Genomic DNA, 55,783 nt, shown 5'->3' on the forward strand with positions numbered 1-55,783 from the left:
GTAGCCGGTCAGCGCAGCCAGCATCTGGCCGGTCTGGTTGTTGTCGCTGTCGATGGCCTGCTTGCCGAGGATGACCAGCTGCGGCTGCTCTTTGTCGACCAGGGCTTTCAGCGACTTGGCGATAGCCAGGGAGCTCAGTTCTTCGTTGGTTTCAACGAGGATGGCGCGATCAGCACCCAGAGCCAGCGCGGTACGCAGTTGCTCCTGGGCGGCAGTCGGGCCGACGGAGACCGCAACGATCTCGGTGACGACGCCTTTCTCTTTCAGGCGCACGGCCTCTTCCACGGCGATTTCGCAGAAGGGGTTCATGGACATTTTGACGTTGGCGAGATCGACGCCGGAGTTGTCCGCCTTGACGCGGACCTTGACGTTATAGTCAACCACTCGTTTGACAGCTACAAGAACCTTCATGGATTCCTCGTTTTTCTCCGGTGAATAGGAATGTCGCCAGACAGGCCTGGCCGGTAGTGCACGCCATCTGCGACTACATCCAGCGCAACGCGACCGCAAAACCGCAGGTATCTTGACCGCATCGACCGGGCGGGTCAATACACGAAAATACCCCTTCATAAGCCGCGGACCCCGATTCTATCAGGGTTACGGGCGATTCAAACAAACGTTTGTATTGTGTTGGATAAAGGGTTTAGATATAGCAACAGGTCTAGCTATAATGCGCCCCGCTCTTACTGGGTGGGGGCACGCCCATCCCAATACCTACAAAATGCCCAGAGCCTTGATTCAGGAGAGATCGATAGTGGAACGCGAATTTATGGAATTCGACGTCGTCATCGTCGGCGCCGGCCCTGCCGGTCTGTCCGCCGCATGCCGACTGAAACAGAAGGCCGCCGACGCCGGTCAGGAAATCAGCGTCTGTGTGGTCGAGAAGGGTTCCGAAGTGGGCGCCCACATCCTCTCGGGCGCCGTGTTCGAGCCCCGCGCGCTGAACGAGCTGTTCCCCAACTGGAAGGAACTCGAAGCGCCGCTCAACACCCCCGTCAAGCGCGACGACATCTATGTGCTCAAGAGCCCGGAAGCGGCAGCCAAGGTGCCGAACTTCTTCGTGCCCAAGACCATGCACAACGAAGGCAACTACATCATCTCCCTGGGCAACCTGTGCCGCTGGCTGGCCCAGCAGGCCGAAGGCCTGGGCGTCGAGATCTACCCGGGCTTCGCCGCCCAGGAAGCGCTGATCGACGAGAATGGCGTGGTACGCGGCATTGTCACCGGTGACCTGGGCGTCGACCGCGAAGGCAATCCGAAAGAGGGTTACTACACCCCGGGCATGGAACTGCGCGCCAAGTACACCCTGTTCGCCGAAGGCTGCCGTGGCCACATCGGTAAACAACTGATCAAGAAGTACAAACTCGACAGCGAAGCCGACGCCCAGCACTACGGCATCGGCATCAAGGAAATCTGGGACATCGATCCGTCCAAGCACGAGCAAGGCCTGGTGGTGCACACCGCCGGCTGGCCGCTGAACGATGACAACCCGGGCGGTTCCTTCCTCTATCACCTGGAGAACAACCAGGTCGTAGTGGGCCTGATCATCGACCTGTCCTACACCAACCCGCACCTGTCGCCGTTCGACGAATTCCAGCGCTACAAGCACCACCCGGTGATCAAGCAGTACCTGGAAGGCGGCAAGCGCGTGGCCTACGGCGCTCGCGCCATCTGCAAGGGCGGCCTGAACTCGCTGCCGAAGATGGTCTTCGCTGGCGGAGCACTGATTGGCTGCGACCTGGGCACCCTGAACTTCGCCAAGATCAAGGGCAGCCACACCGCCATGAAGTCCGGCATGCTGGCCGCCGACTCGGTTGCCGAAGCACTGTTCGCTGGCCGTGAAGGCGGTGACGAACTGACCGGTTATGTCGAGGCATTCAAGTCCAGCTGGTTGTACGACGAACTGTTCAGCAGCCGTAACTTCGGCCCGGCCATGCACAAGTTCGGCGCCATCGGTGGCGGTGCGTTCAACTTCATCGACCAGAACATCTTCGGCGGCAAGCTTCCGTTCACCCTGCACGATACGACTCCGGACTACGCGACCCTGAAGAAGGCCAGCGAAGCGCCGAAGATCGACTATCCGAAGCCGGACGGCAAAATCAGCTTCGACAAGCTCTCCTCGGTGTTCCTGTCCAACACCAACCACGAGGAAGACCAGCCGATCCACCTGAAGCTGACCGACCCGAACACCCCGATCGCGAAGAACCTGCCGCTCTACGACGAGCCTGCGCAGCGTTACTGCCCGGCCGGCGTGTACGAAGTGGTGAGCAACGACGACGGCAGCAAGCGCTTCCAGATCAACGCGCAGAACTGCGTGCACTGCAAGACCTGCGACATCAAGGACCCTGCCCAGAACATCACCTGGGTTGCCCCCGAGGGCACCGGCGGTCCGAACTACCCCAACATGTAATCCGTTGGCGGTAACGAAAAAGGCTCCCTCGGGAGCCTTTTTTGCAGGTTCGAAAAAGTTGTAGCGAGGCCGGAGTCGAACTACCGGCCACATCAAGACCAGCAGGTCACGGCTGCGGAGCGATGGGAAAGAACTCCCCCGAACTCCAGACACCCAGCCAGTCAACGCCGTCGATCTCGCGGGGAACCGCCAGTTCCACCAGTTGGTAGAACACATTGCGGTGGATCAGCGCTTCCAGGTTCACCCGCACCAGCACGTAGGGCGACGGCTCCTGGGTCTGCGGGTCCAGGTCGACGCGGATCGGATGTGCGGCGTCGGCCACCACCTCGTCCTCGACGTTGGTGGTGAAGCGCAGCACCTGCTGCTCGCCCTCCCCCTCGACCGTCAGGGTGACAGCGACGAATGGCGCGTCATCGACGGTGATTCCGCACTTCTCCACGGGAGTGACCAGGAAATAGTCGTCGCCATCGCGGCGGATGATGGTGGAGAACAGTCGCACCATCGGCTTGCGGCCAATCGGCGTGCCCAGGTAATACCAGGTGCCGTCGCGGGCGATGCGCATGTCGATATCGCCACAGCAATCAGGGTTCCACAGATGCACCGGCGGCAGCCCCTTGTCCTTGCTGGCGGGAATCTGCGCCAGCAGATTGCCGGCCCGGTCCGATTGAGTCTGTGGATCAGTCATTGGTACTCCTCTCGCGTCTTCACCCCCAGCAGGCTGCGGGCATAGTCTTCCAGTGGCCGCCCGATCAGATCCTCGGGGCTGGCGTCATAGAATGTCAGAAAACCGCCGCGACTGCGGATGGTCGCACTGTCCACCAGATAGCGGTTGTCGGTTTCGATCAGCATCACCTGGATCACGCTGCGGTCACGGCCCACGGCGTTATCGGTGTCTTCGTACTGCTCGTAAGTGCCGACATTGTCCTCCCCACGGGCAAAGCGCGTATACAGCAGATAATTGGCGCCCGCTGCGCGCGCTTCCTGCATCGCACCTTCCAGGCCCAGCGGACTCTTGGCTCGGCGCACCAGCGGGAAGTACTGGACGAAGCCTTTGAATGCCTCCTCCGCCACCACGTTGGGCCGCGCGTAAGGATGGCCTGGCGGGACGAATGGGCCCTGGGCGATATAGATGAAAGAGTCCTGCTGCAGGCGCCAGTTGGTCGTCCGGCGGGTCTGGCTGTGATCGAGGAAGCCCGCGTCGCGCAGGTAATAATCGGTGCCGTCGGCCAGGTCGTTAGGGCTCATGCAGCCGCCGAGGGCAGCGAAGGCAAGGATCAGTATCAGTTGGCGCATGCAATGTCTCCGGAGCCGGCGACGAAAAACCGGCATTCGGACAGGCAATGCAGCTTCCGCGCCATCACAGGCCGCGCTGCCATTCCTGGCGCAGATGCGCACGCTGAGGTTGCTCGATGGCCTGGCGCACCTGGGCGAGCAATTTTGCCTTGTCCGCCCCCAGTGTGCCCTTGAGCACCAGGTAATTGGATGCATGATCGCTGCGGAACACCGTGTCGCGCAGTTCCAGCGCATTCAGCAGGCGCTCGACCTCGACGAACAGCTCGGCCTGGGACAGCGGCTGGAAGTCCGGGAATCCAGCGCGATAGCGCTCCTCGCCGGTGGGGAAACTCACCACCAGGGTGGAGAGGAACTCCGGCTGCGCTTCGTTCATCAGGCGTGCCGAATTATCGGCATGCTGGGCGCTCAGCGTGCTGCCGCCCAGACCGTTGAGAATCATCACCGAGCGCGTGATCCCCGCCTCGCCCAACTTCTGCAGGGCATCCAGCGTGGAGGCATAGGTCTCGCCCTTGTTCACCCGCGCCAGCACGTCGTCATCGCCGGACTCGGCGCCCACATACGCCATGCGCAGGCCGGCATCGGCCAGCTCCTTCAGTTCGTCGACGGACTTCTTGCGCAGGTTGCGCGGCAGGCAGTAGCTGGAAACGCGGCTCACCTCGGGCATGTGCTCACGGATCGCGCGCAGGATATTGAGCAGGCGCCGCGTCGGCAGCACCAGCGCATCGCCGTCGGCAAGGAACACCCGCTGGACGATCAGGCGCTCGCCACAACGACGAATTTCTTCCAGCACTTCGGCCTCATCACGGGCACGGAATTTCTTCTGCGGCTGGGTGTACATCTCGCAGAAGCCGCACTGGTTCCACGAACAACCGTTGGTGACCGGAAGAATGAGCGAGTTCGCCTCGCTCGGCGGCCGGAACACCGGCTCGATATAGGAAATGGGGAATTCGTTGGGCATGGGCTAATCAGGTCTGGGGGCGGTCTCAGCCGCCGATGATCTTCATGATGGTGACGCCGCCGGAGAAGGCGACTTCCTGCTTGTCGCCCAGGGCTTGCACCAGCAGCCGTTGCAGGGCTGGCAGCGCCTGGTGACGTGGCTTGTCCAACAGATCGCCGACGTAATGGCGATTGCTCGACGACAGGCAGCCGTGCAGCCAGCCGGTGGAGGACAGGCGCAGGCGCGAACAGGTCCGGCAGAACGGTACGCTCTCGTTGGCAATCACGCCGAAGAAGCCCTGGCCCGGCACTTCATAGCGAATGGCCGTGGCATCCACCGGCGCGTTGGCCTGGACATAGGAGTGGTGTGAACCGATCAGCTCCAGCAGCTCCTGCAGGCTGACGAACTGCTGGTGGAAGCCGTTCGGATCGTGAGCCAGGTGGCCCATGCGCATCAGTTCGATGAAGCGCAGTTCAAAGCCATGCTCCAGGCAGTAGTCCAGCAGCGGAACCACCTGGTCGAGGTTCTGGCCGCGCAGGGGCACCATGTTCAGCTTGATCTTCAGGCCCGCCGCACGAGCCTCGTCAAGCCCCTTGAGCACAGTCGCCAGATCGCCGCCACGGGCGATACGGCGGAAAGCGTCGGCATCCAGGGTATCGAGGGAAACGTTGAGGCGGCGGATGCCGCAGTCCAGCAGCAACGGCAGCTTTTTCGAGAGCAGCTGGCCGTTGGTGGTGATGGCAATGTCCTGCAGGCCGAGGCGGCTGACGCCGTGCAGGAAGGCATCCAGCTTTGGACTGACCAGCGGCTCACCACCGGTGACCCGCAGCCGCTCGATACCAGCGGCCTCGATCAGGTAGGCGACGCCGCGCACCAGCGAATCGGCGGAGAGTTCGTCCTGCGCGGCGACCAGACGCTTGCCGTCCGGCACGCAGTAGGTGCAGGCATAGTTGCAGGCGGCGGTCAGGCTGACGCGGAGATTGCGAAAGCGCCTGCCCTGGCGGTCGACGATCATGCTCGGCTCCGGTGGAGATCACTCACACAAGTATATCCCCACCGGTGCCACTAGCCCTGTCGCAACCGCGACGATGGGCAACGCGAATGACGACTCAGGCGGCTGGCGTATCGCCGTCGCGCTTGCGCTTGTTGCCCATGCGCACACCGATGTCCATGAGGAACTGGAAGAAACCCTCCTGGTCCTCCAGCACGTCGCGCCAGAACGGCGAGTGGTACAGCGCCACGGCGCCATGCACCAGCGCCCAGGCCGCGCAGTAGTGGAAATAGGCCGGCACGTCTTCCAGCTTGCCCGCCGCGATGCGTTCCTTGATCAGCTGGCTCAGGCGCTCGAAGTTGGATTCGCGGATCTTGTGCAACTCCTCGACCATCTCCGGAACCTGGCTGGTCTTCACCACCTTCTCTTCCAGGCGGTCGAACAGGCGGTAGCGCTGCGGGTCGCGCATGCGGAACTCGAAGTAGGCGCGCGACAGGCGCTCCTTGTCGCGGGCGACATCTTCGGAGTGGAACAGGTCGGCCAGATCGCGCTCATAGTCCAGCATCAGGCGCAGGTAGATCTCCGCCTTGGACTTGAAGTGCTTGTAGATGGTGCCTTTGCCGATACCCACGGCATCGGCGATCATTTCGACCGTGACACTGTCTTCGCCCTGTTCGAGGAACAGCTTGAGGGCGGTGTCGAGGATTTCCTGTTCGCGACGACGGAATTCGCGAACCTTGCGCGGCTCTTTCTGCATAAAAAGACTGTTCGGTCAAAAATAGTCAAAATTCGAAGCCGCGTATTATGCCTATTCAGCGCCAAATTGCACGGATCATCCGACATGATTAGCTTTTCTTCAGAATTCCCGCACCAGCCCGGCCTGCGCTACCTGAACCACGCGGCCGTGGCTCCATGGCCCAAGCGCGCCGCAGACGCGGTCGCAGCGTTTGCCCAGGAGAACATCCTGCAGGGCGCCCGCGACTACCCGCAGTGGTTGACCATCGAGAAACGCCTGCGCGAGTGTCTGATGCGCCTGGTCAATGCCCAGACCACCGGCGATATCGCCCTGGTGAAGAACACTTCCGAGGCGCTGTCCTTTGTCGCCTTCGGCCTGGACTGGCGCGCGGGCGATCAGGTCGTGATCAGCGACCAGGAATTCCCCTCCAACCGCATCGTCTGGGAAGCCCTGAAACCGCGTGGCGTGGAAGTCATCCAGGTAAGCCTGAACGGCGATGACCCGGAAGGCGACCTGCTGGCCGCCTGCACCCCGCGCACGCGCCTGCTATCGATCAGCGCCGTGCAGTACGCCAGCGGCCTGCGCATGGACCTGGAGCGCCTCGGCGCCGGCTGCCGCCAGCGTGGCGTGCTGTATTGCATCGATGCCATCCAGCAACTGGGCGCCCTGCCCTTCGATGTGCAGGCCTATGACTGCGCCTTCGCCATGGCCGACGGCCACAAGTGGATGCTCGGCCCGGAAGGCCTGGGCGTGTTCTATTGCCGTGCCGCCGAGCGCGAGCAACTGGCGCTGCAGGAATACGGCTGGCACATGCTGGAAAACGCCGGCAACTACGACCTCGCCGACTGGCAGCCGGCCCGCAGCGCCCGGCGCTTCGAGTGCGGCAGCCCGAACATGCTCGGCGCCGTGGCGCTGGAGGCGAGCCTGAGTCTGCTCGAAGAAGTCGGCATGGCAACGGTAGGCGAACTGGTGCAGACACGCGTACAGCAACTGCATGACGGCCTTGGCCGCATCGGCGCAGCCTCACTGCATAGCCCGCAGGACCCGGCCCGCCGCGCGGGCATCCTGACCTTCAGCCTCGCCGGCTGGGACAACACCCGCCTGCTGGAACGCCTGCGCGCCGAACAGGTGGTGTGCATCCAGCGTGGCGCCGGCATCCGCTTCTCGCCGCACTTCTACACCAGCGAGGCGGTGATCGAGGAAACCCTGGAACTGATCGGGGCTCTGGCGGGGAAATAACGCAGGCACGACCGAGAAAGCTGCTCAGCCCGGTGTGATGTATTCCAAATCCGTTTAAAAAACACCGGGGGTCCTGTGGCAAGCGCGGCATCTTGACCAATACTTGAAGATACCGGTGCGCGGCATCTCCCCCCAAGTGCCCCGCCGGTGAAGGTACCGAGGATCGCGTACCTTATTGTTACACTCCTAATGGTCTTGACCCGGATTCATCCCCCAGAACCCGGGTTTTTTTTGCGCGTAATAAAAGTATCAGCGCCGACGCAATCAGCTCGCCAGTGGGAACAACCGGCGGAAGTTGGCGGTGGTCTGCTCGGCCAGGGTCTCGAAACTCACCCCGCGCAGCACAGCCAGGTACTCGGCGACCTCGCGCACATACTCGGGCAGATTCGGCTTGCCACGATGGGGCACGGGCGCGAGATAGGGCGAATCGGTCTCCACCAGCAAGCGATCCACTGGCACCTGGCGCGCCACTTCGCGCAGTTGCTCGGCATTGCGGAACGTGACAATGCCCGACAGAGAAATGTAGAAGCCGATATCCAGCGCCGCCTTGGCCATCTCCCAGTCTTCGGTGAAGCAGTGCAGCACACCAGCCTGTGGCAGCGCCGCCTCACGTAGCAGAGCCAGGGTATCCGCGCGGGCTTCACGGGTATGCACGATGACCGGCTTGCCGGTGACCTTGGCAGCCTCCAGATGCAGGCGGAAGGCTTCCTGCTGCAACTCGGCGGCCTCGGGCTCGTAGTGATAGTCCAGGCCAGTCTCACCGATGGCCACCACACGCGGGTGGTTCAGTTCGCCCAGCAACCAGTCCAACGCCGGCGCGGCACCAGGCTCCAGGTCCAGCGGGTGAACGCCCACCGAGCAATGCACGTCGCCATAGCGGTCCGCCAGGTCCTTCACCGCCTTGGCATTGTCCGCGCTCACGCCGATGCACAGGAACTGGCTGACGCCACGCGCACGGGCGGCATCCAGCGCGGCATCCAGCGAACCGCCGTGGACGGCAAGATCGAGGCGATCGAGGTGGCAGTGGGAATCGACCAACATGAAAACGTTCTCCGGAAAATGACGAAGCGCCCCTGAGGGCGCTTCGTGTTTGCAGCCTGTATAGCCTGCCATTCTCGCATGGCACGAGCTACAGGGTATGGGCTACATGGTATGCGTCGGGCGGTCCGACTTCAGCGCGCCGGCAAGGTAGGTCTCGATCTTGTTGCGCGCAGTGTTGTCGCCATCGTTGAACTGCACGCCGATACCGGCCGCGCGGTTGCCCTGAGCACCTTTCGGGGTGATCCAGACCACCTTGCCGGCGACCGGGATCTTTTCCGGCTCGTCCATCAGGTTGAGCAGCATGAAGACCTCATCGCCCAGCTTGTAGGTCTTGTTGGTCGGAATGAACAGCCCACCGTTGCGGATGAACGGCATGTAGGCGGCATACAGCACGGATTTGTCCTTGATGGTCAGGGACAGGATTCCGTTACGCGGACCCAGATTTGGTGGCAAGCTCATTCAGCTGTCCTGGCAGATTTTTCCGATGGCCGGATTCTAGCCCGGCCCGGGGAGACTTGCCCACTGTACGAGCAAGGCTTCGAGAAGCAAGGCACGGTTGAGGTTGGCTTTATTGAGGACTTTCTGCCGTTGCAACAGCAACCAGTCCTGCATCGCCAGCACCTTGGGCTGTGTCGACTTCTCGGCGAGATACTGCACGACCTTGCGCATGTCGGCGAGGCCCAGTCCCTCTTCATCGCGGGCCAACTGGTAGCGCAGGATCAGCAGCGCCCAGTCGCAGAACCAGTCGAACAGTAAAGGCAAAGGTACAGCATTCCAGCTTTCGGCCAGCTGACCTGGGGCAACCTGCTGCTTGAGCAGCTTCTTCACGCCCTCCACCACCTGCGCACGCTGCTCGCGCACGCCCTGGCCCTGCAGGCGCAACGCGGTCAGCGGTGAGCCGCCGGACAGCACCAGCAACTCGTCCAACGCCTCCACCGACTCGTCCGGCAGGGAGCGCGCCAGCCAGGCACGGGCCTGCTCGGCGTTAGGCTGCGGGCAGGCCTGCTGCACGCAACGACTCTTGATGGTCGGCAGCAGCCGGCTGGGCTGGTGACTGATCAGCAGCAGCACGGTATCGCCGGAAGGCTCTTCCAGGCTCTTCAGCAGTGCGTTGGCGGCATTGAGGTTCATTGCCTCAGCCGGTTCCAGCAGCAGCACCTTACGCCCGCCCAATTGCGCGGTCTGCACCACGAAGCCCACCAGTTCACGGACCTGATCGACACGGATCGGTTTCTCCGGCTCTTCTGGTTCCAGCAGGAAATAGTCCGGGTGCGTGCCGGCGGCAAGCAGTTGGCAGGCCTTGCACTGACCACACGCCTTGCCGCCCTCGGGGCGCTGGCAGAGCAGCAGGTGCACCAGGTTCTCTGCCAGGGCGCGCTTGCCGATACCGGCCGGGCCGTGCAGCAGATAGGCATGAGCATGCTGCGAGCGGCTGCTGAGCTGCTGCCAGAGGCCCTGCTGCCAGGGGTAGATGTCAGCCATTGAGGCGCTCCAGCAAGGCCGGCAGAAGCTTGTCCAGGTCGCGCTGCACCTCGGCCAGCGACTGCGCGGCATCGAGGATGTGATAGCGCGCCGGCTCGGCGCGGGCGCGATCCAGGTAAGTATTGCGGACGGCCTCGAAGAAGCTGCGCCCTTCCTGTTCGAAACGATCCAGGCGACCACGAGCAGCCGCGCGGGAGAGGCCGATTTCCACCGGAAGGTCGAAGACCAGGGTCAAGTCCGGACGCAGGCCGCCCTGGACGAAGCTTTCCAGCTGGGCGATGCGCTCCACCGGCAGGCCGCGGCCGCCGCCCTGGTAGGCGTAGGTGGCGTCAGTGAAGCGATCGCAGAGTACGACGGCGCCGCGCTCCAGGGCCGGCCGGATCACCTGGGCGATGTGCTGGGCGCGAGCCGCGAAAACCAGCAGCAACTCGGTATCCACCGCCATCTTTTCATCGCTCGGATCCAGCAGCAGTTCACGGATGCGCTCCGCCAGCGGGGTGCCGCCGGGCTCACGGGTCAGCTGGACCTCGATGCCGCGCTCGCGCAAGCGCTCCGCCAGGTACTCGCGGTTGGTGCTCTTGCCCGCGCCTTCGGGGCCTTCCAGGGTGATGAACAGGCCGGTCACTCGGCACTCTCCTTGTCTTGCGGCGCCGCCGGTGCATCGGCGGCGGGGGCATCTGGCGCGGGCATCGGCGCCGGTAGCGGAATGGGCGCCGGGCTGGAACGGTAGTCGGCGCGGCGCTTGATCTGGAATTCCTGGACGGCCTTGTTGTGGTCGTCCAGGTTGTCGGAGAAGGTATGGCTGCCGTCGCCGCGGGCCACGAAATACAAGCTCTGCCCAGCGACCGGGTTGAGCGCAGCGTGGATTGCCTCGCGGCCGGGCAGCGCGATGGGCGTCGGCGGCAGGCCGGCAACCACGTAGGTGTTGTAGGGCGTCGGTGTACGCAGGTCGGCCCGGGTAATCTTGCCCGAGTAGCGCTCACCCATGCCGTAGATGACGGTCGGGTCCGTCTGCAGCAGCATGTTCTTCTGCAGGCGACGGACGAAAACGCCGGCGATCTGGCCGCGCTCCTGGGGCACGCCGGTTTCCTTCTCCACCAGCGACGCCATGATCAGCGCCTGGTAGGAATCCTTGTAGGGCAGGTCCTGCGCGCGCTTGTCCCACTCCTCGGCGAGGATGCTGTCCATGCGCTGGTAGGCGTGCTTGAGGATGTCGACATCCTTGGTGCCACGAACGAAGCGGTAGGTGTCGGGGAAGAAGCGTCCTTCCGGGAAGACGCCAGGCTTGCCCAGCTTCGCCATGACGTCAGCATCGCTGAGGCCGTTCAGGGTCTGGTCCAGCTTGGGCTGGCGGGCGAGCAGTTCGCGTACCTGGTGGAAGTTCCAGCCTTCCACCAACGTCAGGCCGTACTGCACCACGTCGCCTTCGCGCCACAGATCGAGCAGCTGGGCAGCGGTCATGCCGGGCGTCAGGCGATATTCACCACTGTGCAACGCCTCCCCGGACAGGTTGAAGCGCCAGTACAGGCGCAGCCAGAACCCACCATGCAGGACATCCTCGTCCTCCAGTCGGGTCAACAGGCGGCCAGGGGTGGCGCCACTCGGAGCGTCGAGCAGACGCTCTTCGGTGAGCTGGAGCGGTTGCTGCAGCGCACGGTGCTGCTCCCAGGCCGCCAGGCCCAGCACGAGCCCGACCAGCAGCAGGCCGCCTTCCAGCAGCACCAGCAATTTGCGCATCACGTATCAGAAATCCAGAAGTTCGCGGAGTTGGCCCTGCAGTTTACGGGTCAGCAGCCCGACCGGCCAAGCGAACTCGGCCACGCCACGCACCGGCCAGATACCGTAGAGACTGTTGCAGAGAAAGACCTCATCGGCCCGCGCCAGTTCGCTGTGCTCGATATCGCGAATGATGACCGGCACACCCAGGTCGCGGGCGCGCTCGATGATCTCGGCGCGCATGACGCCGGCAACACCGCAGCGGCTAAGGTCGGCGGTAATCAGCGCACCCTGCTTCACCAGGAACAGGTTGCTGAACACGCCTTCGACGATGCGCCCGGAAACATCGCGCATCAAACCTTCTGCGAAGGCCGGATCGCTCCACTCGCCACGAGCCAGGACCTGCTCCAGGCGATTGAGGTGTTTGAGACCGGCGAGCAGCGGTTGCTCGGCCAGGCGTGTGATGCAAGGGAAGAGTGTGACGCCCTCCTCGCTGTTCTTCGTCGGGTAGGCCGGTGCAGGCGAGGCCAGCAACAGGCGGCGCACCTGTGCATCAGCCGGCGGCGCATAACCGCGCGCTCCTTCGCCACGGGTCAGCATCAGCTTGACGACACCATCGCCGAGCAGGACGGAGAAGCGCAGGAGTTCATCTTCGACGAGATCAAGGGAGACCGGCAGGGAAAGGCGGCGAACGCCCTCCTCCAGCCTCGCCCGATGGCGTGCCAGCAGACGCGGACGGCCCGCGGACACGCGGATGGTCTCGAACAGCCCGTCGCCGTAGGCCAGCCCGCGATCACGCGCGGACAGGACTTCGGCGTTGTGGCCGTCGATCCAGCTCAGCATCAGCCATGGAACCGGCGGAACACCAGGGAGCCGTTGGTGCCACCGAAACCGAAGGAGTTGGACAGGGCAACGTCGATCGGACGCTCCTTGGCCTGATGCGCGACCAGGTCGAGGTCGCAGCCTTCGCTGGGGTTGTCCAGGTTGATGGTCGGCGGCGCGACCTGATCACGCAGGGCGAGTACGCAGAAGATCGCCTCGACTGCACCGGCAGCGCCCAGCAGGTGGCCAGTCATGGACTTGGTGGAGCTCATCGACAGCTTGTAGGCATGCTCGCCGAAGATCGATTTCACCGCGGAAATCTCCGCGATATCGCCGGCCGGCGTCGAAGTACCGTGGGCGTTGATGTAGTCGACCTGCTCGGGATTCAGCCCCGCGTCACGCAGCGCGGCCTTCATGCAGCGCGCGGCACCGGCGCCATCTTCCGGCGGAGCGGTCATGTGGAAGGCGTCGCCACTCATGCCGAAGCCGACGACTTCAGCATAGATACGCGCCCCACGGGCCTTGGCGTGCTCCAGCTCCTCAAGCACCAGCGCACCAGCGCCGTCGGAGAGCACGAAGCCGTCGCGATCCTGGTCCCACGGACGGCTCGCCTTGGTCGGCTCGTCGTTGCGGGTGGACAGCGCGCGCGCAGCGCCAAAGCCACCCAGGCCAAGGCCACAGGCTGCCATTTCGGAGCCGCCGGCCACCATCACGTCAGCGTCGCCGTAGGCAATGTTGCGTGCGGCCATGCCGATATTGTGGGTGCCGGTGGTGCAGGCGGTGGTGATGGCGTAATTGGGGCCCTGCAGACCGAGGTTGATCGACAGGAATCCGGAGACCATGTTGATGACCGAGCCGGGCACGAAGAACGGCGAAATGCGCCGCGGGCCCTGCTCGAACAGCGAACGACAGGTGTTTTCGATGTTGGTCAGACCGCCGATGCCCGAACCGATGGCAACGCCGATGCGCTCCCGGTTGGCGTCGGTGACTTCCAGACCAGAGTCGCGCACCGCCTGGTAGCTGGCAGCCAGGCCGTACTGGATGAACAGGTCGAGTTTGCGAGCTTCCTTGGCGGACATGTATTGCTCGACGTCGAACCCTTTCACCGAGCCGCCGAAACGGGTGGCAAAGGCGGACAGATCCATGTGTTCGATCGGGGCGATACCGCTGCGCCCGGCGAGAATGCCTTCCCAACTGCTCGGCACATCCACACCCAGGGGCGACAACATACCCATGCCAGTGATGACTACGCGTCTACGCGACACTGTGACTTCCTCTCATGTGTTTCACGGCAATAACGCCGGCTGATGCCGGCGTTAAAGAAAAGCCGCACGCCTTTGCAGGCCGTGCGGCTTCTTTCGTCGGGGAACCGACGACTACGTCTTATGCCTGGTGGGCAACGATGTAGTCGATGGCTTCCTGAACGGTGGTGATCTTTTCGGCTTGCTCGTCGGGGATTTCGGTCTCGAATTCCTCTTCCAGAGCCATCACCAGCTCAACGGTGTCAAGGGAGTCGGCGCCCAGGTCTTCAACGAAGGAAGCGCTGTTGGTGACTTCTTCTTCCTTAACGCCGAGTTGCTCAGCAACGATCTTCTTGACGCGTTCTTCGATGGTGCTCATACCTTGTTTTCACTCCTATGGACAATCCGTACAGCTGGGCTGCGGGTAAGTGTATAGAAAGGGTTTTCTGCATTTCAAGCTGAACGCTGACGCCCCCTTCCCGGCAATCCAGATGCTCTGTCTATTCCAGCGTAAAAACGCCTGGAGATTTTTAGACAGCGCATATGACATCGCCAGTAAGGAACTCGTCACATCAGCTCATGTACATTCCGCCATTCACCGGTACCGTGGCACCCGTTACATAAGCTGCGCCCTCGGAAGCGAGGAATGCTACCACTTTGGCGATCTCTTCGGCTTGTCCCAGTCGACCCAGCGGAATCTGCCCGAGCAGCGCTTCACGCTGGGCTTCGGGCAGTTCGCGAGTCATGTCGGTGTCGATGAAGCCCGGAGCAACCGCGTTGACAGTGATAGCACGGGAACCGACTTCGCGCGCCAGGGCGCGGGTGAAGCCTTCCAGGCCAGCCTTGGCCGCCGCGTAGTTGGTCTGCCCGGCATTGCCCATGGCACCGACAACGGAGCCGATATTGATAATGCGACCCCAGCGTGCCTTGGTCATGCCGCGCAGCACAGCTTTCGACAGACGGTAGAGGCTGTTGAGGTTGGTGTTGACCACATCAAACCATTCATCGTCTTTCATGCGCATCAGCAGGTTATCGCGGGTGATGCCTGCGTTATTGACGACGATAGCCGGTGCGCCGGACTCTTTCTGGATGGCTTCGACAACGGCCGTCACAGACTCATCGTTGGACACGTCCAGAACCATTCCCGAACCCTGGATACCGTTATCCTTGAGGTATTCGGAAATCTTCTGAGCGCCGGATTCGCTGGTGGCGGTGCCGATCACGGTGGCCCCCATGCGCCCCAGCTCCAGTGCGATGGCCTGGCCAATACCACGGCTCGCGCCGGTAACCAGAGCAACCTTACCTTGCAGACTCATGCCTTATCTCCTGTTCAAGCCAGAGCCGCGCGAGCCGCACCGAAGGCGTCCGCGGAATCCAGGTTGTGGGTGGTCACGCCCTTGGCGCAACGCTTGTTCAAACCAGCCAGCACCTTGCCCGGACCGCATTCGACCAGGTCAGTGACGCCTTTCTCGGCCAGCAACTGCACGGTCTCGACCCAGCGGACCGGGCTATACAACTGCGCCAACAGGTCGCGCTTGAGGGCAACCAGATCGGCCGGAACCTGGGCGCTGACGTTCTGCACCAGAGCGATCTGCGGCATCTGCCACTGCACCGCTTCCACAGCTTCAGCGAAACGCTCAGCGGCCGGACGCATCAGTTCGCAGTGCGACGGCACGCTGACCGGCAGAGCCACGGCACGCTTAGCGCCACGGGCCTTGCAACCTTCGATGGCGCGCTCTACGGCCTTCGCCGCACCCGCAATTACCACCTGGCCGGGGGCGTTGAAGTTCACGGCGCTGACCACTTCGCCCTGAGCGGCTTCGGCGCAGGCGGCGAGCACGTCGGCGTCTTCCAGACCGAGAATGGCAGCCATGCCACCGGTACCGGCCGGCACAGCTTCCTGCATCAGTTGGCCACGGCGCTCGACCAGCTTCACTGCATCGGCGAAAGCCAGGCTGCCAGCGGCGACCAGTGCGGAGTACTCACCCAGGCTGTGGCCGGCGACATAAGCCGGTTGCACACCACCTTCGGGCTGCCACAGGCGCCACAGGGCGATGGAGGCAGTGAGGATGGCGGGCTGGGTTTTGTCGGTCTGATTCAGGCGCTCTTCCGGACCTTCCTGTACCAGGGCCCAGAGGTCATAACCCAGGGCGGCGGAAGCTTCGGCGAAGGTATCGCGCACGATGGCATGTTGAGCACCCAGCTCGGCGAGCATGCCGAGCGACTGCGAACCTTGGCCGGGGAATACGAAGGCGAGGGATGCGGACATTGCAACAGGTCCCTTTTGTCTGTGTCGTCAAATGGATAACGCCGGCGAGAGCCTGGCGCATTGAACTGACAGTTGGATGACGGTCTGACGACTGCGGTCACACATTAGAGCAGATGTTCCAGACGGCCATGCAGCCGCTGGGGCAGATTCTCGCGAACTTCCAGCAGCGCGCGACGCAAGGCGCTCTGGATGCCCTCCTCTTTCGCACTGCCGTGGCTCTTCACCACGATGCCCTGCAAACCGAGGAAACTCGCGCCATTGTGCTGCGACGGCGTGAGTTCGCCGCGCAGGCGACGCAGGAAAGGCATAGCCATCAGCCCGACCGCCTTGGCCGGCAGGCTGGAATTGAACAGCTCCTCCAGACGCGCCGCCACCATGGCCGCGAGACCTTCGCTGGACTTGAGCAGGATGTTGCCGACGAAACCGTCGCAGACCACCACATCGGCCAGCCCCCGATACAGGCCGTCGCCCTCGATGTAGCCGATATAGTTCACGCCGCGCGCCTGCTGCAGGAGGCTGGCCGCGAGCTTCACCTGCTGGTTGCCCTTGATGTCTTCGGTACCGACATTGAGCAGCGCGACCCTGGGATTACTCTTGCCCAACGCTTCCGCCGCCACGGCGCCCATGACGGCGAACTGGTAGAGGTGCTCGGCACTGCAGTCGACATTGGCACCCAGATCCAGCAGATGGCAGTGACCATTCTGCGTCGGCACGGCAGTGACCATGGCCGGTCGATCGATGCCAGGCAGCGTCTTGAGCAGATAGCGGGACAGCGCCATCAGCGCACCGGTATTACCGGCACTGACGCAGGCATGGGCCTTGCCGTCTCGAACCAGCTCAAGGGCAACACGCATCGAGGAGTCGGGCTTGCCACGCAACGCCTGGGACGGACGCTCGTCCATCGTGACGATTTCGCTGGCGTGATGAACATGAAGACGCTGACGCTCGGCCGGAGAAAGGCTGCGCAGGTGTTCTTCTATCAGAGGAGCCTGGCCGACGAGGACCAGCTGGAGGGAGGCATATTCGGCCAGAAAGGAAATACAGGCCGGAACAATGCAGTGGGGACCGTAGTCCCCACCCATTGCATCAATCGCGATGATTGGTGCGGACAAAGATTACTCGTCAGAGCCTTTGTCTACGACCTTGCGGCCGCGATAGAAACCGTCCGGGGAGACGTGGTGGCGCAGGTGAACTTCACCAGTGCTCTTTTCCACGGACAGAGCGTTCGCGTCCAGGGCATCGTGCGAACGACGCATGTCACGAGCGGAACGGGATTTTTTGTTCTGCTGAACAGCCATGATTGATTAACTCCTAAACGTTTGGGTCACGCTTCAACTGCGCCAGTACGCTGAACGGATTGGGCCGCTCTTCGACGTTCTCGCTCGGTTCGGGCGCTGTAGCGTATCCCACCGGCTGCTGGCAATCCTCAGGATCATGGACCGGCACGATGGGCAAGGCGAGCAGCAACTCGTCCTCAGCCAGCGAGGTCAGGTCGATGGGGTCATCCCCCACCTCCAGCGCATCGTAGCCACTGGGCAGATCATCGATCGACTTGCCTTCCGGGATGATGACGTAATCGTACTCACCACCCACATGGAATTTGGCCGGCTCGAGACAGCGCTGGCATACCATGCTCACCTCGCCATTGAGCTCGACGTGCATGACCGCCAGCTTCTGCTGATCACGGAAGAAGGAAAACTTCGCGTGAACATCGCCATCACTGCTGGTCAGTTGCTCGCTGAGACGTGCCATCTTGGCGATCGGCAACACACCCTCGAGGGTGGCGGCGCGCTCTACCAATTTGCGCGGATCAACGTGAGGTGGTATCGGTCCATTCAACATAAGCGCGCCATTATAGGGATGCACCCGAAGCTGTCAAAGGAAATTAGCCATAAACCGCTGTATGGACAGCCCTTTTCGCTAGAATCGCCGTGACGCGCCAAAGGAATTCTCCATGCTACCTCTGATCCTTGCTTCCAGCTCGCCCTACCGCCGTGAATTATTGCAACGCCTACGCCTGCCGTTCGAATGCGCCAGCCCCGACATCGACGAAACCCCGCTGCCCGACGAGAGCGCCGAAGAGCTGGTGCGCCGACTGGCGGAAAGCAAAGCTCGCGCCCTGACCCAGCGCTACCCCGCCCATTTGATCATCGGTTCGGACCAGGCCGCGGTGAATGGAGGTCGGATTCTCGGCAAACCGCACAATCTCGAGCGCGCGACCGAACAACTGAAGAGTGCCAGCGGCAAGAGCATCAGCTTCCTCACCGGGCTCTGCCTGCTGAACAGCCAGAGCGGCGAAGCCCAAGTGGATTGCGTGCCGTTTACCGTGCACTTCCGCGATCTCGACGAAGCACGCATTCGCCGCTACCTGGAGACCGAACAACCCTTCGACTGCGCCGGCAGCTTCAAGGCCGAGGGCCTGGGCGTCAGCCTCTTCCGCTCCACCGAGGGCGAAGACGCCACCAGCCTGGTCGGCCTACCGCTGATCCGCCTGGTGGACATGCTGCTCGCCGAGCAGGTGCCAGTGCCCTGAAATTAAAGCCTGAAACAGAAAGCCGCCCCGCAACGCCGGAAACGCAAAGGCCCGGCGATCGCCGGGCCTTTCCTTATATAAGGAAGGACTTCAGCGCAGAGCCGGCCCCTGAAAACCCATCCACAACGCCAAACGCTCGGCGACACTCGCACCCAGCTTTTTGGTGAAGCGGTCGAAGGCAGTTTCCTGCACGGTGTAGTCCACCACTTCCTTCTCCTTGATGATCTCGCGCGCCACATAACTGGTGCTGCCCAGGCCATCAATCAAACCCAACTGCAACGCCTGCTCGCCGGACCAGATCAAGCCAGAGAACAGCTCCGGATGATCCTTGTCCTTCAGGCGGTCGCCACGGCCTTTTTTCACCACATCGATGAACTGCTTGTGCGTGGTATCCAGCACCTGCTGCCAGAAGGCGGTTTCATCCGCTTTCGGCGGCTGGAACGGATCAAGGAAGGCCTTGTGCTCGCCCGAGGTATAGATGCGGCGATCCACACCCAGCTTTTCCATGGTGCCGACGAAGCCGAACGTCGCTGCCGTCACACCGATGGAACCCACCAGACTGGCCTTGTCCGCGTAAATCTCGTCGGCAGCGCTGGCGATGTAATAGGCGCCGGAAGCCCCCAGATCACTGATGACCGCGTAGACCTTGATATCCGGGTGCTCACCTCGCAGACGCTTGATCTCATCGTAGACATAGCCGGATTGCACCGGACTGCCGCCCGGACTATTGATGCGCAGGACGATACCCTTGGTGCCAGCATCCTCGAACGCCGAACGTAGCGCACCAACGATGTTGTCAGCGCTGGCCGGCTCATTGTCGGCAATCATGCCTTTCACTTCGATCAGCGCCGTGTGACTGGCGCTGCGCGACGCAGACTTGGACAGGCCACTGAACGGACTGAACAACGCCAGCGCACCGAACAGATACACGAAAGTCAGCAACTTGAAGAAAATACCCCAGCGACGCGACCGACGCTGCTCCTGGACACCCGCCAGAACGGCCTTCTCCAGCAACTTCCAGCTCTTGTCGTCACCTGCCGTGGTTTGCGCAGCCTTGCTATCGTCCGCCTTCCATTCATCCGACATCAGTTGCCTACCTCGAGCACTGGTTTGACCGAACGCCCGGCAAGCCAGGCGCGCAATTCATTGAAATGATTCACTTCCAGCGCCGGAGCATACTCCCGAAGGATCTCCAGCGACTGAGCACCATAGCCCACTGCCACCGAATCCATGCCAGCGCGGCGCGCCATTTCCAGATCGAATGGCGAATCACCCACCATCAGCGCATCGCGAGCATCGACCCGGCAATGCTCGAGAATCTCGTGCAGCATGCGCGGATCCGGCTTGCTCGCCGACTCGTCGGCGGCGCGGGTGATATCGAAGAAATCGGTCCAGCCCTGCCCCGCCAGCACGCGATCCAGCCCGCGGCGATTCTTGCCGGTGGCGACCGCCAACTGATAGCCCGCACCACGAAACTCCGCCATCGCCTCGGCAACACCCGGGAACAAAGGCGAAGGCTGCACTTCCAGGCTCAGGTAGTGACTGCCGTAGTCAAGACGAAAGCGTTCCAGCGGCTCGCCCTCTTCCACTTCCGGATACAGCGTCTGAATGGCTTCCGGCAGGCCCAGCCCAATGATGCCCTTGATGGCCGCTTCGCTGCGCTCAGGAAGGCCGGAGCCGACTGCCGCGACCCGCATCGCCTCGACGATACGACCGATGGAATCCACCAACGTGCCATCCCAGTCGAAGATCAGCAGGGAATACTCACGCATCCAGGCGCTCCACCGTGCGCTGCCAGACCTCGTCCACCGGCGCCTCCAGTTCCAGCACCGAGCCATCCGGCATCGGTACGCGCAGGAACGCGGAATGCAGGAACAGGCGCTTGCCACCCAACTCGCGGATCTCGCGGGAGAAATCTTCGTCGCCGTATTTGGGATCGCCCGCAATGGAATGACCGGCGTGCTTGGCATGAACACGGATCTGATGGGTACGACCGGTGATCGGGCGCGCCTCCACCAGGGTGGCGAAATCACCAAAGCGGCGCAGCACCTTGAACTCGGTCAGCGCCTCCTTGCCTTCGGGATTCACTTCCACCACGCGCTCGCCGGAACGCAGGTTGTTCTTCAGCAATGGCACGGCAATCTGCCTCTTCGCCGCCGGCCAGTTACCGCGCACCAGAGCGTGGTAACGCTTGTCGACGATGCGCTCGCCGCGCAGAGCGTCGTGCAGATGGCGCAGCATGCTGCGCTTCTTGGCGATCATCAGCAGGCCGGAGGTATCGCGATCCAGGCGGTGGACCAACTCCAGGTCCTTGCACTCCGGGCGCAGCTGACGGAAGGCCTCGATGACCCCGTAGTTCAGGCCGCTGCCGCCGTGCACGGCGATGCCGGTGGGCTTGTTCACCACGATCAGCGCCTTGTCTTCGAAGACAATGGCTGCCTCCAGGCGCTCCAGCAGGCCCTGGGCCAGCGGCACCGGCTCGTCGCGCTCAGCCAGGCGCAGAGGCGGAACGCGTATCACGTCGCCAGCCTGCAGCTTGTACTCAGGCTTGATGCGTCCCTTGTTGACCCGCACCTCACCCTTGCGAAGGATGCGGTAGATCAGGGTCTTGGGTACGCCCTTGAGCTGGGTGCGAAGGAAGTTGTCGATTCGTTGGCCGGCATACTCCGGCGCGACTTCAAGCAGCTGAACGCCGGAAGTCGGAGGGGCGGGATTCGTCATCCGGATATAATAACAATTTTTCATTCAATTGAAGCACTTAATCATTGCTGCTATATTCGGGAGGCCGCCAAAAGTGGCCAGGCCTGCGGATGATCGCGTAATCGCCATCCCCAACCGCCTGCAAACACATTAAAAGGACACCAGGCAGTCCCCTGAAGCGTTGCAACGGCTCGAGCGATTCTCCCGCCGACAGCGCCTCGAAACCCAGGCCTTGAGACATGACCACGGCCACCAAGGTAGCCGTGATAAAAGCCAACCCCGCTCCCGGATTCAGCGAGTGGCACCCGGCTCTTAAGGAAATGTGCAGGGCGGAGATGCACAACTGTCGGATTGCGTTGCGTTCATGCCTTGAACGCATGCCTTGAACGTAGACGCACTTATCGTCCGCATCTGACAGCTAATTCCTCCTCCTGATGAGTGCTTGTTCTTACTCGACAAGCAGGAAACGTAGTCGCGGCACAGCAGATTTCTCCTGCTGCCGCTGGACACGGGAATGGTCCGCCATTCCTGAGTACGTGCCTTAGCACCGACCGTGAGAGTCGTGTGTGCCGATCGCCGTTTCCGGTGGCCCCGGAAACCATTGGTACTACATGAAAAGAATGCTGATCAACGCGACTCAACCCGAAGAGTTGCGTGTAGCGCTGGTAGACGGCCAACGCCTGTTCGACCTGGACATCGAGTCCGGCGCGCGCGAACAGAAGAAGGCCAACATCTACAAAGGCCGCATCACCCGCATCGAGCCGAGCCTCGAAGCCGCTTTCGTCGACTTCGGCGCCGAACGCCACGGCTTCCTCCCCCTCAAAGAAATCTCCCGCGAATACTTCAAGAAGAATCCTGAAGGCCGCATCAACATCAAGGACGTCCTGAGCGAAGGCCAGGAAGTCATCGTCCAGGTCGAGAAAGAAGAACGTGGCAACAAGGGCGCCGCCCTGACCACCTTCATCAGCCTCGCCGGCCGTTACCTGGTGCTCATGCCCAACAACCCGCGCGCCGGTGGCATCTCCCGCCGCATCGAGGGTGAAGAGCGCAACGAACTGCGTGAAGCCCTGAACGGCCTGACCGTTCCCGGCGACATGGGCCTGATCGTCCGCACCGCGGGCCTGGGCCGCAGCTCCGAAGAGCTGCAATGGGACCTGGACTACCTGCTGCAACTGTGGGGCGCCATCAAGGAAGCCTCCGGCGAGCGCAGCGGTCCGTTCCTGATCTACCAGGAAAGCAACGTCATCATCCGCGCCATCCGCGACTACCTGCGCCAGGACATCGGCGAAGTGCTGATCGACAGCCTCGACGCCCAGGAAGAAGCCCTTAACTTCATCCAGCAGGTCATGCCGCAGTACGCGAGCAAGGTGAAGCTGTACCAGGACAGCGTTCCGCTGTTCAACCGCTTCCAGATCGAGAGCCAGATCGAAACCGCCTTCCAGCGCGAAGTGAAGCTGCCGTCGGGCGGCTCCATCGTCATCGATCCGACCGAAGCCCTGGTGTCCATCGACATCAACTCGGCGCGCGCCACCAAAGGCGGCGACATCGAGGAAACCGCCCTGCAGACCAACCTGGAAGCGGCCGAGGAAATCGCCCGCCAGCTGCGTCTGCGTGACATCGGCGGCCTGATCGTCATCGACTTCATCGACATGACTCCGGCGAAGAACCAGCGCGCCGTGGAAGAACGCGTCCGCGAAGCGCTGGAAGCTGACCGCGCCCGCGTCCAGGTTGGCCGCATTTCGCGCTTCGGCCTGCTGGAAATGTCCCGTCAGCGCCTGCGTCCGTCCCTGGGCGAGACCAGCGGCATCGTCTGCCCGCGCTGCAACGGCCAAGGCATCATCCGCGACGTCGAATCCCTCTCGCTGGCCATCCTGCGCCTGATCGAGGAAGAAGCCCTGAAGGACCGCACCGCCGAGGTTCGTGCGCGCGTGCCGTTCCAGGTCGCTGCCTTCCTGCTTAACGAGAAGCGCAACGCCATTACCAAGATCGAGCTGCGCACCCGCGCGCGCATCTTCATCCTGCCGGACGACCACCTGGAAACTCCGCACTTCGAAGTGCAGCGCCTGCGTGACGACAACCCCGAGCTGCTTGCCGGCCACGCCAGCTATGAGATGGCCCCGGAAGAGCACGAGGAAATCCAGCCGGTCAGCGCCACCCGCACCCTGGTTCGCCAGGAAGCCGCGGTGAAGACCGTTTCCCCGCAGACTCCCGCCCCACAGCAGACCGCCGCTGAAGCTCCAGTCGTCGAAGCCACCAAACCCATGCCCGAGCCGAGCCTGTTCCAGGGCCTGGTGAAGTCGCTGGTAGGCCTGTTCGCCGGCAGCAAGCCCGAGCAGGCTCCAGCTGCCGCCGCTACCAAACCGGCTACCGAGCGCAGCGAAAGCCAGGGCGAGCGTCGCAATGGCCGCCAGCAGAATCGTCGCCGTGATGGTCGCGACGGTGGCCGCCGTGATGACGAGCGTAAAGAGCGCGGTCGTCGCGACGAACGCGGCGAGCGAGCCGAACGTCCGGCTCGCGAAGAGCGTCAGCCGCGTGAAGAACGCGCCGAGCGTCAGCCTCGCGAGGAGCGCCAACCGCGTGAAGAGCGTGCCGAGCGCCAACCGCGCGAGGAACGCCAGCCGCGTGAAGAGCGCGCCGATCGTCAACCGCGTGAAGAGCGCCAGCCGCGTGAAGAACGCGCCGAACGCCAACCGCGCGAGGAGCGTCAGCCCCGCGAAGAGCGTGGTGAGCGCACCGAGCGTCAACCGCGTGAAGAACGCCAGCCGCGCGAAGAGCGTCAACCCCGCGGTGAGCGTGGCGAGCGCGCCGAACGCCAGCCCCGTGAAGAGCGCCAGCCGCGCGAAGACCGTCAGGCCCGCGATGCTGCCGCCCTGGAAGCCGAAGAGCTGCCGAACGAGGAGCTGCTGGAGCAACAGGACGACGAAGGCTCGGATGACGAGCGTCCGCGTCGCCGTTCCCGTGGCCAGCGTCGCCGCAGCAACCGCCGCGAGCGTCAGCGTGAAGCCGGCGTGGATGGTGCTGAAGGTGCAGAAGGCGAAGTAAGCAGCGCCGAAGGCACTGCCGAGCAAGCTGGCTCCGACACTCCGTCGCCCGCTGCCATGGTTGCTGCTGCCGCTACCGCTGTAGTCGTTGCCGAAGCCGCCGCCGAGCAGGAGCAACCTGTTGCTCAAGCCCAGGTTGAAACTGTTGAAGTCGAATCCGGCATCGTCGAAGCGGTTCGCACCGAAAGCGCCCTGGAGCAGACCATCGAGTTCCTGGCCAAGCCCAGCGAACAGGCTGCAGAATCGGTAGAAGTTGCCAACGAAACCATTGAAGTGGCTGCGACCGAGCCGACCATTGCGGAAGAAGCATCCACTCCGGCTGCTGAAACCGTGATCGAAGCTGTCGCCCAACTGGTCGAAGAAGCCCCGGTAGTTGCCGAGGAAGCTCCGGCTACTGCCCCGACTGCAACCGAAGAAGCGGCCCCGGCCGTTCCGGCAAACGCCACCGGCCGCGCTTCCAACGACCCGCGCGAGCGTCGTCGCCAGGAACGCGCTGCCCGCGAAGCCGCCGCTGCTGCAGCTGCCGCTCCGCAGGTGGAGCAGGCTCCGGTCGTCGAAGCCGTGGTTGAAGAGGCCGCTGCCGTGGAAGCCGAAGTCGTGGTCGAGCCGACCGCTGATGTCACTGCCGAGACCGTTGTGGCCGAAGTGGTGAACGAAGCCCAAGCCCACGAAGCGACTGCCGAGCAGGTTGAAGGCGAGAAGGCCGAGGAAGAAGAAGGTTCCGTGGTGGAAAAGCACCACAACTGATAGCTTCCTGATCTGAAAAAGGGGATGCATCGGCATCCCCTTTTTTATTGCCCTCGAACTGCGGCGCCCGCCGGTTTTCGTAGGAGCGGACTCCGTCCGCGATCGGTCCGCATCGCGTCGGGAGCCAATCGCGGACAGAGTCCGCTCCTACGATCATTTTGGCTCCACAGCTCTGGGAGGTTCGCGAGCAAGCTCGCTCCTACAGGAAGAACCTGAACGGTCGGCACAAAAAAGGGATGCCGAGGCATCCCTTCTTCACGACTACAGCGACCTCAGTAGAGATTCGGCTCCATCTCCAGCTCCACGCCGAAGCGCTGCTGGATATCGTCGCGAATACGCTGCGCCAAGGCATGCAACTGCGCACCTGTGGCACCACCGTAGTTGACCAGCACCAGCGCCTGCTGCGCATGCACGCCGGCGGCGCCGTCACGGAAGCCTTTCCAGCCAGCCCTGTCGATCAGCCAGCCAGCGGCCAGCTTGCTCTGGTCGTCACCCTGCGGGTAGGCCACCAGATCGCTGTAGCGCTGACGCAGGGCCGCTGCCTGATCCGCGGACACCACTGGATTCTTGAAGAAGCTGCCGGCATTGCCCAGCACGGCCGGGTCCGGGAGCTTTTCGCGACGAATCGCGCAGATCACCCGCGAAACATCGGCTGCCGTCGGCGCGGTCACGCCCTCCTCCGCCAGACGCTGGCGCACCGGGCCGTAGTCAAGATGCAGTTTTGCCGCACGACTCAGGGCGAAGCGCACACGCAGGATCAGCCAGCGACCGGGCTCGCGCTTGAAGCGACTTTCGCGGTAGGCGAAGGCGCAGTCTTCCAGGCTGAACTCGCACAACTCGCCACTCTGGCGATCCAACGCGGTCAAACCAGCGAACACATCCTTGATCTCGACGCCATAGGCGCCAATGTTCTGCATCGGCGCGGCGCCCACGGTGCCGGGGATAAGGCTGAGGTTTTCCAGCCCGCCAAAGCCCTGATCCAAGGTCCAGCGCACGACGTCGTCCCACACTTCGCCGGCTTCCGCCTCCACTACCACGCGCTCGCCGTCATCACTGACAACACGCACACCACGGGACGCCATGCGCAGTACCAGCGCCTCGACGTCACGGGTCAGCAGCAGGTTGCTGCCACCGCCAATGACCATCAGCGGCAGGCCCTTTTCCACAGCGGCAGCGATACCCGCGCGCACCTCGGCGTCGTCGTGGGCCTGGGCAAACCAGCGCGCCGCGACCTCCACACCGAAGGTGTTGTAGGGCTTGAGGGAAATGCGTTCTTGCAGTTGCAGCGTCACAGGCGCCCCTTCACTTCCGTCAGCAGGCCGTCACAGGCCCTTTCCACCAGGTCCAGCACCTGCTCGAAGCCGTCCTCGCCGCCGTAGTACGGATCGGGGACTTCGTCGATTTCCAGCTCGTAGCGGCGCAGGAACAGGTCCAGCTCCGCCTTGCCATTGCTGCCACGCAGGCGCTTGAGATCGCGCAGGTTGGCGTCGTCCATAGCCAGGACCAGGTCGTAGCGGGAAAAATCGGCGACGCTGACCTGCCGCGCTCGCAGGCTCGACAGGTCATAGCCGCGGCGCAGCGCGGCGGCGCGGGTGCGCGCGTCCGGCGCCTTGCCGACATGCCAGTCCCCGGTGCCGGCCGAGTCGATCTCAATGCAATCCTCGAGTCCGGCTTCGCGTACCTTGTGGCGAAACACGCCTTCGGCGGTGGGCGAGCGGCAGATGTTGCCCAGGCAGACGAACAGGACCTTCATCAGACCCCCAGGATGCGCCGGACGCGCTCCAGGTCTTCCGGGGTGTCGACGCCAGCTTGCGGCGCTTCCAGGGCGTCAGCCACGTGGATGCGCACGCCATGCCAGAGCGCCCGAAGCTGCTCCAGGCACTCGGTGTCTTCCAGCCAGCACGGGCCCCAGGTCACGAAATCGCGCAGGAAGCGTGCGCGGTAGGCGTAGATGCCGATATGCCGGCGGTAGGGCACATTGGCCGGCAGGCTTTCGCGATCCACTGCGAAGGCGTCGCGCGCCCAGGGCAATGTGGCACGGCTGAAGGTCAGGGCCAGGCCGTTCTTGTCGCTGACCACCTTGACGATGTTCGGGTTGAACAACGCGGCCGGGTCGTGGATTTCCTCGCACAGGGTGGCGATGCCCGCCTCCGGGTGCGCCGCGAGGTTGGCGGCCACCTGATCGATGATCGACGGCGGCACCAGCGGTTCGTCGCCCTGCACGTTGACCACGATGGCGTCGTCGGCCAGGCCCAGCGCATCGGCCACTTCCGCCAGGCGGTCGGTACCGGAATTGTGCTCGGCGCGGGTCAGCACCACCTGGGCGCCGAAGCCCTGGCAGGCTTCGAAGATACGCTGATCGTCGGTGGCGACCACCACCTGGGCGGCCGAGCTTTTGCCAGCCTGGGCCCAGACGTGCTGGATCATCGGCTTGCCGGCGATGTCCTGCAGCGGCTTGCCGGGCAGACGGGTGGAGGCGTAGCGGGCGGGGATGACGACGGTGTAGGCCTGGCTCATGGGATTACTTGTCCAGACGCTCATCGACGTTCAGGGTACGCGCCTCGCCTTCGAGCATCACCGGGATGCCGTCGCGTACCGGGTAGGCCAGGCCGTCGGCCTTGCAGATCAGCTCGGACTTGTCGTCGGTGAGCTTGAGCGGGCCCTTGCACAGCGGACAGGCGAGGATATCGAGGAGTTTCGGGTCCATGGTGCGTTCCTTGAACATGAATTAAGCAGGCGGCGCAGGGTTGCGGCGCCGGGTCAGCGGGCGAGCAGGCGCTCGAGCTGGGCGTCGAACCAGGCGACGAAGGCCGGCGACGGCTGCGCTTCGACGGCGAGATACCACCAGTCGGGCGCGGCGAAGGACCGGCATTTCACCGCATCCTTCTCGGTCATGACCAACGGCAGTTCCGGCGTGAAGCGCAGCTGCTCAGCGGTGTAGGCCGCATGGTCGGGGAAGGGATGCGGAATCGGCCGCCAGTTTAGCGCCTCAAGCGTCTTGAAGAAACGCTGGGGGTTGCCGATGCCGGCCAAGGCGTGAACCTCTTGTCCGGCAGGGAAATGCTCGACGCCGCGGCATTCGCCGCAGGCCAGGTTGACCAGGGCAGAAGGTCGCAGGACGAAGGAGAAGGCGCCCGGCGGATCGGATGGCGCGCCGTTGTGCAGTACGGCGTCCACGTCCTGCAGGCGCTCGACGGGCTCGCGCAGCGGCCCGGCGGGCAGACAACGGCCATTGCCCAGGCCGCGCGCAGCATCGATCAGCACCAGTTCCAGATCGCGGTCCAGACGGTAATGCTGCAGACCGTCATCGCAGAGAATCAGGTCCAGCGGCTCTTCAGCCAGCAGCGCGCGCACGGCGCTGGAACGGTCCGGGTCGATTACCAGCGGAACGCCGCTGCGGCGCACGATCATCAGCGGTTCGTCGCCCGCCTCCGCTGCGGATTGATCCGCACGCACGCGCCAGGGCGTCTGCGGTGGTTTTGCACCGTAGCCACGGCTGACCACACCGACCTTCAGTCCACGGGTGCGGCAGTGTTCGATCAGCCAGAGGATCATCGGCGTCTTGCCGGTACCGCCCACGGTGATGTTACCGACCACGATGATCGGTACGGGAGCGCGGTAGGCCGGCTTGGCGCCGGAGAGGAAGTCCTGCCGGCGGCCTTGGGCGACGCGCCGGTAGAGCAGTTCGAGCGGCCTGAGCAGGGCAAGGGCCGGGTGACCCTTGTACCAGGCGTCGAGCAGGCGGTCGGAGAGCGCCATCAGGGGGTCTTCTTGTCCGCCCGGGACTCGATGGTGGTGATGCGCAGGTGGGTGAAGCCCAACTTGCCGGCAGCATCCATCGCGGTGACCACGGACTGGTAGTCCACCTTGCCGTCGGCGGTGATTACCACCGGCAGGCTGTTGTCGCCAGCGGACTCGCGCTGCATGGCGCTCATCAGGTTTTCCAGGTCGTCACGGGCCAGGCTCTGGCCGTTGAGGGCGTAGTGACCTTCGAGGCTGATGGAGATTTCCAGCTGCTTGATCTCGGTGGCCTCAGGCGGCGTGCCGCTGACCGCCTCAGGCAGTTCCACCTTGAGCTGCGAGGGCTTGGTGAACGAGGTGGCGACCACGAAGAACAGCAGCAATACGAAGATCACGTCGATCAGCGACGCCAGGTTGATGAAGACGTCCTCGCGGGCCGCTCCGCCTGCTCTGCGGCGGAACTTCACGCTTTGCCTTCCTCGACGAAGTCGACTTCGCGATCGCCCTGGGTCACTTCCACCAGCTTGATGGCTTCCTGCTCCATGGCGATGACCAGTTCATCGACGCGGCGCAGCAGATAACGGTGGAAGAACACCGCCGGGATTGCCACGATCAGGCCGGCCGCGGTGGTGATCAGGGCCTTGGAGATACCGCCGGCGAGCATCGGCGCGTTGGCCATGCCGTCGCCCATGAAGGCGCTGAAGATCTGGATCATGCCGAACACGGTACCCAGCAGGCCGAGCAGCGGCGCCATGGCGGCGATGGTGCCCAGGGCATTGAGGTAGCGCTCCAGCTCATGAATGACGCGGGAGGCAGCTTCCTCGATGCACTCCTTCATGATCTCGCGACCGTGCTTGGAGTTGGCCAGGCCGGCGGCGAGGATTTCACCCAGCGGGGAAGACGCGCGCAGGTCCTTGAGGGCCTGGCTGTTCATCTTCTTGTCCTTGATCTGCTTCCACACCTGGCCAAGCAGCTGCGGCGGGGCCACACGGCTCAAGCGCAGGGTCCAGAGACGTTCGGCGACGATCGCCATGGCAGCGACGGAGCTCAGCAAGATCGGCAGCATCATCCAGCCGCCAGCTTTGACCAGTTCCCACACAGTGGTGAATCCCCTGAAAAAAAGTGGCGCCACTCTAGCACAGGGGCCGTGGCGAGCCGACCGCCCCAGGCTCAATTTTCCTGCCAGAAATGTGCGCCTTCCCGCACTCCCCGGACCTCGCCATGGGTACCGAGCGTCAGGGTCAGTGCGCCCTGCTCCGCCGTATCCTGAATCCGGATGCCCAGCGCGCGGAAGCGCTCGACGACCGACGGATGCGGATGTCCATAAGGGTTGTTGGCGCCGCGGGAAATGATCGCCGTCGTCGGCCGGATGGCCTGCAGGAATATCGGCCCGGAGGAACTGCGGCTGCCGTGGTGGCCGGCCAGCAGCCAGTCGATATGCTCCCCCGGATGCGCGGCCAGCCATGCCAGTTCAGCGGCTTGCGGCAGATCGCCAGTGAGCAGGATGCGCTCACCGTTGGCTTCTATTTCCAGCGCGCAGGAGCGGTCATTGCTTTCCCTCGCCCCCTGCCACGCCCAGCTGGAGAGCCGGACACCATCGACATGCCATTCCGCCACCTGGCAGGGCTTGGCCTGCAGTTCAGCCGCCAGGCGCTCCGGCTCTCCGCTGATAACCTGCGCCGGCCGCAACGAGCGCTTCACCGCTACGGCGCCGCCGGCATGGTCGTTGTCCGCATGGCTGAGCATCAACATGTCCAGGCGACCGATGCCCAGGCTGCGCAGCTTCGGTACCACTACTCGCTCGCCGATATCGAAATCACCGTTGCGCGCCCCGGTGTCGTAGAGCCAGGCCTGGCTGCGTGTGCGGATCAGCACCGACAATCCCTGCCCTACGTCCAGCACGCGAATCTCGGCCACGCCCGGCACGGGCAACGGGACTGTCGGCCGGAACACCGGCAGGAACATCGCCAGTCCCAACACGCGCATCGGAACGCCCGCAGGTGCCAGCAACAGGAGCGCGCCAAGCAACGCCAGCACCAGCGCCCAGCTCGGCGCTGCCACCGGCTGCCAGGCGGGCGCCAGCCCGGCCATCCAGCCCAGCAGGCAGAACAGCAACTCCAGCAGCCCCCCGGACACCCACAGCAACGCCTCGCCCAACCTTGGAATTCCCAGCGCCAGGCTGCCCAGCAAGGCCAGCGGCACGACGACCAACTCCACCCAGGGCACCGCTACCAGGTTGGCCACAACCCCGGAAATACTCAGCGGCAGGCCCAGGGCGATGGATGCGGGCAGTAGCCCGACCGCCATCAGCCACTGCGCGCGTAGCCAGGTACGCCAAGCGGTCCAGTGCCCGAGACGCCCGGAGAAACCAAAGATCAACAGCGCCACTGCCGCATAGGACAGCCAGAAGCCCGGTAACAGCACCACCAGCGGCTCGACCAGCAGCACCGCCAGCAAGGCACCCAGCAGCGGCGTCCACAAGCCGCGATGGCGATAACGCAGACGCCAGAGCAGTGCGATGGAGACCATGACGCAGGCGCGCTGCAACGGCACCTCGAACCCGGCCATCAGGCTGTAGGCCCAGGCTCCGCCGCCGGCCAGCAGACAGGCACAAGGCAGCCACGGAACGATCGGCGGCCAGTAGCCCATGCGTGCCAAACCTGCGACGACGGCATAGAGCAAGCCGGCCAGCAGGGAAATATGCGAGCCGGAGATGACCATCAGGTGCAGAGTCCCGGTGTCCTGCAGAACCTGCCAGTCCGCCGTGGTCAGCCCGGAAGCGTCGCCCAGCACCAGAGCTGCGAGTGCACCGGAGCGGCCATGGGCATCCACCGCCAACAGCCGCTGCCTCCAGGCCTCGCGCCAGGCGCGCGGGCCGCTGGAAGCCTCCAGGCGCTGGCCATCCTTCACGCTGCCGGTGGCGCCGATGCGCTGTGCGGTGAGCCAGGCCTCGTAATCGAACCCCGCGCCATTGGCCATGCCATGGGGACGCTTGAGTTTCACGGCCAGCCGCCAGCGCTCACCGCCTTCCACCGGCGGACCGCCGAACCAGGACAGGCGCAGCGTTGCAGGCACCTTCGCGCGGGGACTGGAAACGTCGGACAACAGAAAACGTACCGAAGGCCCGGAGCGGTCCGGCAAGCCCTCTACCCTGCCCTCCAGCCACAGCGTGCGACCATCCAACGCCGGCGCCAGGCGGTCATCCAGCGCCCATTGCGCGGATTGGCAAGCCCAGGCAAAACCCAGCAGGAACAGACCGACGAAATAGCAGCGAGTGAACAACAGAGGCAGCGCGACCAAGGGCAGAAGCAGGAGCACCCAGCCCGGCGGGAGCGCCGGCATCCAGCGCAGGAGCAGTAGCCCGCAGGCCAGCGCGAACATCCCGGTACGAGGCAAAGGACTCCTCCCTGGAGCCCCGTGCAACCGCTGATCCGATGAATCGGCGGCGGTTACACACGGACATAGTTGGCAACGAATGACTGTCACCTAGCTAGGCATAATGGTGCGTCGTCCGTCTGCCAGAGATTTCCTCCATGCCGCGCCGAATCTTCAAGCGCTACATGCCGGATCCGGAGAGCATCAGGAACCACAAGGGCCTGCGCTTTCTCGGACCGCTGATCCAGTCGCCCAACCTCTGGCACCTGAATCGCCGTTCCGTGTCCCGCGCCATGGGCATGGGGCTCTTTGCCGCCTTCATCCCGATCCCGCTGCAGATGCTGCTGGCCGCCTCGCTGGCGGTCTGGGTGCGGGCCAACCTGCCGATTTCGGTGGGCCTGGTCTGGCTGACCAATCCGATCACCATGCCGCCGGTGTTCTACTGCACCTACAAGATGGGCGCCTGGGTGATGGGTATCCCGGCGCGCGCCCTGCCCGACCATCTGACCTGGGAATGGATCAGCGGCGAACTGGCGCTGCTCTGGCAGCCATTCCTGCTGGGCTCGGTGATCTGCGGCATTCTGGTAGGCATCCTTGGCTACCTGGTCACCGAAGGTTACTGGCGCTGGTGGATCGGCCGCAGCTGGCGCCGTCGCCGAGCGCTGCGCAATCTGCAAAACGGCCTATGAGCTTTTTGTAGGAGCGAGCTTGCTCGCGAACATTCTGACCGGCTGGGCCGGCGTTGGGGCGATTCGCGAGCAAGCTCGCTCCTACAGGTATGAAAAAGCCGCCCTTCGGGGCGGCTTTTTCATGGGCTGGTGAATTACTCGTAACGCAGTGACTCTGCCGGCTGGGTCGAGGCCGCGCGCCAGGCCGGGTACAGCGTGGCGAGGAAGCTCATCGACAGCGCCGCGACACAGATCAGCACGATGTCGCTGATCTGCGGGTCGGACGGCAGGTAGTTGATGAAGTAGATGTCCGAATTGAACACATGGGTGCCAGCGACGCGCTCCAGGGTCGAGACGATGGCGGTGACGTTGTACGCCGCCAGCACACCCAGCACGCAACCGATGACGGTGCCGATCAGGCCGATCACCGTGCCCTGCACCATGAAGATCGCCATGATCTGCTTCGGCGTGGCGCCCAGGGTGCGCAGGATGGCGATGTCCGCACGCTTGTCGGCGACGACCATGATCAGCGTGGCGATGATATTGAAGGCGGCGACCGCGACGATCAGCAGAAGCAGCAGGCCGATCATGGTCTTTTCCATCTTCATCGCACTGAACAGGCTGCCCTGGGTGTGGGTCCAGTCGACCGAGCGGTAGCCGTCTCCCAGCTGTTTGGCGATGGCCGCGCCGACTTCCGGCGCCTGGAACAGGTCCTTCAGGGCGATACGCACACTCTGCACCTGGCCGGGCTGCCAACGCATCAGGCTGGCTGCGTCGTCCACGTGGATCAGCGCCAGGGTGCTGTCCAACTCGGCGCCGACCTTGAAGATGCCGACCACGTTCAGGCGCTGCATACGCGGAGTGATGCCGCCGGGCGCGGTGCTCGGCTCAGGAACGATCAACAGCAGGCTGTCGCCGACGTTGACATGGAAGCGTCGCGCCGTGATCTCACCGACAACCACACCGAACTCGGTGGCCTTGAGGTCATCGAGGCTGCCGCGGACCATGTGCTGGCCGATGATCGATACCTGGGTTTCCAGCGCCGGATCGACGCCATCCACCTCGATGGGCTGCATCATGCCCTTGTAGGAGAGCATGCCGTCGACTTCGGTGTAGGGCACCGCGCCGACGATCTTCGGGTTCTGCTTCGCTACCTCGGCCACGCGCTGCCAGTCGTCCAGCGGGCCGCTGGTCTGCTGCAGCACGGCATGCGGCACCATACCGAGGATGCGCGAGCGCATTTCCTTCTGGAAGCCGTTCATCACCGACAGCACCACGATCATGGCCAGCACGCCCAGGGCGAGGCCGATCATCGAGGTCAGGGAGATGAACGAGATGTAGTGGTTGCGTCGCTTGGCACGGGTGTAGCGGGTGCCGATGAAGACGGACAGGGGTCTGAACATTCCGTTATCCCTCAGGCGGCGACCAGCCGGCCCTCCTCCAGGCGCAGCACACGGTCCATCTGCTGGGCGAGGTGAGTGTCGTGGGTCACTACCAGGAAGGCGGTGCGCAGGGATTGCGACAGCTCCAGCATCAGCTCCTGGATACCGTGGGCGGTGTGCTGGTCGAGGTTGCCGGTGGGTTCGTCGAGCAGCACCAGTTTCGGCGTATTCACCAGGGCGCGGGCAATGGCCACGCGCTGGCGCTCACCACCAGACAGCTCGGACGGCTTGTGGCTCAGGCGATGGCCCAGGCCCACACGCTCCAGCAGCGCGGTGGCACGCTGGCGCGCCTCAGGGATCGGCGTCTTGCCGATCAGCAACGGCATGCAGACGTTCTCCAGGGCGGTGAACTCCGGCAGAAGGTGGTGGAACTGGTAAACGAAGCCCAGCGCGCGGTTGCGCAGCAGGCCGCGCTGCTTCTCGTTCAGCGCCGACAGCTGCTCGCCGGCCAGCCAGACGCTGCCGGTGCTGGGTGTGTCGAGGCCGCCAAGCATGTTCAGCAGGGTACTCTTGCCCGAGCCGGAGCTGCCGACGATGGCGACGCGCTCACCGGGCAGCAGCTCCAACTGCACACCAGAGAGCACCTCGACCGACTGCGGGCCTTCCTCGTAGCGCTTGCCCAGATCGCGGCAGCTCAGGACGGCCTGGTCGTTGGGGGTCGGCTTACTCATAACGCAGGGCCTCCGCGGGCTGGGTGCGGGCCGCACGCCAGGCCGGATACAGGGTGGCGAAGAAACTCAGGATCAGCGCGGCGCTGCACACCAGGATCACGTCCTCGCTCATCAGTTGCGAGGGCAGGTAATCGATGAAGTAGACGTCCGCGTTGAGGAACTTGTGGCCTAGCAGGCGCTCCAGCAGGGCGATGGCGGAGCTGACGTTGAGCGCCGCGAGGACGCCCAGCACGCCGCCGATGAAGGTGCCGATCACACCGATCACCGTGCCCTGGACCATGAAGGTCGCCATGATCTGCCCCGGCGTGGCGCCCAGGGTACGCAGGATGGCGATGTCGGCCTTCTTGTCGGTGACGACCATGACCAGGGTGGAAATGATGTTGAACGCGGCGACCGCGACGATCAGCAATAACAAGAGGCCGATCATCGACTTCTCCATGCGGATGGCCTGGTACAGGTTGCCGTGGCTGCGGGTCCAGTCGCGGGCGAAGTAGTCATTGCCCTTCAGGGTGCGAGCGATTTCCCAGGCGGTGCGAGGCGCCTGGAACAGGTCGTCGAGCTTCAGGCGCAGGCCTTCGACCTGACCTTCCTTGAGGCGGCGCATGCGCGCGGCGTCGTCGATGTGGACCATGGCGACGTAACCGTCCAATTCGCCGGCGCCGACGTGGAACGTGCCGACCACGGTGAAGCGCTTCATGCGCGGGAACATGCCGGCCGGGGTTACCGAGACTTCCGGGGCGATGAAGGTGACCTTGTCGCCCAGCTTCACGCCGAGGTTCTTCGCCGCCTTGTCACCGATGATGATGCCAAACTCGCCGGGCTTGAGGCTCGAGAGCGAACCTTCCTGGAAGAACTGGTCGATGATCGAGACCTTGCTCTCCTCGTTCGGGTCCACGGCGTTGATCAGCACCTTCTGCACCGTGCCACCGGCGCTGAGCAGGCCCTGCATCTGGATGAAGGGCGCAACCTCCAGCACGTTCGGATGCTGGGTCTTGATCTGCCCGGCGATGCCCTGCCAGTCGGAGATGGGCTGGTACGACTCGACCGTAGCGTGGGGCACCATGCCCAGCACGCGGGTCCTCATCTCGTGGTCGAAGCCGTTCATGACCGAGAGCACCACGATCATCACCACCACGCCCAGCGCGAGGCCGATCATGGAAGTGAGCGAAATGAAGGAAACGAAATGGCTGCGACGTTTGGCGCGTGTGTAGCGCGTTCCGATGTAGACGGAAAGAGGTCTGAACATGTGGGGCCGATTGAGAAGATGAAGAGTGCGTCGAGCGTCAGTTCCATCTGGCGTGCGACTTCCGTGTGGCGAGGCTCGGCAGGCGGCTTTACACTCAGACCATCACTGCCGCCGTGGGTTCGCCATGTCCACTCCAGACGCGGATGACCGCCGCGAATACTATCGTATTGAAGACACGCTCGCATTGGAATTTCGCCCGCTGCGCGAGGACGAAATCCAGTCGCAAGAAGTGCTTCAGGATGATTCGGCGCTGTTCAATCTGCTCAGCGACCTGCACCTGACCGACTTCGAGTCGCAGCACCTGCTGCGCCATATCCACGAGCGCGACCGCCCACTGGCCAGCTACCTGAAGGTGATGAACAAGCGCATCGACCTGATCGCCCAGGCCCTGACCCAGAGCCTGCTCAGCGAGATCGGCCCGGCGCGCAAGGTCACCCTGTCCGAGGGCGGCATCAACTTCCGCGATGCTCGCGCGCTTCCCTTAGGCCAACCACTGGCGCTGAAGATCGTCCTGCTGCCCCACGGCCTGGGCCTGCTGCTGCGCGCCAAGGTCACCCATTGCCAGCAACAGAGCGAAGGCGACTACGAGATCGGTACCGAATTCGACATCCTGGGCGATACCCAGCGGCAACTGCTGGCCCGCCACATCCTCCAGCGCCAGGCATTGGAACGCCGGCAGGCCAAGGCCCGCGAAGAATGAACCCAGGAAAATCCATGCGCCATCTGCTGCTCCTGTTGAGCCTTGTCACCCCGCTGCCACTGCTGGCGGATACCATCGAGATACCCGTGGGCAGCCAGGGCGACCCACACATCGTGCTGCCGGCCCGTGGCGAGAGCCAGAAGGCCGTGCTGGAGCGCTTCGGCCTGCCGGACGAGGAACACCCGGCGGTGGGCAAGCCGCCCATCTCGCGCTGGGACTACCGCGAATTCAGCGTCTATTTCGAGAGCGGGGTGGTGGTCGATGCCGTCCGCCAGCACCGCTCGCAATATCTCAAGGACCTTTCACCCCAGACTCCCAAGGAGCCTCAGTGACTCTGATCTATGGCCATCGCGGCGCCAAAGGCGAAGCACCGGAAAACACCCTGAACAGCTTCCTGCGCTGCCTGGAACATGGCGTGAAGCGTTGCGAACTGGACCTGCACCTGTCCCGCGACGGCGAGCTGATGGTCATCCACGACCCGACGCTCAAGCGCACTACCGGGCGGCGCGGCAAGGTCTCCGAGCAACTGGCGGACGACCTGGTCACCATGGACGCCCGTGACGGCGGCCCGGGCTGGGTGCGCCCCTGCCCTATCCCGCGCCTGGCGGAGTTGTTCGAGCGCTGCGAGTTCGAGCACTGGCAGCTGGAAGTGAAAAGCGCATCGAAGGATCGTGCCAGCCGCACGGTGCAGGCGATCCACCAGTTGGTAGGCCGTTTCGGCCTGCGCGACCGGATCACCGTGACCTCGAGCTCACGCACTGTGCTGCGCGCACTGGAAGAACTGGCGCCGGACCTGTCTCGCGGGCTGGTGGCCGAATACGCCTGGCTCGACCCGCTGAAGGTCGCCGCGCACTACGGCTGTGATCTGCTGGCGCTGAACTGGATGCTGTGCACCCCGGAGCGCCTGCTGAAAGCGCAGAAACAGGGGCTGCATGTGTCGGTGTGGACGGTCAACGAGCCGGCGCTGATGCGCCGGCTCGCCGATTTTGGCGTGGATAGCCTGATCACAGACTTTCCCGGTTTGGCCACTGCCACGATCGGGAATCGCTGAGCAGGTTCCCCCCGACCGGCTCAGGCCGCCGGTCGGGGTATTTCAAAAAATCCGGTTCAGGCCGTCGAACGCCGCTACGCGGTAGGCTTCGGCCATGGTCGGATAGTTGAAGGTGGTGTTGACGAAGTACTTCAGGGTGTTCAACTCGCCCGGCTGGTTCATGATCGCCTGGCCGATGTGGACGATCTCCGAGGCCTGGTCGCCGAAGCAGTGCACACCGAGGATTTCCAGGGTGTCGCGGTGGAACAGGATCTTCAGCATGCCCACCGGCTCGTTGGAGATCTGCGCACGAGCCATGCCCTTGAAGAAGGCCTTGCCCACTTCGTAGGGGATCTTCGCTACGGTCAGCTCCTGCTCGTTCTTGCCGATCGAGCTGATCTCCGGGATGGTGTAGATGCCGGTCGGCACGTCATTCACGAAGCGCCAGCCATCGTGCTCGACGATGTTGCCGGCGGCCGAACGGCCCTGGTCGTAGGCAGCGCTGGCCAGGCTTGGCCAGCCGATCACGTCGCCCGCGGCGTAGATGTTCGAGACCGAGGTGCGGTAGTTCTCATCCGTCTCGATCTGACCACGGCTGTTGACCTTGATGCCGATGTTCTCCAGGCCCAGGCGGTCGGTGTTGCCGGTACGGCCGTTGCACCACAGCAGGGCGTCTGCCTTGATCTTCTTGCCCGACTTCAGGTGCAGGATCACCCCGTTGTCCAGGCCCTCGACGCGCTCGTAATCCTCGTTGTGACGGATCAGCACGTTGTTGTTGCGCAGGTGGTAGCTCAGCGCGTCGGAGATTTCGTCGTCGAGGAAGCTCAGCAATTGGTCGCGGGTGTCGATCAGGTCTACCAGCACGCCCAGGCCACTGAAGATCGAGGCGTACTCGCAGCCGATCACGCCGGCTCCGTAGATGATCAGGCGGCGCGGGGTGTGGCTCAGGGACAGGATGGTGTCGCTGTCGTAGACGCGCGGGTGGTTGAAGTTGATGTCCGAGGGGCGATACGGACGCGAGCCGGTGGCGATGACGAACTGGTCGGCCACCAGGCGCTCTACCGCGCCGCTGGGGGTGACGACTTCGACGGTGCGCTCATCGACGAAGCTGGCGGTGCCGTTGAACATGTCGATGCGATTGCGCGCGTAGTAGCCGGTGCGCGAGGAGACCTGCTTGGAGATCACCCGCTCGGCGCTTTTCAGCACGTCCGGGAAGGAGAACCAGCGCGGCTCGCCGATCTGGCGGAACATCGGGTTGGTGTTGAACTCGATGATCTGCTTCACCGAGTGACGCAGTGCCTTGGACGGGATGGTGCCCAGGTGCGTGCAGTTGCCGCCGACCACGCGACGGCTGTCCACCACCGCCAGCTTGCGCCCGTACTTGGAGGCGTTCATCGCCGCCCCCTCGCCTGCCGGGCCCGTGCCGAGAATCACCACGTCGTAGTTGTAGACAGCCATGCGTACTCCTTCAGAACAGGCCGGGGCGCCCGCGTGGCGCTCCCGGCGAAGCCCCGGCACCACATGCGCCGAGGCGGATCGAAATCATTGGCGCAGCTTAGCCCTGCGGCAAAAGGCTGCACATTAGCGGTTGGTCGGCAGGTAGGCGAATTTTGCCGCCACTACATGCATTGACCAACCTGCGGGCCGCCATAATGCCCGCCGAAGCTTTCATTCAGGCGACGGGAACAGCGCCTCGAAGCGCGTCGTCGCGCGGGTCACGAAGCCACCGCCCTGGCGCACGATGAAGAATGCCGCCAGCCCATTGCGCTCGGCAAAGGTATAGCCCTCCTCCGGTCCCAGCACCATCAGCACGGTCGACAGGCCGTCAGCACGCAAGGCCTGCGCCTCCGCCACGGTGACAGCCGCCAGCTCATGCCGCACTGGCGCGCCCGTGCGCGGATCGAAGGTGTGCGAATAGCGCTGCCCACCCTCCTCGAAATAGTTGCGGTAGTCGCCGGAGGTGGACAAGCCGATTCCGTCCAGCGCCACCGAGCGCTCTATCTGCCGCTCGCGCTCGCCGCTGGGCACCTCCAGAGCGATGCGCCAGGGTGTGCCATCGGGCTTGCGGCCCACTGCCTTAAGCTCCCCGGTGATCTCCACCAGGTAGTCCGTCAGGCCCAATTCGGCCAGGCGCGTGCTGACCTGATCCACCGCGTAACCGGCGACGATGCTGTCGAAGTCCAGCTGCGCGTCGACGTCCTTGCACAGCTGATCGCCGTCCAGATGCAGATGCTGATGGCCGACTCGGGCGCGTTCGCGCACCAGCGCGGCAGCGTCCGGGACCTTTTCAGTGCGCGACTGCGGACCGAAGCCCCAGAGGTTCATCAGCGGCTCGACGGTGAGGTCGAAGGCACCGTCGCTCTGCTGCGACAACTGCTCGCCATAGCGCCAGAGCTCGAGCATGTCCGCCGGCAACGCCATGCAGCCGTCAGCCGGCAGGGCGTTGAAGCGGGAAACCACGGAATCATCGCGGTAAGTGGAGAACTGCTCGTCCAGGCTCGCCAGGATCGTGTCGACTTCGGCCTTGAGCTTCGCTGCGTCCGGCGACTTGCCGGACGGCACGAACTGCACCGTGTAGCTGCTGCCCATGGTCGGCCCGCCGAAGCGCTCGACGGATTGCCCGCAGCCGCTCAGGGCTGCCAGAACCAGCACGATCAACAGGCCTGCACGGGACACGAATCTCTCCATCAGCCGCCGGGTGCGCGGCGCCGGGCATTCTACCGCAAGCACCCGGTGCCACTGTTTCCGCTCTGGCAAAGGTGCATTACCAAAAGAAAACGGGAGCCGAAGCTCCCGTTTCTCAATCGGCTCAGGCGTTGGCCTTGGCCGGGGTCTTGCGCTTGAACAGGTAGCACACACCCATCAGCACAACCCACACCGGGATCGCGTATACCGACACGTCGATGCCCGGGATCTGCAGCATGATACCGAGGATGAACACCACGAAGGCCAGGCACAGCCAGTTGCCGTAGGGGTACCACAGCGCGCGGAAGAACGGTTGCACGCCCTTGGCCACCATGGCCTTGCGGAACTTCATGTGGGCCAGGCTGATCATCGCCCAGTTGATCACCAGCGCGGCGACCACCAGGGACATCAGCAGCTCCAGCGCCTGGTGCGGGATCACGTAGTTGACCACCACGCAGGCCAGGGTAATGAAGGCCGACACACCGATGGCCAGCAGCGGTACACCACGGTCATCCACCTTGGCAAAGGCGCGCGGGGCGTCGCCCTGCTCGGCGAGGCCATAGAGCATGCGGCTGTTGCAGTACACGCAGCTGTTGTAGACCGACAGCGCGGCGGTGAGCACCACGAAGTTCAGGATATTGGCTGCGTACTCGCTACCCAGCAGCGAGAAGACCTTCACGAACGGGCTGCCGCTGTAGGGGTCGCCAGCGCTGTTGATGCTCTGCAGCAGGGCATCCCAGGGGTACAGCGAGAGCAGTACGGCCAGGGCACCGATATAGAAGATCAGGATCCGGTAGATGACCTGGTTGATCGCCTTGGGGATCACCTTCTTCGGCTCGGAAGCTTCGGCGGCAGTGATACCGACCAGTTCCAGGCCACCGAAAGAGAACATGATGATCGCCAGGACCATGATCAGCCCCTTCCACCCATTGGGGAAGAAGCCGCCGTGGGCCCACAGGTTGCTCACCGATGCCTGCGGGCCGCCGGTGCCGCTGACCAGCAGCCAGACACCGAGCAGGATCATGCCGATGATGGCGACGACCTTGATGATCGCGAACCAGAATTCGGTCTCGCCAAAGGCCTTCACGTTGAACAGGTTGATGGCGTTGATCAGGACGAAGAACACCGCTGCCGTCGCCCAGGTCGGGAAGTCCGGCCACCAGAACTGGATGTACTTGCCGACTGCGGTCAGCTCCGACATGCCCACCAGGATGTACAGCACCCAGTAGTTCCAGCCGGACATGAAGCCGGCAAAACCACCCCAGTACTTGTGCGCGAAGTGGCTGAAGGAACCGGCAACAGGCTCCTCGACGATCATCTCGCCCAGCTGGCGCATGATCAGGAAGGCGATGAAGCCGCCGATGGCGTAGCCGAGGATCATCGACGGGCCGGCGGATTGCAGGACGCCGGCAGAGCCCAGGAACAGGCCGGTACCGATGGCGCCGCCGAGGGCGATCAGCTGGATGTGGCGGTTCTTCAGACCACGCTTCAGCTCACCTTCATGCAGATGTTGTCCATCCATTTGAAGTCTTTCCAGGTTCAGGAATTGGCAGATTTTATTGATGATTATGGTGGAGCCAGTAACGAAAAACGGGAGCCCGAGAGCTCCCGTTTATCTAGACCGCCTGGATCAGCGCGGGAAAGCCGGCGGATTCACGCCAGCCATGTCTTCCATCACGCGGACGACCTGGCAGCTGTAGCCGAACTCGTTGTCGTACCACACGTAGAGGACGACGCGGTTGTCGTTGGCGATGGTCGCTTCCGCATCGACGACGCCCGCATGGCGGGAACCGACGAAGTCGGTGGAAACCACTTCCTGGGACGACACGAAGTCGATCTGCTTCTGCAGGTCCGAGTGCATGGCCATCTGGCGCAGGTACTCGTTGATCTCTTCGCGGTTGGTGGCCTTTTCCAGGTTCAGGTTCAGGATGGCCATGGAAACGTTCGGCGTCGGAACGCGGATCGCGTTGCCGGTCAGCTTGCCCTTGAGAACCGGCAGAGCCTTGGCGGCAGCAGTAGCGGCGCCAGTCTCGGTGATCACCATGTTCAGCGGCGCGGCGCGGCCACGACGGCTGCCCTTGTGGAAGTTGTCGATCAGGTTCTGGTCGTTGGTGAACGAGTGAACGGTTTCGACGTGGCCGTTGACGATGCCGTACTGGTCGTTGACAGCCTTCAGCACCGGCACGATGGCGTTGGTGGTGCAGGAAGCGGCCGAGACGATCTTGTCGTCAGCGGTGATGTCGCCATGGTTGATGCCATGTACGACGTTCTTCAGCGCGCCCTTGCCCGGAGCGGTCAGGATCACGCGGTCGATACCCGGGCACTTCAGGTGCTGGCCCAGGCCTTCGGCATCACGCCACTTGCCGGTGTTGTCGACCAGCAGGGCCTTCTTGATGCCGTACTGGGTGTAGTCGATCGACGCCGGGTCGTTGGAGTAGATCACCTGGATTAGGTTGCCGTTGGCGGTGATGGTGTTGTGTTCTTCGTCGATGGTGATGGTGCCATCGAACGGACCATGCACGGAGTCACGACGCAGCAGGCTGGCGCGCTTGACCAGGTCGTTCTCGGCGCCCTTGCGGACGACGATGGCGCGCAGGCGCAGGCCGTCGCCACCACCGGTCTTCTCGATGAGGATGCGGGCCAGCAGGCGGCCGATACGACCGAAACCGTACAGGACCACGTCGGTGCCTTCGCGGGCGCCGCCGTTCTGCTTGCCGACTACGTCGGCCAGCTCGTCCTTGGTGAACTGCTCGATGCTGCGACCGTTACCTTCGGTCTTGAACTTGGCAACCATCTTGCCCAGGTCCACCGAGGCGGCGCCCAGCTTGAGCTCGCTCATCGCCTTGAGGATCGGGAAAGTGTCGTGAACCGACAGCCCGCCTTCTTCGGCCAGGCGGTGACGGGCGAAACGGTGCGCTTTGAGGATCGCGATCACCGAACGGTTGATCAGGCCACGGCCGTAGATCGAGGTCACCACGTTGTTGTTACGGTACAGCTGACCGATCAGCGGAATCATGGCTTCCGCGAGGGCTTCACGATCGATCCACTCACCGAGACACTGGTCGGGCTTCTGGGTCACGGGCAATACCTTCCACATGTAGGAGAAGAAAAAAGGGGCTACATTATGACGGCGCGAACAATCGCCGGCAATCCGCAGCGGTCGTATGACTGACATCCGTCAATCGGGATAGTTACAATCCGACCGGTCAAATTCCTCGACCGGAGCCACGAACGCCCGTGTCCGTATTGCGCATACCTTCATTGCCGACCGCAGCCGGCAAACAATCCTGGGGCAACCTCCCCGGGGCCGCCCTCAGCCTGGCCATCGCCGAGGCCGCTGGGCCGGCAAAGCGTTTCACCCTGTTGCTGACCGCCGACAGCCAGAGCGCCGAGCGCCTGGAGCAGGAGCTGCGCTTCTTCGCGCCGGACCTGCCCGTGCTGCAGCTGCCGGACTGGGAAACCCTGCCCTACGACGTCTTCTCGCCGCACCAGGACATCATCTCCCAGCGCGTCGCTACCCTTTATCAATTGCCCGAACTGCGCCGTGGCGTGCTGGTAGTGCCCATCACCACAGCCCTGCACCGCCTGGCGCCGGCCAAGTTCCTGCTCGGCAGCAGCCTGGTGCTGGATGTCGGCCAGAAGCTCGACGTCGAGCAGATGCGCAGCCGCTTCGAGGCTGCCGGCTACCGCTGCGTGGACACCGTCTACGAACACGGCGAATTTGCCGTGCGCGGTGCACTGATCGACCTGTTTCCGATGGGCAGCGAATTACCCTACCGGATCGACCTGTTCGACGACGAAATCGAGACACTTCGCACCTTCGATCCGGAAACCCAGCGCTCCATCGACAAGGTCGACAGCATTCGCCTGCTGCCGGCGCGTGAGTTCCCGTTGCGCAAGGAAGCGGTGACCGGCTTCCGCGGCCGCTTCCGCGAGCGCTTCGACGTCGACTACCGCCGTTGCCCGATCTACCAGGACCTGGCCAGCGGCCTGACACCCGCCGGCATCGAGTACTACATCCCGCTGTTCTTCGAAGATGGCGAGACTTCGACGCTGTTCGACTACCTGCCGCAGGACACCCAGGTGTTCTCCCTGCCAGGTATCGAGAGCGCCGCCGAGCAGTTCTGGACCGACGTGCGCAACCGTTACGAAGACCGTCGCTACGATCCGGAACGCCCGCTATTGCCGCCAGGTGAAGTGTTCCTGCCGGTGGAGGACTGCTTCGCCCGCCTGAAGAACTGGCCGCGCGTGGTGGTCAGCCCCGAGCCGATCGAGACCGGCGTCGGCCGCGAGCGCTTCCCCGCCGAAGCGCTGCCCGAGCTGGCCATCGAGGCCAAGGCCAGCGAGCCGCTGGCGCGCCTGCGCCAGTTCATCGAGCAGTTCGACGGGCGCATTCTCTTCACCGCCGAATCCGCCGGTCGCCGCGAGGTGCTGCTGGAGCTGCTGGCGCGGCTTAAGCTGCGCCCGGTCGAGGTCGAGGGCTGGCCGGGCTTCCTGGCGCACAAGGACCGCCTGGCGATCACCATCGCACCGATGGACGAAGGCCTGCTGCTGGACGCCGACAAGGGCCAGCCGGGCATCGCCCTGGTAGCGGAAAGCCCGCTGTTCGGCCAGCGCGTCATGCAGCGCCGGCGCCGCGAGAAGACCCGCGACGGTGGCGAAAACGTCATCAAGAACCTCACCGAGTTGCGCGAAGGCGCACCGGTGGTGCACATCGACCACGGTGTCGGCCGCTACATGGGCCTGATCACCCTGGAAATCGACGGCCAGAATGCAGAATTCCTCGCCCTGGAATACGCCGACGAAGCCAAACTCTACGTGCCGGTGGCCAACCTTCACCTGATCGCGCGCTACACCGGCAGCGACGATGCCCTGGCACCGCTGCACAAGCTGGGCTCGGAAACCTGGCAGAAGGCCAAGCGCAAGGCCGCCGAACAGGTCCGCGACGTCGCTGCCGAGCTGCTCGACATCTACGCCCGCCGCGCCGCGCGCAAGGGTTACGCGTTCAAGGACCCGCAGGTCGACTACGCCACCTTCTCCGCCGGCTTCCCCTTCGAGGAAACCCCCGACCAGCAGACCGCCATCGAAGCGGTGGTCGCCGACATGCTCTCGGAAAAGCCGATGGACCGCCTGGTCTGCGGCGACGTGGGCTTCGGCAAGACCGAAGTGGCCATGCGCGCGGCCTTCGTCGCGGTGCACAGCGGCAAGCAGGTCGCCGTACTGGTACCGACCACCCTACTCGCCCAGCAGCACTACAACAGCTTCCGCGACCGCTTCGCCGATTGGCCGGTGACGGTCGAGGTGATGAGCCGCTTCAAGTCCGCCAAGGAAGTCGAAGGCGCCGTGGGGCAGCTCGCCGAGGGCAAGGTGGACATCGTCATCGGCACCCACAAGCTGCTGCAGGACGACGTCAAGTTCAAGAACCTTGGCCTGGTAATCATCGACGAAGAGCACCGCTTCGGCGTGCGCCAGAAGGAGCAGCTCAAGGCCCTGCGCAGTGAGGTGGACATCCTCACCCTCACCGCCACGCCGATTCCACGCACGCTCAACATGGCAGTGGCCGGTATGCGCGACCTGTCGATCATCGCCACGCCGCCAGCGCGACGTCTCTCCGTGCGCACCTTCGTCATGGAAGAGCAGAAATCGGTGATCAAGGAAGCCCTGCTGCGCGAACTGCTGCGCGGCGGCCAGGTTTACTTCCTGCATAACGAAGTGAAGACCATCGAGAAGTGCGCCCGCGACCTGGCCGAACTGGTCCCGGAAGCGCGCATCGGCATCGGCCACGGGCAGATGAACGAGCGCGATCTGGAACGGGTGATGAGCGACTTCTACCACAAGCGCTTCAACGTGCTGGTAGCCTCGACCATCATCGAGACCGGCATCGACGTGCCCAGCGCCAACACCATCCTCATCGAGCGCGCCGACAAGTTCGGCCTGGCCCAGCTGCACCAGCTGCGCGGACGCGTCGGCCGCAGCCACCACCAGGCCTACGCCTACCTGCTCACGCCGCCGCGCAAGCAGATGACGCCGGACGCCGAGAAGCGCCTGGAAGCCATCGCCAACGCCCAGGACCTCGGTGCCGGCTTCGTGCTGGCCACCCACGACCTGGAAATCCGCGGCGCCGGCGAGCTGCTCGGTGACGGCCAGAGCGGGCAGATCCAGGCGGTGGGCTTTACCCTCTACATGGAAATGCTCGAACGCGCGGTGAAGGCCATCCGCAAGGGCGAGCAACCGAACCTGGAGCAACCGCTGGGCGGCGGCCCGGACATCAACCTGCGCGTGCCGGCGCTGATCCCCGAGGATTACCTGCCGGACGTGCACGCCCGCCTGATCCTCTACAAGCGCATCGCCAACGCCGCCGACGAAGACGGCCTGCGCGAACTGCAGGTGGAAATGATCGACCGCTTCGGCCTGCTGCCGGACCCGGCGAAAAATCTGATCCGCCTGACGCTTCTCAAACTGCAGGCGGAAAAACTCGGGATCGTGAAGGTAGATGCCGGCCCGCAGGGAGGCCGGGTAGAATTCGCCGCCGATACCTGCGTCGACCCACTGGTACTGATCAAGATGATCCAGAGCCAGCCCAATCGGTACAAATTCGAAGGGGCCACCCTCTTCAAGTTCCAGGTGCCCATGGAGCGCCCGGAAGAACGGTTCAACACGCTGGAGGCGCTGCTTGAGCGCCTCACGCCACAGACTCACTAAGGACCCTGTGCATGCGCCTGTTCCAACCCTTGCTGCTGTCGCTGGCACTGCTGTCGCCAGCCGCCTTCGCCGAGCCTTACCAGGTGGAGCTGATCCTCTTCCAGCAGTCCGGCGACGCCGTGTTCGCCAGCCGCCCGGCGCCCGACGACTGGGCCAAGGGAGCACAACCGCCGGGCCCGGACAGCTCGCGCCCCACCGCGATGGACGCCCAGGTGGCCAAACTCAAGCAGAACGAAGGCTTCCAGGTCCTGATGCACAAGGCCTGGCGCCAGGAGATCGATGCCAACCCGGTGAAGATTTCCCTGAGCGAAGGCGAGAAGCATGACGGCCACTTCCCGGTGGAAGGCACCGTCACCCTCAGCCAGCAGCGCTTCGTGAACACCCAGACCGACTTCTGGATCAACCAGTTCGGCCAGGACGGTCTGCTCGCCGCCAGCCAGCACATGGTCCAGGAAGCCAGCCTGAAGAACAGCGTGCTGACCTACCTCGACCATCCGAGCCTGGGCATGCTGATCAAGGTGACCCCGCTCAACGCCAAGCCCGCCTCCGCCCCACCACCCGGCGTGGAAGACGAGGCGCCGACCGGCCCGGACGCGCCACAGCAGCCGGCGCCGGCCGCTCCGGCAGACGGCGGCTTCGACGCCCCGCCGCCGGCACAGCCCGCGCAATAATGAAAAAAGCCCGGCACTCGCCGGGCTTTTGTTTTTTGTAGGAGCGAGCTTGCTCGCGAACCTGCAAGGCACGGTGCCAGGCGGTTCGCGAGCAAGCTCGCTCCTACAAGTCCTCCATCAGCTCACCAGCACGCGCCCCAATACCTCGCGCACCTTGCCGATGCCTTCGTGCAGCGCCTGCTCGATCTCGGCCATGGTGATGATGCCGCTGGACTTGCCAGCTGCCGGGTTCACCACCAGCGACAGACAGGCATAAGGCAGGTCCAGCTCACGAGCCAGTGCGGCTTCGGGCATGCCGGTCATGCCGATGATGTCGCAACCATCGCGCTCCAGCTTGGCGACTTCCGCCACGGTTTCCAGACGTGGGCCCTGAGTCGCGGCATACACGCCATGGCTGCTGTACGCAAAGCCCAGCGCCTGCAGGGCGGCGATCAACTTGAGCCGAAGCGCCTCGTCATAGGGATGGCTGAAGTCAATGTGGGTGACATGCTCGATGTCACCGGCAAAATAGGTGTGCTCGCGGCCCCAGGTGTAATCGACGATCTGGTGCGGCACGCAGAGATGGCCGCTCCCCATGGCCGCGTGGATACCACCCACAGCGTTCACCGCCAGAATGGCTTCGGCGCCGGCCTGCTTCAGTGCCCAGAGGTTGGCGCGGTAGTTCACCTGGTGCGGCGGGAAGCGATGCGGATGGCCGTGACGGGCGAGGAACAGCACCTCGCGGCCGGCAAACTCGCCACGCTGGATGGCCGCCGAAGGCGCGCCGTAAGGCGTGTCCAGTTCGATGGCGTCCTTCAGGGTCAACCCTTCCAGCTGGGTCAGGCCAGTGCCGCCGATGATGGCGTAGACAGTCATGCTTCTATCCTCAATTTATTCCTGCAATCTCGCGAGCTAGCGCAGAACAAGGCGGAAGGCTGGATCGGACCACACATCAATGTGCAGCCCGAGCCAGCCTTCCAACGCCGTCATGCCGACGCGCGGCAGATTGCAATTAATCGATCAGTTGTGCGGCGCGCAACTCGCCGACGGCTTGTTGCCAGCGCGGCAGCTGCTTGTATTCGATGCCCGGCCAGGCTTTGGCGCGCATACGTTGCAGGCGCTGTGGCGCAGTGACCTTGAGGCGCTGCAGGGCGCTCAGGGCCAGTTCGGCGGAGGCGCGGTTGTTGCACACCAGGCCCATGTCGCAGCCAGCGCTCAGCGCGGCCTCGATGCGATTGGCGGCATCGCCGACCACGTGGGCGCCGGCCATGGACAGATCGTCACTGAAGATCACCCCGCCGAAGCCCAATTCTCCGCGCAGGATGTCCTGCAGCCAGCGGCGCGAGAAGCCTGCTGGGTTCGGGTCGACCCGCGGGTAGATCACATGGGCCGGCATCAACGCATCCAGTTCGCCGGACAGGCGCTGGAATGGGACCAGATCCACAGCCCGAATCTGCTCCAGCGTGCGCTCGTCCTCGGGAATCCCCACGTGGGAATCCACCTCCGCCCAACCGTGGCCGGGGAAGTGCTTGCCGGTGGAAGCCATGCCGGCAGCGCGCATGCCACGAATGAACGCACCCGCCAACGTAACGGCGCGCTCCGGGTTGCCTTCGAAAGCGCGGCTGCCGACCACGGCGCTGCGCTGGTGATCCAGGTCCAGTACCGGGGCGAAGCTCAGGTCGAGCCCAACCGCCAGCACTTCGGTTGCCATCAGCCAGCCGCACTGCTCGGCCAGTCGTTCGGCGTTGGCATTATCGGCAATGGCACGCATCGCCGGCAGGCGCAGGAAGCCCTGGCGCAGACGCTGCACGCGCCCCCCCTCCTGGTCTACGGCCAGAAGCAGGTCGGGGCGTACTGCGCGAATAGCCTCCATCAGCTCGCGCACCTGGCGCGGCGACTCGATGTTGCGGGCAAAGATGATCAGGCCACCGACTTCCGGGTGGCGCAGGATCTGACGGTCCTCGGCGGTCAGCCAGGTGCCGCCGATGTCGAGCATCAGGGAGCCTTGCATGTGCATTCCTTTCAATTCAGTTGCGCCGCCTGCCAGTCGGGACAGTCGGCCTCTTCGATTCTGACCCGGCAATGGAGCGGCACCCGCGGGAAGAGTTCCAGCAGGTCGTCATTGCGCAGGCGGATACAGCCGTGGGACAGCGGCATGCCCATGGGCTCGCAGTCGGGCGTGCCGTGCAGGTAGATGTAGCGACGGAAAGTATCGACCTCCCCCATCCGATTGCGCCCCGGTTCGCAGCCACTGAGCCACAAGATGCGCGTAAGTATCCAGTCGCGACCGGGAAAGGCCTCGTTAAGCTCGGCCGACCAGGTCTCGCCGGTCCAGCGTCGCCCCTTCAGGACCGCATCTTTGGGCAAGCCCTCGCCAATACGTGCACGGACCTGGTGCAAGCCGCGCGGCGTGCGGCCGGAGCCGTTGCGCTCTCCCGCGCCGTTGGCGGCGCTGGATACCGGAACACGCACGACAAGACGCCCCGCGGCAAAGCCGTAGAGCATCTGGTCAGCAAGGGAGATATGGAGAAGATCAAGATCAGCCATGGCCGGCTACTGTAGCCGATCGGGCCGGCGCAGCCCAGCGCGAAGCCGGGCCCGGATCAGACCTTGGCGGGAGCCTGTGCGGCGCTCGACTTGGTGCGCGGCTTGAGCTGGGCACCGGCCAGCGACGGATCGCTCACACCGCTATCGGCACGCATGCCGGCAGCAAGGAACGGCACCATCAGGCGCATCACCTGCTCGATGGAAGTGTTCACGCCGAAATCGTTCTCGGCCATGGCGCGCAGTGCCTTGATGCCGGACATGCTGAACACGGCGGTACCCAGCATGAAGTGCACGCGCCAGAACAGCTCCAGCGGCGGAAGGCGCGGCGCGGATTCATGCACCAGCAGCATGTAGCGGCGGAACACCTTGCCGTAGACCTCTTCGAGGTACTTGCGCAGATGGCCCTGGCTCTGGCTGAAGGCCAGACCCAGCAGGCGCATGAAGATCGACAGGTCGTTGCCGCTACGAGGCTTCACCGCCATGGCCTGGACCACGAGCAGTTCCAGCAGCTCTTCCAGGGTAGCGCGCGGCGCATCGGACTTGGCCTGGCGGCGATCCAGTTCCTTTTCAAGGCTGGCGCAGAACGGGCCGAGGAAGCGCGAGAAGACTGCCTGGATCAACGCCTTCTTCGAGCCGAAGTGATAGTTCACCGCCGCGAGGTTCACCCCCGCCTTGCTGGTGATCAGACGCAAAGAAGTTTCGGCGAAGCCTTTCTCCGCGAACAACTGTTCCGCAGCATCCAGGATGCGTTCGACGGTTTCCGACTGGGCCATGGCTACTCCGCCTGACAAACACTTGTTTGAAACATACGTTTCAGCGTCTTGTATTGTCAAGCAAAGTGCGATGGATTGTTACCAATATCATGGCAATGCGACGAGACACCGTACTTATCCTAAATAAGAAGACAGCAAGACGCTTGCCAAAGACCAAAGGTTACATGCACGAACGTTCCACTGACAGCCGCGGCCAATAAAAGCATTGCCAGCCCGCCATCACTGTATATAATCCCAGGCACTGTATAAAAAGCCAGAGTATGGACATGCTGAAGCTCACGCCGCGCCAAGCCGAGATCCTCGCCTTCATCAAACGCTGCCTGGAAGCCAACGGCTACCCGCCCACCCGCGCGGAAATCGCCCAGGAGCTCGGCTTCAAGTCGCCCAATGCTGCCGAGGAGCACCTGAAGGCCCTCGCCCGCAAAGGCGCCATCGAAATGACCCCGGGCGCCTCCCGTGGCATTCGCATCCCCGGCTTCGAGCCCAAGACTGCCGCCAACGACGACGAATTGCCGATCATCGGCCGCGTCGCCGCTGGCGCGCCGATCCTCGCCGAGCAGAACGTCGACGACACCTGTCGGATCAACCCCACCTTCTTCAACCCGCCGGCCGACTATCTGCTGCGTGTGCGCGGCCAGAGCATGAAGGACGTCGGCATCATGGATGGCGACCTGCTCGCCGTGCATGTCACCCGCGAGGCGCGTAACGGCCAGATCGTGGTTGCCCGCCTGGGTGAAGAGGTAACGGTGAAGCGCTTCAAGCGCGAAGGCAGCAAGGTCTGGCTGCTTGCCGAGAACCCGGAGTTCGCCCCCATCGAGGTCGATCTCAAGGAACAGGAACTGGTCATCGAAGGCTTGAGCGTCGGCGTGATCCGTCGCTAACAGGAGACATCCATGCAGTACCCGCAGCCGCAGAACCTGCCGCAACTCCCGCTGTTCCAGGAAGCACTCTGGGCAAGCGGTACTGCTCCCCTGCTCCCAGAGCTGATGGAAGAAGAGCCCATCGCCGATGAAAGCGCCTTCAGCGAAATTGCCCTGCGCGGCCTCCCCGGCCAATGCCTGATGTTACTGGCGCCGATGCTCCGCGAACTGAGCGAGGAAAGTGACTCGCGCTGGCTGACCCTGATCGCCCCGCCGTCCAGCCTGACGCCGGACTGGCTGCGCAAGGCCGGCCTGAACCGCCAGGGCATCCTGCTGCTACCGGCCCGCGACCAGGCCGCAGCGCATGCGCTGGCCTGCGAAGCGCTGCGCCTGGGCAACAGCCACACCGTGGTGAGCTGGCTGAACCTCAGCGCGAAAGCGCGCACGCAACTGTCCCGCGCTGCCGTCGCCGGCCAGGCGCAGAGCCTGAATATTCGTCTGGGTTGATTGGAGCGAGAAGCTTCGCCGCGAACGCGGCGAAGCGGAAGAACTCAGTGCAGGACGCGAGGGCCTTCGTCGTCCATGCTCATGTCGCCACCTTCGGCGAGACGACCAGCCATCTGTACACCGACATTGAACATCGCCTTGGCGATCTCGATGTGTTGGCCCTGCAGGAAGCCCTTGGCATCGGCAGAGAACTCCAGGGTCACCAGCGCCTCCTCCTCGTCCGCACGACGCAGCACAATGCGCCCGTCAGGCAGCTCGACAATTTCCAGAAATGAGGTTGGCATAGCGACGTTCTCCACAGCAGAACGCGTAGTGTAACAGCCACATTCGCTACACCCTAGCCAAAGCTTGCGCGGACCGACCGGAAGGCCGGCACGCCGTGAGGCAGGGATCAGAGCTCGGTGAGCGATGCGCGGAAGCGCAGCACCAGATCCTTCAAGGATTTTCGCCAGGCTTCCAGCTCGTCATTGCCCAGCTCGACCGGAGGCTGGTCGTCGACATTCACCGCCTGGATCAGCGGCTGAGTGGGATCGACCTTGGCTTTCTTCGGCTCGCTCGGCGGCTGGAACAGCTCGGCATAGGCAGCCAACAGGCGGCCCAGCCAGGCTTCCGGCGCTTGCGCCAGTTCGACCATTTCCGCCAGCTCCGGGCTCGGAGCGGCAGCCAGCACCTGGGCGTTCAGCAGCATATCGACGCGCGGCGCACCGGCCTGGGGCAGGCGGTAGTAGCCGGCGATTTCATGGGCCACGCCCAGCACCGCTCCGTAGAGATGGAACAGCGCCGCTTCGCGCTCGGCCTGGATACGCGCCTGGGCGTTCATCGCGCGCGCGGCTTCAGCGCTGCGCCAGGCTTCCAGGGCCAGGCCGGCGAAGAACAGTTTCTGGTTGGTGCGGGTATAGAGTTCGTTCGCCATGACCGGGCCCTCTGCAGTCGACTTCGGCAGTATAAGCACGCCCCGCCTCAGCGGGGCGCGCCTTCCATCAGCGCTTGTCTTCGACCTTCCACTTGCCGCCGTCGAAGAACGCACGCCAGCCGGTGGGCTTGCCGTCGACCTCGGACTGCACGTACTGCTCCTTGGTCTTGCGGCTGAAGCGGATCACCGCCGGGCGGCCATCCGGGTCTTTCGCCGGAGCGGAGAGCAGGAAGTGGTACTTCGGATCCAGTTCTTCCTTGTGCGGCACCAGCTCGGCAACCAGCGGAGCACGGGTCTCGCGGTTCTTCGGGAACTGGCTGGCGGCCAGGAACAGGCCGGAAGCACCGTCACGCAGTACGTAGATATCGTCCACCTTCTCGCACTTGAGTTCCGGCATGCGGATGGCGTCCATCTTCGGCGGCGCGGGCTCGCCGCTCTTCAGCAGCTTGCGGGTGTTCTTGCAGGTCGGGTTGGTGCAACCGAAGAACTTGCCGAAGCGGCCGGTCTTGAGCTGCATCTCACTGCCGCACTTATCGCATTCCAGGCTCGGGCCTTCGTAGCCCTTGATGCGGTACTGGCCTTCCTCGATCTCGTAGCCGGCGCAATCGGGGTTGTTGCCGCAGATGTGCAGTTTACGTTTTTCGTCGACCAGATACGCATCCATGGCGGTGCTGCAGATCGGGCAACGATGCTTGCCGCGCAATACGCGGGATTCGGACTCGCCCTCGTCATCCGCGGCGATTTCGTCGCCCGGAATCAGGTTCACGGTCGCCTTGCAGCGCTCTTTGGGTGGCAGGCTGTAGCCCGAGCAGCCGAGGAACACGCCGGTGGACGCGGTACGGATCATCATCGGCCGGCCGCACTCGCGGCAGGGGATGTCGGTCAGGGTCGGCTGGTTGGCGCGCATGCCATCGTTGGAGGCTTCGGCCAGGTCGAGCTTCTTGCGGAAGTCGCCGTAGAACTCGTCCAGCACGTTTTTCCAGTCGCGCTCACCCTGAGCCACGTCATCGAGGTTCTCTTCCATGCCGGCGGTGAAGCCGTAGTCCATGAGGTTGGAGAAGCTCTCGTTGAGGCGGTCGGTGACGATGTCGCCCATTTTCTCCGCGTAGAAGCGGCGGTTGTGGGTGGTGACGTAGCCGCGCTCCTGGATGGTGGAGATGATCGCCGCGTAGGTGGACGGACGGCCGATGCCGCGCTTTTCCAGTTCCTTGACCAGGCTGGCTTCGGAGAAGCGCGCCGGCGGCTTGGTGAAGTGCTGGCTCGGATCGAGCTTGAGCAGCTTCATGGCATCGCCCTGGTTCATTTCCGGCAGGACATCGTCCTCGCCCGGCTTGCTCTGCTGCGGCAGCACCTTGGTGTAGCCGTCGAACTTGAGGATACGGCCCTTGGCGCGCAGCTCGAAGTCACCGGCAGCGGCGCTGACGGTGGTGGACAGGTACTCGGCCGGCGGCATCTGGCAGGCCACGAACTGGCGCCAGATCAGGTCGTACAGGCGCTCGGCGTCGCGCTCCATGCCCGACAGCTGGGTCGGACGCAGGTTGACGTCGGAAGGACGAATCGCTTCGTGCGCTTCCTGGGCGCCTTCCTTGCTGGAGTAGAAGTTAGGCTTGGCCGGCAGGTATTTCTTGCCGAACTCGCTGTCGATGAAGCCGCGCACCATGTCGATGGCATCGGCCGACAGGTTGGTCGAGTCGGTACGCATATAGGTGATGTAGCCGGCTTCGTAGAGACGCTGGGCCATCATCATGGTCTTCTTCACCCCGAAGCCCAGGCGGTTGCTCGCAGCCTGCTGCAGGGTGGAGGTGATGAACGGCGCCGAGGGCTTGCTGGAAGTCGGCTTGTCTTCGCGCTTGGCAATGCTGTAGCTGGAGGCCTTGAGCTTCTCCAGGGCAGCAGTGGCCTGGGCTTCGTTCAGCGGCTTGAAGGCTTCGCCCTTCTCGCGCACGACTTCGAAGCGGACCTTGTCGTTTTTCGGCGTGCCGAGGTCGGCGTGCACTTCCCAGTACTCTTCCGGGACGAAGGCGCGGATCTCGCGCTCACGCTCGACCACCAGTTTCACGGCAACGGATTGCACG

The 55,783-nt window shown here is 63.8% G+C and carries 55 protein-coding genes and 1 pseudogene (1 of these 56 cut by a window edge); 12 read left to right on the forward strand and 44 right to left on the reverse strand.

The features are described from left to right. Positions 1-411: electron transfer flavoprotein subunit beta/FixA family protein (locus tag ACNFH5_RS07195; protein ID WP_416744973.1), on the reverse strand; the 411-nt coding region annotated here is incomplete at its 3' end. Positions 412-721: 310 nt separating this feature from the next. Between ACNFH5_RS07195 and ACNFH5_RS07200 the strand changes: the two genes are divergently transcribed. Next, the gene (locus ACNFH5_RS07200; RefSeq protein WP_416744974.1) at positions 722-2,410 is read left to right on the forward strand and encodes an electron transfer flavoprotein-ubiquinone oxidoreductase; all 1,689 of its coding nucleotides are present in this window, start codon (positions 722-724) and stop codon (positions 2,408-2,410) included. Between the two features lie 106 nt (positions 2,411-2,516). On the opposite strand, the gene ACNFH5_RS07205 is transcribed toward ACNFH5_RS07200, so the two are convergent. The 5 genes from ACNFH5_RS07205 to ACNFH5_RS07225 form a co-directional block, all read right to left on the reverse strand. Beyond that, positions 2,517-3,095, reverse strand: coding sequence for a DUF1285 domain-containing protein (locus tag ACNFH5_RS07205; protein ID WP_416744975.1), 579 nt, complete (start codon positions 3,093-3,095; stop codon positions 2,517-2,519). Beyond that, positions 3,092-3,703, reverse strand: a complete 612-nt coding sequence (locus ACNFH5_RS07210; RefSeq protein WP_416744976.1) for a DUF4823 domain-containing protein — start codon at positions 3,701-3,703, stop codon at positions 3,092-3,094. Before ACNFH5_RS07210 ends, ACNFH5_RS07205 begins: the two co-directional genes overlap by 4 nt. A gap of 64 nt (positions 3,704-3,767) precedes the next feature. Then, a complete protein-coding gene (locus tag ACNFH5_RS07215) occupies positions 3,768-4,661 on the reverse strand; it encodes a radical SAM protein (protein WP_416744977.1) in 894 nt (297 codons plus the stop codon). A 25-nt stretch (positions 4,662-4,686) separates the two neighbouring features. Then, on the reverse strand, positions 4,687-5,655 hold the full coding sequence (locus ACNFH5_RS07220; protein WP_416744978.1) for a GTP 3',8-cyclase MoaA: 969 nt from the start codon (positions 5,653-5,655) through the stop codon (positions 4,687-4,689). 94 nt (positions 5,656-5,749) lie between these two features. After that, entirely contained in the window at positions 5,750-6,388 is a 639-nt protein-coding gene (locus tag ACNFH5_RS07225; protein WP_017517621.1) for a TetR/AcrR family transcriptional regulator, read from the reverse strand. Positions 6,389-6,472: 84 nt separating this feature from the next. On the opposite strand from ACNFH5_RS07225, the gene ACNFH5_RS07230 reads away from it, so the two are divergent. Continuing rightward, the gene (locus tag ACNFH5_RS07230) at positions 6,473-7,606 is read left to right on the forward strand and encodes an aminotransferase class V-fold PLP-dependent enzyme (protein ID WP_416744979.1); all 1,134 of its coding nucleotides are present in this window, start codon (positions 6,473-6,475) and stop codon (positions 7,604-7,606) included. 264 nt (positions 7,607-7,870) lie between these two features. On the opposite strand, the gene ACNFH5_RS07235 is transcribed toward ACNFH5_RS07230, so the two are convergent. From ACNFH5_RS07235 to ACNFH5_RS07295, 13 genes are all read right to left on the reverse strand, one after another. After that, positions 7,871-8,647: a TatD family hydrolase gene (locus tag ACNFH5_RS07235; RefSeq protein WP_416744980.1), complete on the reverse strand. Its 777-nt coding sequence runs from the start codon at positions 8,645-8,647 to the stop codon at positions 7,871-7,873. A 102-nt stretch (positions 8,648-8,749) separates the two neighbouring features. Continuing rightward, positions 8,750-9,106, reverse strand: coding sequence for a PilZ domain-containing protein (locus ACNFH5_RS07240; protein ID WP_009621447.1), 357 nt, complete (start codon positions 9,104-9,106; stop codon positions 8,750-8,752). A gap of 36 nt (positions 9,107-9,142) precedes the next feature. Then, positions 9,143-10,129, reverse strand: a complete 987-nt coding sequence (locus ACNFH5_RS07245) for a DNA polymerase III subunit delta' (RefSeq protein ID WP_416744981.1) — start codon at positions 10,127-10,129, stop codon at positions 9,143-9,145. Continuing rightward, positions 10,122-10,754 carry a dTMP kinase gene (gene tmk, locus ACNFH5_RS07250; RefSeq protein WP_416744982.1) on the reverse strand — a complete coding sequence of 211 codons (633 nt, stop codon included), beginning with the start codon at positions 10,752-10,754 and terminating at the stop codon, positions 10,122-10,124. Before tmk ends, ACNFH5_RS07245 begins: the two co-directional genes overlap by 8 nt. Further along, on the reverse strand, positions 10,751-11,866 hold the full coding sequence (gene mltG / locus ACNFH5_RS07255; RefSeq protein WP_416744983.1) for an endolytic transglycosylase MltG: 1,116 nt from the start codon (positions 11,864-11,866) through the stop codon (positions 10,751-10,753). The genes tmk and mltG overlap by 4 nt, the downstream gene beginning before the upstream one ends. A gap of 6 nt (positions 11,867-11,872) precedes the next feature. Beyond that, a complete protein-coding gene (gene pabC / locus ACNFH5_RS07260) occupies positions 11,873-12,688 on the reverse strand; it encodes an aminodeoxychorismate lyase (protein WP_416744984.1) in 816 nt (271 codons plus the stop codon). Continuing rightward, positions 12,688-13,932, reverse strand: a complete 1,245-nt coding sequence (fabF, locus tag ACNFH5_RS07265) for a beta-ketoacyl-ACP synthase II (protein ID WP_416744985.1) — start codon at positions 13,930-13,932, stop codon at positions 12,688-12,690. Before fabF ends, pabC begins: the two co-directional genes overlap by 1 nt. Positions 13,933-14,050: 118 nt before the next feature. Continuing rightward, positions 14,051-14,287, reverse strand: coding sequence for an acyl carrier protein (gene acpP, locus ACNFH5_RS07270; protein ID WP_015477931.1), 237 nt, complete (start codon positions 14,285-14,287; stop codon positions 14,051-14,053). Between the two features lie 193 nt (positions 14,288-14,480). After that, entirely contained in the window at positions 14,481-15,224 is a 744-nt protein-coding gene (gene fabG, locus ACNFH5_RS07275) for a 3-oxoacyl-ACP reductase FabG (protein WP_416744986.1), read from the reverse strand. Between the two features lie 14 nt (positions 15,225-15,238). Next, on the reverse strand, positions 15,239-16,177 hold the full coding sequence (gene fabD / locus ACNFH5_RS07280) for an ACP S-malonyltransferase (protein ID WP_416744987.1): 939 nt from the start codon (positions 16,175-16,177) through the stop codon (positions 15,239-15,241). A gap of 104 nt (positions 16,178-16,281) precedes the next feature. Continuing rightward, positions 16,282-17,289, reverse strand: a complete 1,008-nt coding sequence (gene plsX / locus ACNFH5_RS07285; RefSeq protein ID WP_416744988.1) for a phosphate acyltransferase PlsX — start codon at positions 17,287-17,289, stop codon at positions 16,282-16,284. A 3-nt stretch (positions 17,290-17,292) separates the two neighbouring features. Next, on the reverse strand, positions 17,293-17,475 hold the full coding sequence (rpmF, locus tag ACNFH5_RS07290; RefSeq protein ID WP_009621425.1) for a 50S ribosomal protein L32: 183 nt from the start codon (positions 17,473-17,475) through the stop codon (positions 17,293-17,295). 13 nt (positions 17,476-17,488) lie between these two features. Beyond that, a complete protein-coding gene (locus tag ACNFH5_RS07295) occupies positions 17,489-18,019 on the reverse strand; it encodes a YceD family protein (RefSeq protein WP_045211618.1) in 531 nt (176 codons plus the stop codon). 112 nt (positions 18,020-18,131) lie between these two features. Here ACNFH5_RS07295 and ACNFH5_RS07300 point away from each other — a divergent pair, with 112 nt between their 5' ends. Next, complete coding sequence (locus ACNFH5_RS07300) at positions 18,132-18,710, forward strand: Maf family protein (protein ID WP_416744989.1); 579 nt, start codon at positions 18,132-18,134, stop codon at positions 18,708-18,710. Positions 18,711-18,800: 90 nt separating this feature from the next. Here the strand turns inward: ACNFH5_RS07300 and sppA are convergent, their stop codons facing one another. Genes sppA through rluC form a run of 3 tightly spaced genes read right to left on the reverse strand, consistent with a single transcriptional unit; the run spans position 18,801 to position 21,431 of the window. Next, positions 18,801-19,796 carry a signal peptide peptidase SppA gene (gene sppA, locus ACNFH5_RS07305; RefSeq protein ID WP_416744990.1) on the reverse strand — a complete coding sequence of 332 codons (996 nt, stop codon included), beginning with the start codon at positions 19,794-19,796 and terminating at the stop codon, positions 18,801-18,803. Continuing rightward, on the reverse strand, positions 19,796-20,482 hold the full coding sequence (locus ACNFH5_RS07310) for an HAD-IIIA family hydrolase (RefSeq protein ID WP_416744991.1): 687 nt from the start codon (positions 20,480-20,482) through the stop codon (positions 19,796-19,798). The genes sppA and ACNFH5_RS07310 overlap by 1 nt, the downstream gene beginning before the upstream one ends. Beyond that, positions 20,475-21,431, reverse strand: coding sequence for a 23S rRNA pseudouridine(955/2504/2580) synthase RluC (rluC, locus tag ACNFH5_RS07315; protein WP_416744992.1), 957 nt, complete (start codon positions 21,429-21,431; stop codon positions 20,475-20,477). Before rluC ends, ACNFH5_RS07310 begins: the two co-directional genes overlap by 8 nt. A gap of 590 nt (positions 21,432-22,021) precedes the next feature. Between rluC and rne the strand changes: the two genes are divergently transcribed. Beyond that, entirely contained in the window at positions 22,022-25,198 is a 3,177-nt protein-coding gene (gene rne, locus ACNFH5_RS07320; protein WP_416744993.1) for a ribonuclease E, read from the forward strand. Between the two features lie 272 nt (positions 25,199-25,470). Here rne and murB read toward each other — a convergent pair whose 3' ends face one another. The 8 genes from murB to ACNFH5_RS07360 form a co-directional block, all read right to left on the reverse strand. Further along, positions 25,471-26,490 (reverse strand): UDP-N-acetylmuramate dehydrogenase, encoded by a 1,020-nt coding sequence (gene murB / locus ACNFH5_RS07325; protein WP_416744994.1) that lies wholly within the window; start codon positions 26,488-26,490, stop codon positions 25,471-25,473. Beyond that, on the reverse strand, positions 26,487-26,951 hold the full coding sequence (locus ACNFH5_RS07330; RefSeq protein WP_416744995.1) for a low molecular weight protein-tyrosine-phosphatase: 465 nt from the start codon (positions 26,949-26,951) through the stop codon (positions 26,487-26,489). Before ACNFH5_RS07330 ends, murB begins: the two co-directional genes overlap by 4 nt. Then, positions 26,951-27,715 (reverse strand): 3-deoxy-manno-octulosonate cytidylyltransferase, encoded by a 765-nt coding sequence (kdsB, locus tag ACNFH5_RS07335; protein ID WP_416744996.1) that lies wholly within the window; start codon positions 27,713-27,715, stop codon positions 26,951-26,953. The genes ACNFH5_RS07330 and kdsB overlap by 1 nt, the downstream gene beginning before the upstream one ends. Positions 27,716-27,719: 4 nt before the next feature. Then, positions 27,720-27,905: a Trm112 family protein gene (locus ACNFH5_RS07340; protein ID WP_009621404.1), complete on the reverse strand. Its 186-nt coding sequence runs from the start codon at positions 27,903-27,905 to the stop codon at positions 27,720-27,722. 53 nt (positions 27,906-27,958) lie between these two features. Then, positions 27,959-28,957, reverse strand: a complete 999-nt coding sequence (gene lpxK / locus ACNFH5_RS07345; protein WP_416744997.1) for a tetraacyldisaccharide 4'-kinase — start codon at positions 28,955-28,957, stop codon at positions 27,959-27,961. Continuing rightward, the gene (locus tag ACNFH5_RS07350) at positions 28,957-29,406 is read right to left on the reverse strand and encodes an ExbD/TolR family protein (protein ID WP_138214927.1); all 450 of its coding nucleotides are present in this window, start codon (positions 29,404-29,406) and stop codon (positions 28,957-28,959) included. The genes lpxK and ACNFH5_RS07350 overlap by 1 nt, the downstream gene beginning before the upstream one ends. Continuing rightward, complete coding sequence (locus ACNFH5_RS07355; RefSeq protein ID WP_017519262.1) at positions 29,403-30,038, reverse strand: MotA/TolQ/ExbB proton channel family protein; 636 nt, start codon at positions 30,036-30,038, stop codon at positions 29,403-29,405. Before ACNFH5_RS07355 ends, ACNFH5_RS07350 begins: the two co-directional genes overlap by 4 nt. Positions 30,039-30,109: 71 nt before the next feature. After that, positions 30,110-32,320: a DNA internalization-related competence protein ComEC/Rec2 gene (locus ACNFH5_RS07360; RefSeq protein ID WP_416745624.1), complete on the reverse strand. Its 2,211-nt coding sequence runs from the start codon at positions 32,318-32,320 to the stop codon at positions 30,110-30,112. Positions 32,321-32,472: 152 nt separating this feature from the next. Here ACNFH5_RS07360 and ACNFH5_RS07365 point away from each other — a divergent pair, with 152 nt between their 5' ends. Beyond that, a complete protein-coding gene (locus tag ACNFH5_RS07365; RefSeq protein WP_416744998.1) occupies positions 32,473-33,003 on the forward strand; it encodes a DUF2062 domain-containing protein in 531 nt (176 codons plus the stop codon). A 134-nt stretch (positions 33,004-33,137) separates the two neighbouring features. On the opposite strand, the gene ACNFH5_RS07370 is transcribed toward ACNFH5_RS07365, so the two are convergent. Genes ACNFH5_RS07370 through ACNFH5_RS07380 form a run of 3 tightly spaced genes read right to left on the reverse strand, consistent with a single transcriptional unit; the run spans position 33,138 to position 36,341 of the window. After that, complete coding sequence (locus ACNFH5_RS07370; RefSeq protein ID WP_416744999.1) at positions 33,138-34,385, reverse strand: lipoprotein-releasing ABC transporter permease subunit; 1,248 nt, start codon at positions 34,383-34,385, stop codon at positions 33,138-33,140. 11 nt (positions 34,386-34,396) lie between these two features. Continuing rightward, positions 34,397-35,095: a lipoprotein-releasing ABC transporter ATP-binding protein LolD gene (lolD, locus tag ACNFH5_RS07375; protein WP_017519266.1), complete on the reverse strand. Its 699-nt coding sequence runs from the start codon at positions 35,093-35,095 to the stop codon at positions 34,397-34,399. Beyond that, positions 35,088-36,341, reverse strand: a complete 1,254-nt coding sequence (locus ACNFH5_RS07380; protein ID WP_416745000.1) for a lipoprotein-releasing ABC transporter permease subunit — start codon at positions 36,339-36,341, stop codon at positions 35,088-35,090. Before ACNFH5_RS07380 ends, lolD begins: the two co-directional genes overlap by 8 nt. A gap of 124 nt (positions 36,342-36,465) precedes the next feature. Here ACNFH5_RS07380 and ACNFH5_RS07385 point away from each other — a divergent pair, with 124 nt between their 5' ends. Genes ACNFH5_RS07385 through ACNFH5_RS07395 form a run of 3 tightly spaced genes read left to right on the forward strand, consistent with a single transcriptional unit; the run spans position 36,466 to position 38,092 of the window. Next, a complete protein-coding gene (locus ACNFH5_RS07385; protein WP_416745001.1) occupies positions 36,466-37,041 on the forward strand; it encodes a PilZ domain-containing protein in 576 nt (191 codons plus the stop codon). 14 nt (positions 37,042-37,055) lie between these two features. After that, positions 37,056-37,373, forward strand: coding sequence for a phosphodiesterase (locus ACNFH5_RS07390; protein ID WP_416745002.1), 318 nt, complete (start codon positions 37,056-37,058; stop codon positions 37,371-37,373). Next, the gene (locus tag ACNFH5_RS07395; RefSeq protein WP_416745003.1) at positions 37,370-38,092 is read left to right on the forward strand and encodes a glycerophosphodiester phosphodiesterase; all 723 of its coding nucleotides are present in this window, start codon (positions 37,370-37,372) and stop codon (positions 38,090-38,092) included. The genes ACNFH5_RS07390 and ACNFH5_RS07395 overlap by 4 nt, the downstream gene beginning before the upstream one ends. Positions 38,093-38,134: 42 nt before the next feature. Here the strand turns inward: ACNFH5_RS07395 and sthA are convergent, their stop codons facing one another. The 4 genes and pseudogenes from sthA to ACNFH5_RS07415 all read right to left on the reverse strand — a co-directional run bounded on the left by sthA (position 38,135) and on the right by ACNFH5_RS07415 (position 43,853). Then, entirely contained in the window at positions 38,135-39,529 is a 1,395-nt protein-coding gene (gene sthA, locus ACNFH5_RS07400; RefSeq protein ID WP_017519271.1) for a Si-specific NAD(P)(+) transhydrogenase, read from the reverse strand. A gap of 210 nt (positions 39,530-39,739) precedes the next feature. Further along, the gene (locus ACNFH5_RS07405; RefSeq protein ID WP_416745626.1) at positions 39,740-40,762 is read right to left on the reverse strand and encodes an FAD:protein FMN transferase; all 1,023 of its coding nucleotides are present in this window, start codon (positions 40,760-40,762) and stop codon (positions 39,740-39,742) included. Positions 40,763-40,910: 148 nt separating this feature from the next. Then, positions 40,911-42,278: pseudogene (locus ACNFH5_RS07410) on the reverse strand (amino acid permease); the annotation flags it as partial. A gap of 108 nt (positions 42,279-42,386) precedes the next feature. After that, entirely contained in the window at positions 42,387-43,853 is a 1,467-nt protein-coding gene (locus ACNFH5_RS07415; RefSeq protein WP_416745004.1) for a glyceraldehyde-3-phosphate dehydrogenase, read from the reverse strand. Positions 43,854-43,993: 140 nt separating this feature from the next. Here ACNFH5_RS07415 and mfd point away from each other — a divergent pair, with 140 nt between their 5' ends. Continuing rightward, complete coding sequence (gene mfd / locus ACNFH5_RS07420) at positions 43,994-47,458, forward strand: transcription-repair coupling factor (RefSeq protein ID WP_416745005.1); 3,465 nt, start codon at positions 43,994-43,996, stop codon at positions 47,456-47,458. Positions 47,459-47,469: 11 nt separating this feature from the next. Then, a complete protein-coding gene (locus ACNFH5_RS07425; protein WP_416745006.1) occupies positions 47,470-48,129 on the forward strand; it encodes a CsiV family protein in 660 nt (219 codons plus the stop codon). 117 nt (positions 48,130-48,246) lie between these two features. Here the strand turns inward: ACNFH5_RS07425 and ACNFH5_RS07430 are convergent, their stop codons facing one another. The 4 genes from ACNFH5_RS07430 to ACNFH5_RS07445 all read right to left on the reverse strand — a co-directional run bounded on the left by ACNFH5_RS07430 (position 48,247) and on the right by ACNFH5_RS07445 (position 51,428). Next, positions 48,247-48,984: an S-methyl-5'-thioinosine phosphorylase gene (locus ACNFH5_RS07430; protein WP_416745007.1), complete on the reverse strand. Its 738-nt coding sequence runs from the start codon at positions 48,982-48,984 to the stop codon at positions 48,247-48,249. A gap of 136 nt (positions 48,985-49,120) precedes the next feature. Continuing rightward, positions 49,121-50,119: a beta-N-acetylhexosaminidase gene (gene nagZ, locus ACNFH5_RS07435; RefSeq protein ID WP_416745008.1), complete on the reverse strand. Its 999-nt coding sequence runs from the start codon at positions 50,117-50,119 to the stop codon at positions 49,121-49,123. Between the two features lie 11 nt (positions 50,120-50,130). After that, positions 50,131-50,655: a L,D-transpeptidase family protein gene (locus ACNFH5_RS07440; RefSeq protein ID WP_416745009.1), complete on the reverse strand. Its 525-nt coding sequence runs from the start codon at positions 50,653-50,655 to the stop codon at positions 50,131-50,133. Positions 50,656-50,711: 56 nt separating this feature from the next. Next, entirely contained in the window at positions 50,712-51,428 is a 717-nt protein-coding gene (locus ACNFH5_RS07445; protein ID WP_416745010.1) for a TetR family transcriptional regulator, read from the reverse strand. Between the two features lie 266 nt (positions 51,429-51,694). Here ACNFH5_RS07445 and lexA point away from each other — a divergent pair, with 266 nt between their 5' ends. Beyond that, positions 51,695-52,309, forward strand: coding sequence for a transcriptional repressor LexA (lexA, locus tag ACNFH5_RS07450; RefSeq protein ID WP_416745011.1), 615 nt, complete (start codon positions 51,695-51,697; stop codon positions 52,307-52,309). A gap of 12 nt (positions 52,310-52,321) precedes the next feature. Continuing rightward, positions 52,322-52,795, forward strand: coding sequence for an SOS-induced cell division inhibitor SulA (gene sulA / locus ACNFH5_RS07455; RefSeq protein ID WP_416745012.1), 474 nt, complete (start codon positions 52,322-52,324; stop codon positions 52,793-52,795). 44 nt (positions 52,796-52,839) lie between these two features. Here the strand turns inward: sulA and ACNFH5_RS07460 are convergent, their stop codons facing one another. The 3 genes from ACNFH5_RS07460 to topA all read right to left on the reverse strand — a co-directional run. Then, positions 52,840-53,079: a hypothetical protein gene (locus ACNFH5_RS07460; protein WP_045211682.1), complete on the reverse strand. Its 240-nt coding sequence runs from the start codon at positions 53,077-53,079 to the stop codon at positions 52,840-52,842. Between the two features lie 107 nt (positions 53,080-53,186). Next, entirely contained in the window at positions 53,187-53,708 is a 522-nt protein-coding gene (locus tag ACNFH5_RS07465) for a DUF6586 family protein (RefSeq protein WP_416745013.1), read from the reverse strand. 67 nt (positions 53,709-53,775) lie between these two features. Continuing rightward, positions 53,776-55,783 carry the 3' portion of a type I DNA topoisomerase gene (gene topA / locus ACNFH5_RS07470; protein WP_416745014.1) on the reverse strand. Its footprint extends 599 nt past the window's final position, so 2,008 of the gene's 2,607 nt are visible here — the last part of the coding sequence; its start codon lies off the right edge, out of view; it ends in the stop codon at positions 53,776-53,778.

This window comes from Pseudomonas sp. NY15435 (assembly GCF_048068295.1).
In the GTDB taxonomy this organism is placed as follows: Bacteria; Pseudomonadota; Gammaproteobacteria; order Pseudomonadales; family Pseudomonadaceae; genus Pseudomonas.

Coding starts and splice junctions, on each gene's coding strand:
- ACNFH5_RS07200 (WP_416744974.1), top strand. CDS start 722: ATGCCCAGAGCCTTGATTCAGGAGAGATCGATAGTGGAACGCGAATTT.
- ACNFH5_RS07205 (WP_416744975.1), bottom strand. CDS start 3,095: ATGACTGATCCACAGACTCAATCGGACCGGGCCGGCAATCTGCTGGCG.
- ACNFH5_RS07210 (WP_416744976.1), bottom strand. CDS start 3,703: ATGCGCCAACTGATACTGATCCTTGCCTTCGCTGCCCTCGGCGGCTGC.
- ACNFH5_RS07215 (WP_416744977.1), bottom strand. CDS start 4,661: ATGCCCAACGAATTCCCCATTTCCTATATCGAGCCGGTGTTCCGGCCG.
- ACNFH5_RS07220 (WP_416744978.1), bottom strand. CDS start 5,655: ATGATCGTCGACCGCCAGGGCAGGCGCTTTCGCAATCTCCGCGTCAGC.
- ACNFH5_RS07225 (WP_017517621.1), bottom strand. CDS start 6,388: ATGCAGAAAGAGCCGCGCAAGGTTCGCGAATTCCGTCGTCGCGAACAG.
- ACNFH5_RS07230 (WP_416744979.1), top strand. CDS start 6,473: ATGATTAGCTTTTCTTCAGAATTCCCGCACCAGCCCGGCCTGCGCTAC.
- ACNFH5_RS07235 (WP_416744980.1), bottom strand. CDS start 8,647: ATGTTGGTCGATTCCCACTGCCACCTCGATCGCCTCGATCTTGCCGTC.
- ACNFH5_RS07240 (WP_009621447.1), bottom strand. CDS start 9,106: ATGAGCTTGCCACCAAATCTGGGTCCGCGTAACGGAATCCTGTCCCTG.
- ACNFH5_RS07245 (WP_416744981.1), bottom strand. CDS start 10,129: ATGGCTGACATCTACCCCTGGCAGCAGGGCCTCTGGCAGCAGCTCAGC.
- mltG (WP_416744983.1), bottom strand. CDS start 11,866: ATGCGCAAATTGCTGGTGCTGCTGGAAGGCGGCCTGCTGCTGGTCGGG.
- pabC (WP_416744984.1), bottom strand. CDS start 12,688: ATGCTGAGCTGGATCGACGGCCACAACGCCGAAGTCCTGTCCGCGCGT.
- acpP (WP_015477931.1), bottom strand. CDS start 14,287: ATGAGCACCATCGAAGAACGCGTCAAGAAGATCGTTGCTGAGCAACTC.
- fabG (WP_416744986.1), bottom strand. CDS start 15,224: ATGAGTCTGCAAGGTAAGGTTGCTCTGGTTACCGGCGCGAGCCGTGGT.
- fabD (WP_416744987.1), bottom strand. CDS start 16,177: ATGTCCGCATCCCTCGCCTTCGTATTCCCCGGCCAAGGTTCGCAGTCG.
- rpmF (WP_009621425.1), bottom strand. CDS start 17,475: ATGGCTGTTCAGCAGAACAAAAAATCCCGTTCCGCTCGTGACATGCGT.
- ACNFH5_RS07295 (WP_045211618.1), bottom strand. CDS start 18,019: ATGTTGAATGGACCGATACCACCTCACGTTGATCCGCGCAAATTGGTA.
- ACNFH5_RS07300 (WP_416744989.1), top strand. CDS start 18,132: ATGCTACCTCTGATCCTTGCTTCCAGCTCGCCCTACCGCCGTGAATTA.
- sppA (WP_416744990.1), bottom strand. CDS start 19,796: ATGTCGGATGAATGGAAGGCGGACGATAGCAAGGCTGCGCAAACCACG.
- ACNFH5_RS07310 (WP_416744991.1), bottom strand. CDS start 20,482: ATGCGTGAGTATTCCCTGCTGATCTTCGACTGGGATGGCACGTTGGTG.
- rluC (WP_416744992.1), bottom strand. CDS start 21,431: ATGACGAATCCCGCCCCTCCGACTTCCGGCGTTCAGCTGCTTGAAGTC.
- rne (WP_416744993.1), top strand. CDS start 22,022: ATGAAAAGAATGCTGATCAACGCGACTCAACCCGAAGAGTTGCGTGTA.
- ACNFH5_RS07330 (WP_416744995.1), bottom strand. CDS start 26,951: ATGAAGGTCCTGTTCGTCTGCCTGGGCAACATCTGCCGCTCGCCCACC.
- kdsB (WP_416744996.1), bottom strand. CDS start 27,715: ATGAGCCAGGCCTACACCGTCGTCATCCCCGCCCGCTACGCCTCCACC.
- ACNFH5_RS07340 (WP_009621404.1), bottom strand. CDS start 27,905: ATGGACCCGAAACTCCTCGATATCCTCGCCTGTCCGCTGTGCAAGGGC.
- lpxK (WP_416744997.1), bottom strand. CDS start 28,957: ATGGCGCTCTCCGACCGCCTGCTCGACGCCTGGTACAAGGGTCACCCG.
- ACNFH5_RS07360 (WP_416745624.1), bottom strand. CDS start 32,320: ATGTTCGCGCTGGCCTGCGGGCTACTGCTCCTGCGCTGGATGCCGGCG.
- ACNFH5_RS07365 (WP_416744998.1), top strand. CDS start 32,473: ATGCCGCGCCGAATCTTCAAGCGCTACATGCCGGATCCGGAGAGCATC.
- ACNFH5_RS07370 (WP_416744999.1), bottom strand. CDS start 34,385: ATGTTCAGACCCCTGTCCGTCTTCATCGGCACCCGCTACACCCGTGCC.
- lolD (WP_017519266.1), bottom strand. CDS start 35,095: ATGAGTAAGCCGACCCCCAACGACCAGGCCGTCCTGAGCTGCCGCGAT.
- ACNFH5_RS07380 (WP_416745000.1), bottom strand. CDS start 36,341: ATGTTCAGACCTCTTTCCGTCTACATCGGAACGCGCTACACACGCGCC.
- ACNFH5_RS07385 (WP_416745001.1), top strand. CDS start 36,466: ATGTCCACTCCAGACGCGGATGACCGCCGCGAATACTATCGTATTGAA.
- ACNFH5_RS07390 (WP_416745002.1), top strand. CDS start 37,056: ATGCGCCATCTGCTGCTCCTGTTGAGCCTTGTCACCCCGCTGCCACTG.
- sthA (WP_017519271.1), bottom strand. CDS start 39,529: ATGGCTGTCTACAACTACGACGTGGTGATTCTCGGCACGGGCCCGGCA.
- ACNFH5_RS07415 (WP_416745004.1), bottom strand. CDS start 43,853: ATGTGGAAGGTATTGCCCGTGACCCAGAAGCCCGACCAGTGTCTCGGT.
- ACNFH5_RS07425 (WP_416745006.1), top strand. CDS start 47,470: ATGCGCCTGTTCCAACCCTTGCTGCTGTCGCTGGCACTGCTGTCGCCA.
- ACNFH5_RS07430 (WP_416745007.1), bottom strand. CDS start 48,984: ATGACTGTCTACGCCATCATCGGCGGCACTGGCCTGACCCAGCTGGAA.
- nagZ (WP_416745008.1), bottom strand. CDS start 50,119: ATGCAAGGCTCCCTGATGCTCGACATCGGCGGCACCTGGCTGACCGCC.
- ACNFH5_RS07440 (WP_416745009.1), bottom strand. CDS start 50,655: ATGGCTGATCTTGATCTTCTCCATATCTCCCTTGCTGACCAGATGCTC.
- ACNFH5_RS07445 (WP_416745010.1), bottom strand. CDS start 51,428: ATGGCCCAGTCGGAAACCGTCGAACGCATCCTGGATGCTGCGGAACAG.
- lexA (WP_416745011.1), top strand. CDS start 51,695: ATGCTGAAGCTCACGCCGCGCCAAGCCGAGATCCTCGCCTTCATCAAA.
- sulA (WP_416745012.1), top strand. CDS start 52,322: ATGCAGTACCCGCAGCCGCAGAACCTGCCGCAACTCCCGCTGTTCCAG.
- ACNFH5_RS07460 (WP_045211682.1), bottom strand. CDS start 53,079: ATGCCAACCTCATTTCTGGAAATTGTCGAGCTGCCTGACGGGCGCATT.
- ACNFH5_RS07465 (WP_416745013.1), bottom strand. CDS start 53,708: ATGGCGAACGAACTCTATACCCGCACCAACCAGAAACTGTTCTTCGCC.